44 protein-coding genes are annotated in these 44,668 nt (G+C 29.2%); 27 read left to right on the top strand and 17 right to left on the bottom strand.

The genetic code is table 11. The features are described 5' to 3' along the window. Positions 1 to 245 precede the first annotated feature (245 nt). The gene (locus CAMP5082_RS06400) at positions 246 to 698 is read left to right on the top strand and encodes a DUF411 domain-containing protein (RefSeq protein WP_263683214.1); all 453 of its coding nucleotides are present in this window, start codon (positions 246 to 248) and stop codon (positions 696 to 698) included. Positions 699 to 708: 10 nt separating this feature from the next. On the opposite strand, the gene CAMP5082_RS06405 is transcribed toward CAMP5082_RS06400, so the two are convergent. Genes CAMP5082_RS06405 through exbB form a run of 3 tightly spaced genes read right to left on the bottom strand, consistent with a single transcriptional unit; the run spans position 709 to position 2,172 of the window. Beyond that, positions 709 to 1,362: an energy transducer TonB family protein gene (locus CAMP5082_RS06405; RefSeq protein ID WP_337206248.1), complete on the bottom strand. Its 654-nt coding sequence runs from the start codon at positions 1,360 to 1,362 to the stop codon at positions 709 to 711. Beyond that, complete coding sequence (gene exbD, locus CAMP5082_RS06410; RefSeq protein ID WP_337206249.1) at positions 1,359 to 1,748, bottom strand: TonB system transport protein ExbD; 390 nt, start codon at positions 1,746 to 1,748, stop codon at positions 1,359 to 1,361. The genes CAMP5082_RS06405 and exbD overlap by 4 nt, the downstream gene beginning before the upstream one ends. Beyond that, positions 1,741 to 2,172, bottom strand: a complete 432-nt coding sequence (gene exbB / locus CAMP5082_RS06415) for a TonB-system energizer ExbB (RefSeq protein ID WP_149062773.1) — start codon at positions 2,170 to 2,172, stop codon at positions 1,741 to 1,743. The genes exbD and exbB overlap by 8 nt, the downstream gene beginning before the upstream one ends. A 158-nt stretch (positions 2,173 to 2,330) precedes the next feature. Here exbB and cfrA point away from each other — a divergent pair, with 158 nt between their 5' ends. Next, a complete protein-coding gene (gene cfrA, locus CAMP5082_RS06420) occupies positions 2,331 to 4,424 on the top strand; it encodes a TonB-dependent ferric enterobactin receptor CfrA (RefSeq protein ID WP_337206250.1) in 2,094 nt (697 codons plus the stop codon). On the opposite strand, the gene CAMP5082_RS06425 is transcribed toward cfrA, so the two are convergent. Both CAMP5082_RS06425 and rho read right to left on the bottom strand, forming a co-directional pair. After that, positions 4,421 to 5,953, bottom strand: a complete 1,533-nt coding sequence (locus CAMP5082_RS06425; RefSeq protein ID WP_337206251.1) for a DNA polymerase III subunit gamma/tau — start codon at positions 5,951 to 5,953, stop codon at positions 4,421 to 4,423. The two genes, cfrA and CAMP5082_RS06425, sit on opposite strands and share 4 nt — an antisense overlap. Before the next feature lie 2 nt (positions 5,954 to 5,955). Further along, the gene (gene rho / locus CAMP5082_RS06430) at positions 5,956 to 7,260 is read right to left on the bottom strand and encodes a transcription termination factor Rho (protein ID WP_039617780.1); all 1,305 of its coding nucleotides are present in this window, start codon (positions 7,258 to 7,260) and stop codon (positions 5,956 to 5,958) included. Positions 7,261 to 7,435: 175 nt separating this feature from the next. Here rho and CAMP5082_RS06435 point away from each other — a divergent pair, with 175 nt between their 5' ends. Next, complete coding sequence (locus tag CAMP5082_RS06435; RefSeq protein WP_337206252.1) at positions 7,436 to 9,781, top strand: heavy metal translocating P-type ATPase; 2,346 nt, start codon at positions 7,436 to 7,438, stop codon at positions 9,779 to 9,781. After that, positions 9,778 to 9,987, top strand: coding sequence for a cbb3-type cytochrome oxidase assembly protein (locus CAMP5082_RS06440; protein ID WP_337206253.1), 210 nt, complete (start codon positions 9,778 to 9,780; stop codon positions 9,985 to 9,987). Before CAMP5082_RS06435 ends, CAMP5082_RS06440 begins: the two co-directional genes overlap by 4 nt. An 11-nt stretch (positions 9,988 to 9,998) precedes the next feature. Here CAMP5082_RS06440 and CAMP5082_RS06445 read toward each other — a convergent pair whose 3' ends face one another. Beyond that, entirely contained in the window at positions 9,999 to 10,304 is a 306-nt protein-coding gene (locus tag CAMP5082_RS06445; RefSeq protein ID WP_337206254.1) for a c-type cytochrome, read from the bottom strand. 130 nt (positions 10,305 to 10,434) lie between these two features. On the opposite strand from CAMP5082_RS06445, the gene CAMP5082_RS06450 reads away from it, so the two are divergent. The 4 genes from CAMP5082_RS06450 to gmhA are packed head-to-tail and all read left to right on the top strand — an operon-like array spanning position 10,435 to position 13,816. Continuing rightward, entirely contained in the window at positions 10,435 to 10,950 is a 516-nt protein-coding gene (locus CAMP5082_RS06450; RefSeq protein WP_337206255.1) for a D-glycero-alpha-D-manno-heptose-1,7-bisphosphate 7-phosphatase, read from the top strand. Beyond that, on the top strand, positions 10,947 to 11,900 hold the full coding sequence (rfaD, locus tag CAMP5082_RS06455; RefSeq protein WP_337206256.1) for an ADP-glyceromanno-heptose 6-epimerase: 954 nt from the start codon (positions 10,947 to 10,949) through the stop codon (positions 11,898 to 11,900). The genes CAMP5082_RS06450 and rfaD overlap by 4 nt, the downstream gene beginning before the upstream one ends. Beyond that, the gene (gene rfaE1 / locus CAMP5082_RS06460) at positions 11,893 to 13,266 is read left to right on the top strand and encodes a D-glycero-beta-D-manno-heptose-7-phosphate kinase (RefSeq protein WP_263683206.1); all 1,374 of its coding nucleotides are present in this window, start codon (positions 11,893 to 11,895) and stop codon (positions 13,264 to 13,266) included. The genes rfaD and rfaE1 overlap by 8 nt, the downstream gene beginning before the upstream one ends. After that, positions 13,256 to 13,816 (top strand): D-sedoheptulose 7-phosphate isomerase, encoded by a 561-nt coding sequence (gmhA, locus tag CAMP5082_RS06465; RefSeq protein ID WP_337206257.1) that lies wholly within the window; start codon positions 13,256 to 13,258, stop codon positions 13,814 to 13,816. Before rfaE1 ends, gmhA begins: the two co-directional genes overlap by 11 nt. Positions 13,817 to 13,823: 7 nt before the next feature. On the opposite strand, the gene pyk is transcribed toward gmhA, so the two are convergent. The 6 genes from pyk to CAMP5082_RS06495 all read right to left on the bottom strand — a co-directional run bounded on the left by pyk (position 13,824) and on the right by CAMP5082_RS06495 (position 19,224). Next, positions 13,824 to 15,275, bottom strand: coding sequence for a pyruvate kinase (gene pyk, locus CAMP5082_RS06470; RefSeq protein WP_263664164.1), 1,452 nt, complete (start codon positions 15,273 to 15,275; stop codon positions 13,824 to 13,826). A gap of 12 nt (positions 15,276 to 15,287) precedes the next feature. Further along, complete coding sequence (locus CAMP5082_RS06475) at positions 15,288 to 16,634, bottom strand: FAD-dependent oxidoreductase (RefSeq protein WP_337206258.1); 1,347 nt, start codon at positions 16,632 to 16,634, stop codon at positions 15,288 to 15,290. A 107-nt stretch (positions 16,635 to 16,741) separates the two neighbouring features. Beyond that, complete coding sequence (locus CAMP5082_RS06480; RefSeq protein ID WP_257397112.1) at positions 16,742 to 17,365, bottom strand: type III pantothenate kinase; 624 nt, start codon at positions 17,363 to 17,365, stop codon at positions 16,742 to 16,744. A 5-nt stretch (positions 17,366 to 17,370) separates the two neighbouring features. Beyond that, positions 17,371 to 17,685 carry a hypothetical protein gene (locus tag CAMP5082_RS06485; protein WP_337206259.1) on the bottom strand — a complete coding sequence of 105 codons (315 nt, stop codon included), beginning with the start codon at positions 17,683 to 17,685 and terminating at the stop codon, positions 17,371 to 17,373. A 1-nt stretch (position 17,686) separates the two neighbouring features. Then, positions 17,687 to 18,682 (bottom strand): hypothetical protein, encoded by a 996-nt coding sequence (locus CAMP5082_RS06490; protein WP_337206260.1) that lies wholly within the window; start codon positions 18,680 to 18,682, stop codon positions 17,687 to 17,689. Then, on the bottom strand, positions 18,679 to 19,224 hold the full coding sequence (locus CAMP5082_RS06495) for a hypothetical protein (protein WP_337206261.1): 546 nt from the start codon (positions 19,222 to 19,224) through the stop codon (positions 18,679 to 18,681). The genes CAMP5082_RS06490 and CAMP5082_RS06495 overlap by 4 nt, the downstream gene beginning before the upstream one ends. A 149-nt stretch (positions 19,225 to 19,373) precedes the next feature. Between CAMP5082_RS06495 and gatC the strand changes: the two genes are divergently transcribed. From gatC to CAMP5082_RS06535, 8 genes are read left to right on the top strand one after another with little or no spacing between them, the layout of a single operon-like run. Next, on the top strand, positions 19,374 to 19,661 hold the full coding sequence (gatC, locus tag CAMP5082_RS06500; RefSeq protein WP_263664170.1) for an Asp-tRNA(Asn)/Glu-tRNA(Gln) amidotransferase subunit GatC: 288 nt from the start codon (positions 19,374 to 19,376) through the stop codon (positions 19,659 to 19,661). Between the two features lie 21 nt (positions 19,662 to 19,682). Continuing rightward, positions 19,683 to 20,252: a CvpA family protein gene (locus tag CAMP5082_RS06505; protein WP_263664171.1), complete on the top strand. Its 570-nt coding sequence runs from the start codon at positions 19,683 to 19,685 to the stop codon at positions 20,250 to 20,252. Continuing rightward, on the top strand, positions 20,242 to 20,697 hold the full coding sequence (locus tag CAMP5082_RS06510; protein WP_039617809.1) for a Fur family transcriptional regulator: 456 nt from the start codon (positions 20,242 to 20,244) through the stop codon (positions 20,695 to 20,697). The genes CAMP5082_RS06505 and CAMP5082_RS06510 overlap by 11 nt, the downstream gene beginning before the upstream one ends. An 11-nt stretch (positions 20,698 to 20,708) precedes the next feature. After that, positions 20,709 to 22,211 (top strand): lysine--tRNA ligase, encoded by a 1,503-nt coding sequence (gene lysS / locus CAMP5082_RS06515; RefSeq protein ID WP_337206262.1) that lies wholly within the window; start codon positions 20,709 to 20,711, stop codon positions 22,209 to 22,211. Next, complete coding sequence (locus CAMP5082_RS06520; protein ID WP_337206263.1) at positions 22,212 to 23,453, top strand: serine hydroxymethyltransferase; 1,242 nt, start codon at positions 22,212 to 22,214, stop codon at positions 23,451 to 23,453. Continuing rightward, on the top strand, positions 23,450 to 23,995 hold the full coding sequence (locus CAMP5082_RS06525) for a DUF1882 domain-containing protein (RefSeq protein WP_012661221.1): 546 nt from the start codon (positions 23,450 to 23,452) through the stop codon (positions 23,993 to 23,995). Before CAMP5082_RS06520 ends, CAMP5082_RS06525 begins: the two co-directional genes overlap by 4 nt. Before the next feature lie 17 nt (positions 23,996 to 24,012). Next, positions 24,013 to 24,819 carry an SPOR domain-containing protein gene (locus CAMP5082_RS06530; protein ID WP_337206264.1) on the top strand — a complete coding sequence of 269 codons (807 nt, stop codon included), beginning with the start codon at positions 24,013 to 24,015 and terminating at the stop codon, positions 24,817 to 24,819. Next, the gene (locus CAMP5082_RS06535; RefSeq protein ID WP_263664175.1) at positions 24,816 to 25,598 is read left to right on the top strand and encodes a shikimate dehydrogenase; all 783 of its coding nucleotides are present in this window, start codon (positions 24,816 to 24,818) and stop codon (positions 25,596 to 25,598) included. Before CAMP5082_RS06530 ends, CAMP5082_RS06535 begins: the two co-directional genes overlap by 4 nt. Here the strand turns inward: CAMP5082_RS06535 and dnaJ are convergent. After that, on the bottom strand, positions 25,595 to 26,716 hold the full coding sequence (gene dnaJ, locus CAMP5082_RS06540; RefSeq protein WP_263664176.1) for a molecular chaperone DnaJ: 1,122 nt from the start codon (positions 26,714 to 26,716) through the stop codon (positions 25,595 to 25,597). The genes CAMP5082_RS06535 and dnaJ overlap by 4 nt on opposite strands. Positions 26,717 to 26,829: 113 nt before the next feature. Here dnaJ and CAMP5082_RS06545 point away from each other — a divergent pair, with 113 nt between their 5' ends. The 3 genes from CAMP5082_RS06545 to CAMP5082_RS06555 are packed head-to-tail and all read left to right on the top strand — an operon-like array spanning position 26,830 to position 29,305. After that, positions 26,830 to 27,501 carry a response regulator transcription factor gene (locus CAMP5082_RS06545; RefSeq protein WP_012661225.1) on the top strand — a complete coding sequence of 224 codons (672 nt, stop codon included), beginning with the start codon at positions 26,830 to 26,832 and terminating at the stop codon, positions 27,499 to 27,501. Further along, positions 27,498 to 28,730, top strand: a complete 1,233-nt coding sequence (locus CAMP5082_RS06550) for an ArsS family sensor histidine kinase (RefSeq protein ID WP_337206265.1) — start codon at positions 27,498 to 27,500, stop codon at positions 28,728 to 28,730. Before CAMP5082_RS06545 ends, CAMP5082_RS06550 begins: the two co-directional genes overlap by 4 nt. Continuing rightward, positions 28,730 to 29,305: a recombination protein RecR gene (locus tag CAMP5082_RS06555; RefSeq protein WP_263687820.1), complete on the top strand. Its 576-nt coding sequence runs from the start codon at positions 28,730 to 28,732 to the stop codon at positions 29,303 to 29,305. Before CAMP5082_RS06550 ends, CAMP5082_RS06555 begins: the two co-directional genes overlap by 1 nt. Here CAMP5082_RS06555 and CAMP5082_RS06560 read toward each other — a convergent pair. From CAMP5082_RS06560 to CAMP5082_RS06570, 3 genes are read right to left on the bottom strand one after another with little or no spacing between them, the layout of a single operon-like run. Next, complete coding sequence (locus tag CAMP5082_RS06560; protein WP_337206266.1) at positions 29,292 to 30,314, bottom strand: hypothetical protein; 1,023 nt, start codon at positions 30,312 to 30,314, stop codon at positions 29,292 to 29,294. The genes CAMP5082_RS06555 and CAMP5082_RS06560 overlap by 14 nt on opposite strands. Continuing rightward, complete coding sequence (uvrC, locus tag CAMP5082_RS06565) at positions 30,311 to 32,104, bottom strand: excinuclease ABC subunit UvrC (protein ID WP_337206267.1); 1,794 nt, start codon at positions 32,102 to 32,104, stop codon at positions 30,311 to 30,313. The genes CAMP5082_RS06560 and uvrC overlap by 4 nt, the downstream gene beginning before the upstream one ends. Next, complete coding sequence (locus CAMP5082_RS06570) at positions 32,097 to 32,549, bottom strand: hypothetical protein (RefSeq protein WP_263664181.1); 453 nt, start codon at positions 32,547 to 32,549, stop codon at positions 32,097 to 32,099. The genes uvrC and CAMP5082_RS06570 overlap by 8 nt, the downstream gene beginning before the upstream one ends. 134 nt (positions 32,550 to 32,683) lie before the next feature. On the opposite strand from CAMP5082_RS06570, the gene nhaD reads away from it, so the two are divergent. Together nhaD and guaA are read left to right on the top strand one after the other, a co-directional pair. Beyond that, complete coding sequence (gene nhaD, locus CAMP5082_RS06575; RefSeq protein ID WP_263725326.1) at positions 32,684 to 34,042, top strand: sodium:proton antiporter NhaD; 1,359 nt, start codon at positions 32,684 to 32,686, stop codon at positions 34,040 to 34,042. A gap of 9 nt (positions 34,043 to 34,051) precedes the next feature. Then, positions 34,052 to 35,587, top strand: a complete 1,536-nt coding sequence (guaA, locus tag CAMP5082_RS06580) for a glutamine-hydrolyzing GMP synthase (protein WP_337206268.1) — start codon at positions 34,052 to 34,054, stop codon at positions 35,585 to 35,587. On the opposite strand, the gene CAMP5082_RS06585 is transcribed toward guaA, so the two are convergent. Continuing rightward, a complete protein-coding gene (locus CAMP5082_RS06585) occupies positions 35,588 to 36,139 on the bottom strand; it encodes a class I SAM-dependent methyltransferase (protein WP_263664184.1) in 552 nt (183 codons plus the stop codon). It abuts the gene before it with no gap. Positions 36,140 to 36,251: 112 nt separating this feature from the next. Here CAMP5082_RS06585 and CAMP5082_RS06590 point away from each other — a divergent pair, with 112 nt between their 5' ends. The 6 genes from CAMP5082_RS06590 to CAMP5082_RS06615 all read left to right on the top strand — a co-directional run bounded on the left by CAMP5082_RS06590 (position 36,252) and on the right by CAMP5082_RS06615 (position 44,583). Continuing rightward, entirely contained in the window at positions 36,252 to 37,691 is a 1,440-nt protein-coding gene (locus tag CAMP5082_RS06590; RefSeq protein WP_337206269.1) for a hypothetical protein, read from the top strand. Between the two features lie 263 nt (positions 37,692 to 37,954). Continuing rightward, positions 37,955 to 39,205, top strand: a complete 1,251-nt coding sequence (gene purD / locus CAMP5082_RS06595; RefSeq protein ID WP_337206270.1) for a phosphoribosylamine--glycine ligase — start codon at positions 37,955 to 37,957, stop codon at positions 39,203 to 39,205. Continuing rightward, complete coding sequence (locus tag CAMP5082_RS06600) at positions 39,202 to 39,660, top strand: RDD family protein (RefSeq protein WP_337206271.1); 459 nt, start codon at positions 39,202 to 39,204, stop codon at positions 39,658 to 39,660. Before purD ends, CAMP5082_RS06600 begins: the two co-directional genes overlap by 4 nt. Further along, complete coding sequence (locus CAMP5082_RS06605) at positions 39,650 to 41,686, top strand: LPS-assembly protein LptD (RefSeq protein ID WP_337206274.1); 2,037 nt, start codon at positions 39,650 to 39,652, stop codon at positions 41,684 to 41,686. Before CAMP5082_RS06600 ends, CAMP5082_RS06605 begins: the two co-directional genes overlap by 11 nt. Then, entirely contained in the window at positions 41,686 to 42,342 is a 657-nt protein-coding gene (locus CAMP5082_RS06610) for a phosphoribosyltransferase (protein WP_337206272.1), read from the top strand. Before CAMP5082_RS06605 ends, CAMP5082_RS06610 begins: the two co-directional genes overlap by 1 nt. A gap of 132 nt (positions 42,343 to 42,474) precedes the next feature. Further along, the gene (locus tag CAMP5082_RS06615) at positions 42,475 to 44,583 is read left to right on the top strand and encodes a polyribonucleotide nucleotidyltransferase (RefSeq protein ID WP_337206273.1); all 2,109 of its coding nucleotides are present in this window, start codon (positions 42,475 to 42,477) and stop codon (positions 44,581 to 44,583) included. Positions 44,584 to 44,668: the final 85 nt, after the last annotated feature.

The following is a 44,668-nucleotide window of genomic DNA, read 5'->3' on the forward strand; positions in this document are numbered from 1 at the left end:
AAATGTTTATAACAAATTTTGGTTTAAGTTTTTAATAGAGTTTATAAATTTGATTTGAAATTATTCATTAAATGTTTTATTTGGTATATAGCTTGGGTTTTAGTTGTAGGTAAAGAATAAGTATTTGCGAGTGAAATAAGAGTGTATTTTTGTATTTTTATAGATTTTAAAATAAAAATTATTGGTTTTATAAAAAATATTAATTTTTATAATGTATTTTATCTTTTTGTTTTTTTGGAGGATATATGAAAAAATTATTTTTAACTTTATCACTGGGTTTTGCAACTTTATTGGCTAATGAGAAATTATTAAATATTTATGAAAGTCCTACTTGTGGATGCTGTGATCTTTGGGCTAATTATATGAAAGATAAAGGTTATAAAGTGCAAATACACAAAAGCGATGATTTTTTAAAAATAAAAGAAAAAATGAATATTCAGCCTATGTATCAAAGTTGCCATACTGGCGTAATTGATGGTTATGTTATAGAAGGGCATGTGCCTGAAGATGCAGTTGCTTGGCTTTTGAAAAATAAGCCTGAAGATGTTATAGGTATTTCTGCTCCTGGTATGCCTCAGGGAAGTCCTGGAATGGAGCAAGGTTATGAAGAAGAATATCCTGTAGTTTTAATGCTTAAAAATGGAGACTATAAAATTTATGGGATCTATAAAGGACACAATCTAGTCAAGACAAACTAAGCAATTTTGCTTAGTTTATTTTATATATTAATGGTATTCTTATATGAAAAGTTTTTTCATATTGTGGAAAATTCTTAGACGCTATACGTATAGTTTCTAAAGCACTATCGTTCAATAATTTATATTTTGATGGTTTTAATATTTTTAAGTTTAATAGATTTTTATCTTTGGTCCATGTGAATTCTACTAAAATTTCGCCACTCATTCGCATTTTTTTAGCTTGTCTAGGATAGATTAAAGCTTCATCTATAGCTTGTTTGATTTCTTTTAAAAGTTCATTGTTATTAGCTAAAGATATGCTTTCTTGAGAAGTTATTGGAGTGTTTTTTTCTTGTGTTATAGTTTTTTGAGGTTTTATTTTTTCATTTAATTGATTTGTTATCTTGGCATTAGCTAAAGTATTTACTTTTTTAGGTTGAATAACAGACTTTTCTTTTGTTTGTTCTAGTTTTTTTACTTTTTCTTGTTTAAGCTGTTTCGTTTTTACTTTAGGGGAATCTTGTAAAAATTGTTTTATGGCTATATTAAATTTTTCTTCTTTTGAAGCACTATGTTGTATATGTAAAAAATTCTTAGTATAAATAAAAATAAAAAATAAAGGCAAAAAGAGAAATAAAGTAATAAAAAAGGATTGATTTTTATGATTGTTTATAAATGTTTTCATCTTTTTTGCTCTGTTAAAATTTGAAAATTTTCATGATTTTTATTTTTTAAAATATCAATAATTTTTACAAAACTTTCAAATTTTGCTTCTTTATCACTTTTTAACTCTACTAATGTTTTAGAATCTATAGTGTCAAATTTTGCTTTTATTTCTTCTAAGGAAGCTGTTTTTCCATCGATATAAAATTCATTTTCTTTATTGATTAAAATACTCACTTTGTCTTCATTTTCGTTTATGGAATTTGAATTTTCACTTTGAGGTAGATTGATTTTGATTTCACCATGCGCGATAAAAGTGGATATGCTTAAAACAATAGCTAGTAAAACAAGCATTATGTCTATAAAAGGAATGATGTTTAAACCCTCATTTTTTGGTAATTTAAGCATTTTTATCCTTAAAAATACGATATGCATTACTCAAGGTTGATATTTTTCTAAGTAATCCATTGTAAGCCATTAAAGAAGGGATGGCAACTAAAATTCCTAATGCTGTAGCTTTTAAAGCTAGCGATAAACCAATAACAATAGATTTAACATCAATATTTCCACTTGCGCCCATGTCATAAAATGTAATCATAATCCCCACTACAGTTCCCAAAAGTCCTACATAAGGAGCATTGGTGTAAATGATATAAAGCATGGTGAGATTTTCACTAATTGCATCATCAAATTTTTCTTGACATTGATAATCATTTAGCTTAATTTTTCTAAAAAACAATATACGTTCTATAGTGCACCATATAGCAATAAATGCCATTATTCCTAAAACAATAAATATAATTAAGTCAATATAAGTTTTTAAAAATTCCATCATACCCTCATCTTAAAATTTTTTTGTGATTATATTGCTAAAAATTAAATTTTTTATTAATAACAATTATCATAATTGATACAAAAATTTATTTTAAATTAATAATTATTGTCATAATATTCCAACTTTGAAAATTTTATTTATCGTGAAAGGAAATAATGAAAAAACATTGTTTATCGTTTTGTGTTGCTAGTTTTTTGGTCTGCAATGCTTTATCACAAGAAGTTTTATTAGATAGTTCCATAGTAAGTGCTTCGGGTTTTTCTCAAGATATCAAAGAAGCCCCTGCTACTATAAATGTGATTAGTAAAAAAGATTTAGAAAGTAAGCCTTATAGAGATGTTGCCGAAGCTATTGCTGATATTCCTGGTGTGGATTTATTTGCTAGCAAGGGAAAAACAGGCTCTTATAATATCACTATGAGAGGTATTACCGGATACACTTTAATTTTAATTGACGGACGGCGACAAGGTATAGGCGGAGAAGTAGGACCTAATGGTTTTAATGAAATTTCAAATTCATTCTTACCTCCAATTTCTAGCATAGAAAGGATAGAAGTAATCAAAGGACCAATGAGTACTTTATATGGTTCTGAAGCTTTAGGTGGTGTTGTAAACATCATCACAAAAAAAGTAAGTGATAAGTGGGAAACATCGGTCAGTTTAGATGGTATTTTTAATGCACATAGAGAATGGGGCAATACTTATGGTACAAGTATATATTCAAGTGGTCCATTGATGAATGATCGCCTAGGATTAACCTTACGTTTTAGAGAGTTTTACAGAGAACAGTCGAATGTTGAATTTAGTAATGGTAGTGGACAAAGAGTGCAAGGCGATCAAGCTCAAAGTCCTACAAAAGCTAATAATTTTAATTTAGGAACTAGGTTAAATTATTTAGTAGATGATTATAATACCTTGATATTTGATATCGATTTTTCAAGAAATCATTATGATAATAAAAAAGGCCAACTCGGTACATTAACAAAACCAACAGATAAAAATGATGGTTCTTTAACAGGTGGTTATACAGATATTATGCAAGTAGATAAGTTGGTAACTTATTTAAGCCATGAGGGGATATATGAAGACTTTTCGATTACTTCTACCTTGCAGTATAACCGTGTAAGTAATGATGGTCGTGAGGTAGTTGGTCAAAAAACACAACCATTTTTAGGACAAAATAGAGATATAGTTGCTGAAGATATTATCGTAGATACAAGATCAGTTATTCCTTTAGGTCAAAGTCATATTTTAAGCGTGGGTGGTGAATATAGACTTGAAAAAATGCAAGATAAAATCGCTAATCCTACAAATTTTGATCAATATTTATTAGCTCTTTTTGCAGAAGATGAGTATAGTATAAGAGATGATTTGAGATTTACTTTTGGCGCAAGATATAATCATCATGAAATTTTTGGAAATAATATTTCACCAAGGGCTTATTTGGTTTACAATCCTACTAGCGAACTTACTTTAAAAGGTGGTGTTTCAACGGGCTTTAGAACTCCATATGCTAATAGATTGATAGCAGGTGCTTATAATTATAGTGGACAGGGTAAATATCCTATGTATGGAAATCCAAATTTAAAAGAAGAAACATCGCTTAATTATGAATTAGCCGCTGTTTATAATAATGATTTATTTTATATTTCAGCTACTGGGTTTTTGACAAATTTTAAAGATAAAATTTCTAGTCAAGAATTTAGCAAAAATAGTATGATTTCGGGTGTTGGAAAATGCGAAGCTGAGTCTTGTTATCAAGCGATTAATCATGGCAAGGTTGAATACAAAGGCATAGAGCTTGGAGCAGGGATTACCCCTATAGAACATTTAAATTTAGATTTAGCTTATACTTATCTTGATAGTGAAGTAAAAGATGCACAAGATAAAACTGTGATAGGAAAGCCAGAAATTGATAGTCTAAAACACAATATCATGCTAAAAGCAAGTTATAATATCTTTAATAAATTCACTCCATGGGTAAAAGGCGAATGGCAAATAGATCGATATATGGGTGATACAAATATTAATAGAGAATATTACCAAGATGTCTTTTTAGCTTCTATGGGTGTGCGTTATGATATCAATAAAAATTGGAATATTAATGCAGCAATTTATAATCTTTTTGATAAAAGTTTTACAAATGATTGGGAATCTTATAAAAACAAAGGTGAAGATACTTGGGTAAATACTTATAATCGTATAGAAGAGGGAAGAAGAATTTATATTTCAATCAACGGCAGTTTTTAATTTTGTATAGTTGGGGAACCAAAGAGCTTGTTAAGAGCTTCTTTGGTTTCGTCTTTAGGGTCGTATTTTTTAGCGTCTTTTTTAAAATTTTCAAAATGCTCATTTAAATTTGGAGTGCTTTTTACTTCTTGTTTTATGGGAGTTTTGAATATATCTTGTAGTTTTTGAGTGTCTATGGTTTCTGTTTTTTGAATTTTGATTTGTGCTTTTTCTCCAAAAAGCTCATGAAATAATGTTTTGATTAATTTAAAACCATTGTTTAAAACCATTCTATCATTATCTTTAGCGTGTGAGCTAATGCTTAAAATATCATCTTCAAAAGAAATAAATTGAGTGGTTTTTTTAAAAACTTCAGCTAAGTCATAATCTCTTTTATATATTGCTTTTAAGAGATTTTCATAAGGATTAAGTTTTTCTTCTTTAGGAGTTTGTTGAATAGAAGGAATTTCTTGTTGTTTTGGACTTGGCATGCTATCTTGTTTTGAGCTTTTAATAGCCTCATCAATGCTTTTTAAATAAGTTGCTTCAATAAGCATGAAAGCCATAACGCAAAGTACAAAACTATCATCATCGCTAGAATTTAACATAGTCTTAGCACGCGAAAGAATTCTAAAAAATCTTTCATAAATTAACATAGAAAAAAGATTATTTTTGGCAAAAAACGCTTCTTTTAGAAAAAATATCATCTCATCAATGACATTGCTTGCTTCATAATCTTCAAATTCTTTTAAAAACTCAAGAACTTTATCCTTATCATTAGCTAAAATGGCTTGATAAAATTCTTCAATTTTAGCTGGATCTAAAAAGCCTAGCATAGCAGTGATTTTTTGTGTTTGTATATCATTTTGACAATATACTATGGCTTGATCTAGTAAGGTTAGAGTATCTCTTAAAGAACCATTTCCGCTTCTTGCTATGAGTTTTAAAGCTTCTTTTTCATAGTTGATATTTTCTTTTTTCAAAATCCACTCAAGATGATTTAAGATATCATGGGTAGAAATTTGCTTAAATCTAAAATGCTGTGTTCTTGAAAGAACTGTGGCAGGAAGTTTTAAAGGATCGGTTGTTGCTAGTATAAATTTTACATAACTTGGTGGCTCTTCTAAGGTTTTAAGCAAAGCATTTGCAGCTTGTGGGGTAAGCATATGTACTTCATCGATAATAAAAATTTTAAACCTAGCTAAAGATGGAGCGTATTTGACTTGCTCGATAAGCTCTTGTATATCTTCTAAGCTTCTATGGCTTGCAGCATCCATTTCTATAATGTCTATATTAGAGCCAGTGAGTGAAGATAAACATTGAGAGCATTCTCCACAAGGATTAGCGCTTGGTCCATTTTCGCATACTAGAGCTCTTGAAAAAATTCTTGCACTTGAAGTCTTTCCGCTTCCGCGTAACCCTGAGAATAAGTAAGCGTGCGCTAAACGGTTATTTTCAAGAGCATATTTTAAGCTTGTAGAAACAGTATTTTGCCCTACAAGCTCATTGAAATTTTTTGGTCTGTATTTAACAGCAAGAGCTTGAAGCATTGCTACTCATTCATGATAGATAATAACTCTTCGTTGCTTTTGGTTTTTAGCATTTTAGAGTATAAAAATTTTAATGCTTCTATATCATCCATTTGTGAAATAGCTGATCTAATTGCCCAAATTTTTTGAAGTTTTTCGACACCTTGGAGCAATTCTTCTTTTCTAGTACCTGATTTTATGATGTTAATTGCAGGGTAAATTCTTCTATCTGAAATATTTCTATCAAGAACGATTTCGCTGTTTCCTGTTCCTTTAAATTCTTCAAAAATTACTTCATCCATTCTTGAGCCTGTTTCTATCAAAGCAGTTGCTATAATGGTTAATGAGCCACCATGCTCTATATTTCTAGCTGCACCAAAAAAGCGTTTTGGTTTATGTAAGGCATTTGCATCAACTCCACCGCTTAAAACCTTACCACTACTTGGCGTAGCAGTATTATAAGCTCTTGCTAATCTTGTAATAGAATCAAGCAAGATAATGACATCTTTACCTGTTTCTACCATTCTTTTTGCTTTTTCTATAACAAGTTCAGCCACTCTAACATGATTATAAGCAGGTAAGTCAAAAGTTGAGCTAAAAACCTCGCCTTTAACACATCTTTGCATATCTGTAACTTCTTCAGGACGCTCATCTACTAAAAGCACAATCAAATGAGCCTCTGGGTGATTTTTAGCAATAGCAGTAGCTAGTTCTTTCATTAACTCGGTTTTACCAGTTCTTGGAGGTGCTACGATTAAGCTTCTTTGGCCTTTTCCTATAGGGGCAAATAAATCAAGCATTCTACCTGTTAGTTTTAAAGGATCGTATTCTAATTTGATTTTTTCAGTTGGAAAAATTGGAGTAAGATTGTCAAATAAAGGTCTTTCTCTAGCTTCTTTTAATGGAAGATAATTAATCGCTTCAATTTTTAACAAAGCATAGTATTTTTCTTGATCTTTTGGTTCTCTAACTTGACCAGTAACTATATCTCCAACACGCAGAGCAAATTTGCGAATTTGTGAGTTTGATACATAAGCATCATTTACACTATCGCTTAAATTTGAATCCATTCCACGCAAAAAGCCATAGCCTTCAGGTGAAATTTCTAAAATTCCTGTAAAGAGTATAAAGCCACCTTTTTTGGTTTGTGCTTTTAGAATTTCAAAAATAAGATCTTGTCTTCTAAATTCTCTTGGGTTTTCTATTTCTGCTTCATTAGCAATTTTAACTAAGCTTTCTAGATCAAGCAACTTTAAATCTTCTATCTTATAACCTTCCACTGGAATGTGTGTTCTTTGATGTTGTTTTTTTTCTTTTGTATTTTCCATATATCCTCTAAAATGTAGAAAATGTAGTATTTAATAATGAATAAGAGATTTTATTCAAAAAAATGCTTCTTTGTCAAATTTTTTAAAATTATAATATAGCTTTGTAAATAATTTTTAAAATAGTGATTTTAAAAAATGATAAAATATTGTAAAAAATTATTGAAGAAAGTATAAGATGAAATGTAAACACTGCCAATTAAGTTTCAGACAAGATCAAATGATAGAAAAAAATGGAAATTATTTTTGTTGTAAAGGCTGTGAAAGTGTTTATGAGATTTTACAAGAAAATAACTTGGAAGAATTTTATGAAAAACTTGGCAATAAAACCCTAACTCCTGCCATAATAGAACATAATGTTAAAGATTATGAAAAATACATACAACAAACCAAAGAAGGTTTTAGTGAGATTTTTTTACTTATAGAAGAAATTCATTGTGCTGCCTGTGTTTGGCTTAATGAAAAAATTCTCATTAAAAGTGAAGGGGTGATAGAAGTTGATATTAATTCTATTACTCATAAAGCAAGAATTGTTTTTGATGAAAAAAGTATAAATTTAGCAAAAATTATCCAAAGCATAGAAAGTATTGGTTATAAAGCTAGTGTGTATTTGCCTACAAAGAATGAACAAAGAGCAACTCAAACTAAAAGAGATTTTTATGCAAAATTAATAGTTGCCATAGCCTGTGTGATGAATATCATGTGGATATCTGTAGCCAAGTATGCTGGGTTTTTTAGTGGCATGGAAGCTGATACTAAGGATATTTTGCATTTTGCTGAATTTTTACTTTGTACTCCCGTGCTTTTTTATACAGGCTCAATCTTTTATAAAAATGCCTATTATGCTTTGAAATTTAAAAGTGTTAATATGGATACTTTGGTAATTAGTGGGGCGAGTTTAGCTTATATATATTCAATATGGGCAATGTTTTCAAGAGCTTCTCAAGTGTATTTTGATTCTGTGGCGATGATTATTTGTTTTGTTTTTATAGGAAAGTACTTAGAGCTTTTAAGTAAGAAAAAAGCTCTTGATACGCTTGATCATTTACGATCGTTTTTAAGTAGTGAAGTAAGGGTTTTAAAAAATGATAAAATAGAAAATATCGATGTAGAAGAAGTACAAATAGGAGATATTATAGAGTTAAAAGAAGGCGATAGAATTTTAATAGATGGAGTGTGTATTAGTGGTAATATTAGCTTGGATATGTCTAGTTTAAGTGGAGAGAGTCTACCGCTTGATGTGCAAAAAGATGATATGATTTATTCTGCTTCTTTGGTTTTAAGCGGGAATGCTTTATATAGGGCAAATGCGCTTTATAAGGATTCTAAATTAGCTAGGATTATTAATTTACTTGAAAACTCCAGTTCAAAAAAAGCCAAAATAGAAAAAATGGTACAGCAAGTAAGTAAGTATTTTTCACCTATTATTTTAACTTGTGCTTTACTTTGCTTTGCTTTTACTTTTTTTGTGTTAAATTTGGGTTTTGAAGAGGCTATGATACGCATGGTTTCTGTGTTAATTATAGCTTGCCCATGTGCTTTAGCTTTGGCTACTCCGGTGAGTTCTTTAGTGGCAATTAGTGCTGGTTTGAAAGAAAAAATTTTATTCAAAGAAGCAGGTGTTGTGGAGGATTTGAGTAAATGTAATGTGGTTGTGTTTGATAAAACAGGGGTTTTAACAAAGGCTAGCTTAGAAGTTAAAAAAAGCTTTTTGGATGAGAGGTTAGATAAAAATGAGTTATTAAATTTCTTACACCTAACTAACCACCCAGTGGCTAAAAGCATTTTGAAATTTTTAGGTGAAAAAATCGATGGCAGAATAGAATTTGAAAAAGTTCAAAATTTTCAAGCAAGAGGTTATAAAGCCTTTTTGGGTAAAGATGAATTTTTGGGAGGAAATGAGAAATTTTTCAAAGAAAATCATATACAAGTACAAGAATTTCAAACCACGCATTTTATATTTGCTAAAAATAAAATTATATTGGCAGTTTTTGAGTTAGAAGATAGTATGAGAGAAAGCTCTGAAGAGTTGATTGGATTTATGAAAGAATGTAAAATGCAAATTTATATGTTAAGTGGTGATAATTTATCTGCTGTGAGTAAGGTGGCTGAAAAATTAAAAATAAATAATTTCAAAGCCTCGTGTATGCCAGAAGATAAAATGCAAATAATAGCTAATTTAAATCAAACAGGTAAGGTTTTAATGGTAGGAGATGGGGTAAATGATGCTTTAGCGCTTTCTTATGCAGGTGTTGGGGTTTCTTTAAAAGAAGGTTCTGAACTTGCTATGGAAAATAGTGATATTATATTGTTAAAAAATGACCTAAAAAGCTTACAAAAAGCCATACAAATAGCTAAAAAAACTTATCAAATTATTAAACAAAATTTGGCTTTTTCTTTATTTTATAATGCCTTGAGCATGCCTTTAGCTTTTTTTGGTTTGATTAATCCTTTAATTGCAGCTTTATCGATGTCTTTTAGTAGTATAATAGTGATTTTAAATGCTTTAAGGATTAAAAAATGAATGGTGTTTTAATGATGATGATAGGTGTTTCTATGGTTGCTTTATTTTTGGCAATTTGCGCTTTGCTTTGGGGTATAAAGAATAAACAATTTGATGATGATTATAAATTTACTACTTTAAATGATAGCGAAGAAGCTTTAAATGATGCGGTGATTTTAGAAAAAAGAAAAAAAGAAGCTTTAGAAAAGAACAAAAAACAGCCATAAAGGCTGTTAAATTATTTTTTTAAGCTTTCGATATATTCTTCAATTGCTTTGAAATCTGCTTCTGTTAAACCTTTAAGGTTGATTTTCATGATAGCACCTTGACCATAAGCATTTCTTTTACCTGCTGCATAGTCTTTCATGTATTGCAATCTTTCAGCTGCAGTTAAAGAATTTAAAGCAGGAACTTTGTTAAGATAAACTTTATCTGCTTTAGCACCATGACATACTGCACATTTTTTGTAAAGTGTAGCACCATCTGCAGCAAAACCTGAAACACCAAGACATGCTAAAGCTGATAAAACAAGTAGCTTTTTCATTGTATCACTCCTATATAAATTGAAAATAAAATGTTTTTAATTATAAGCTTTTTTTATTTAAAGTCGCTTAAAAAACTTTTTTACTTGATAAATTATAAAAATCTTAATAAAAATACATTATAATTTTTTTATGAAAACAAGGGCGTTATTTTTAGATAGAGATGGGATTGTTAATATAGATAAAAAATACGTTCATAAGATCAGTGATTTTGAATTTTGTGATGGTATTTTTGAACTTTGCGAATTTTTCCAAAAGCAAAATTTTTTAATTTTTGTAGCTACTAATCAATCAGGCATTGCAAGAGCTTATTATAGTGAAAAAGATTTTGAAATTTTAAGTTCATATATGTTGGATGAGTTTTTAAAAAGAAACATTAGAATAGAAAAAATTTATCACTGCCCGCATTTAGAAAATTGTGAATGTCGTAAGCCAAAACCTGGCATGCTTTTAAAAGCACAACAAGAATTTAATATAGATTTTTTACAATCTTTTTTTATAGGGGATAATTTAAGCGATATGCAAGCTGGAATTAATGCTGGTGTAAAAAATCTATTTTTGATTAATGAAAATTATAATGATGATAAAAACTATAAGGTCTTTAAAAATTTAAAAGAACTTTTGCATTATTTAAAGGATAGAAAATGAAAATAGTGATAACGGGTGGAGCAGGTTTTATAGGCTCTGCACTTGCTTTAGAACTTCAAGATAAACATGAAGTTTTGATTGTAGATAAAATGCGATCAAGTGCTACTTTTGAAAATGGAAATTTAGAAAGCTTTGGCCATTTTAAAAATATTTTAGATTTTGAAGGTGAGCTTTATGTGGGTGATATTAACGATGAAAAAACTTTAAAAGTTATAAAAGATTTTAAACCCGATGCGATCTTTCATAAGGCTGCAATTTCAGATACAACTGTTTATGATCAAAACAAAGTTTTAAAGACTAATTTAAACACTTTTAAAGATTTTATAGAACTTGCTTTGGAGCTTAATGCAAAACTAATCTATGCGAGTTCAGCCTCAGTTTATGGAGATGCTCCAAGCCCGCAAACTGTAAATTTAAGTGAATCCCCTAAAAATCCTTACGCATTTTCAAAATTAATGATGGATAACTTAGCAAAAAAATACTTTAATAAAATGCATATAGTTGGACTTAGATATTTTAATGTATATGGCAAGGGAGAATTTTTTAAAAATAGCACTGCTTCTATGATTTTGCAATTTGGACATCAAATTTTAGCGGGCAAAAGTCCGCGTTTATTTGAAGGAAGTGATCAAATTTATCGTGATTTTGTATATATTAAAGATGTTGTGAGTGCAAATTTGCAAGCTTTAGAAGCAAAAAGCGGAATTTATAATGTAGCTACAGGTAAGGCAAGAACTTTTCAAGATATAGTTGATATTTTACAAAAAGAATTAAACACTAATTATCCTTGTGAGTATATTCCTAATCCTTATAAAAATGCTTATCAATTTCATACTCAAGCAAAATTAGATGAGAGTTTTTCATATAAAGCTAAATTTAGTCTTGAAGAGGGAATAAAAGATTATTTAGATGAGATTAAAAGGCTTTATGAAAAGGAAGTAAATGCTTGATTTTTTAAGTTCTAAAAAGCCAAAAATTTTAGTTGTTGGGGATTTTATGGTGGATCATTATATATGGTGTGATTGTACTAGAATTTCTCCAGAAGCTCCTGTAATGGTGATGAAATCACAAAAAGAAGACAAAAGACTAGGTGGAGCTGGTAATGTATATGCAAATTTAAAAAGTCTTGGCGCTGAGGTTTTTGCTCTAGGACTTGTGGGTGATGATGAGAGTGGAAGATTTTTAAAAGAGAATTTAAATGCAAAATTATTAGTAGAAAAAGATAGAAAAACCCCTCTTAAGAGCAGAGTTTTATCACATTCTCAGCAAGTTTTAAGACTTGATGATGAGAATGATTTTGATACTAAATTAGAAGATGAAATTATTCAAGAGTATAAAAAAATCGCAAAAGATTATGATGCGATTGTTTTGAGTGATTATGCCAAAGGAGTTTTAACTTCAAAAGTAACAAAAGCTTTGATAGAGCATGCAAATACTTTAAATTTACCTATTTTGATTGATCCAAAAGGAAGTGATTTTAGCAAATATCAAAATGCAACCTTACTAACTCCAAATAAAAAAGAAGCTATTCAAGCTTTGGGTGTAGAAAAAATTGATAATTTAGAAAAAGCTTTGAAAAAATTAAAAGATGATTTAAATTTAGCTTATTCTATCATAACTTTATCTGAAGAAGGAATAGCACTTTTTGATGAAAAATTACATATTATTCCTGCAAAAGCCTTGGAGGTTTATGATGTAACAGGAGCTGGAGATAGTGTTATAGCTATGCTTGCTTATGCTTTGGCTTTAAAAGTTGATATTGTAAAAGCGTGCGAGCTAGCAAATGATGCAGCAGCTGTTGTGGTAGCAAAAGTAGGAAGTGTGAGTGTAAGTTTAGAAGAGATTAAAAATCTAAAAAAAGCTTCTTTTGAAGATAAAATTAAAAGCAAAGAAGAGCTTGTAAAATTGCTACAAGATCAAAAAGTAGTTTTTACCAACGGGTGTTTTGATATTATGCATTATGGTCATATAAAATATCTTGAAAAAGCTAAAAAATTAGGAGATATCTTAGTTGTAGGTTTAAATTCAGATGAAAGCGTAAAAAGACTAAAAGGAAATTCAAGACCTATAAATTTAGAGTTTCAACGTGCATGTATGCTTGCGAGCATGTATTTTGTAGATTATGTAGTGATTTTTGATGAGGATACTCCTTATGAATTGATAGAGTTTTTAAAACCTGATGTGCTAGTTAAGGGAGCTGATTATAAAGACAAAGAGGTAGTGGGTTCAAATTTAGTAAAAAAAGTAGAATTGATCGACTTTGAAGATGGATTTAGCACTACCAATATAATTAATAGGATTGCAAATGATAAATAAAATCGAAAAGGAATTTATTCAACATCAAAAAACTTTAGAACAAAGTTTGAGTTTAAAAGAGCAAATTGCTATGGTTGCTCAAGAGTTAAAAGTGTGCTTGAAAAGTGGTGGGAAAATTTTAATTTGTGGAAATGGTGGAAGCGCTGCAGATAGCCAGCATTTTGCAGCTGAACTTAGCGGAAGATATAAAAAAGAAAGAAAGGCTTTAGCTGCTATTGCTCTAAGCACTGATACTTCTGCTTTAAGTGCTATAGGAAATGATTATGGTTTTGAATTTGTTTTTTCAAGGCAAGTTGAAGCTTTAGCTAGTGATAATGATGTGTTGATTGGAATTTCTACTAGTGGAAAAAGTCCAAATGTGATTAAAGCTTTTGAAAAGGCCAAAGAAATTGGTGCTAAGTGTATAGGACTCAGTGGAAAGGGTGGTGGAATGATGAATGAACTATGTGAATATAATATAGTTATTCCAAGCGATGATACAGCTAGAATTCAAGAAATGCATATTTTAATTATACATTGTTTATGTGATTTGATAGAAGAAGAATATTAAGTTTGGGTTATTTTCCCAAACTTAAATAATATTCAATTTGATCTTTTTGTAAAATTCTAATTAAATTTGTACTTCCTGCAACACCTATTGGAAAACCTGCAGTAAGAGTATAAACTCCATCTTTTTTCATAAGGCCTTTTTCGACTCCAAGTTTTACAGAATTGCTTAAAAGCTCTGTTAAATTTTCATGTTTTTCTATTAATATAGCAGGTTGAACTCCCCAAACTATACTTAAAAAATTTAAAGCTTTTTTAGAATGAGTAATAGCTATGATATCCATTTTTGGACGATATCTTGCTGTTTTAACCGCAGAAGCACCACTACTTGTGATGGTAAAAATTGCATTTGCATTTAAATCGGTTGCTAGTTGTGTGCTTGATTTGGCAATAATATCGGTTTCATTGAAACATTTAAAGGTTTCAAATTTTTCATAAGGATAGTTTTTTTCTGTTTCTATAATGGTTTGAGTCATAATATCAACCGCATTTGCCGGATCAATCCCTACTGCGCTTTCTTCGCTAAGCATAACTGCATCAGTGCCATCAAGCACAGCATTAGCAACATCTGAAATTTCAGCTCTTGTGGCAGTTTTGGATTTTGCAAGTGAAAAAAGCATTTGAGTAGCAGTAATGACAGGTTTATTAGCTTCATTGGCTTTTTTAATGATGAGTTTTTGTATATTTGGCACTCTATAATAAGGCACTTCAATACCCAAATCCCCTCTTGCTACCATTATACCATCACTGCAATTTATGATTTCATCGATATTTTCAACAGCATCAAATTTTTCTATTTTTGCAAAAATAGCAATTTTGGCATTATTTTCATCAAGTATTTTCTTAACTTCATCAATATCATGAGCATTTTGTACAAAAGAGATGGCTAAAAAGTCAACATCATTTTTAATACCCCATGCAAGATCATCTTTATCTTTTTGGGTGATAACATCGATATTAATTTTTGTATTAGGAAAATTAATTCCCTTGTTTGAACTAAGCACCCCGCTATTTTCTACTTGGGTTTGGATAAAATCTTTTTCAACTTGCACTACTTTAGTTTTGATGGAGCCATCACAAAGATAGATGTATTCTCCTACCTTTAGCATTGAAAGAATTTCAGGATGATTAATACAGACTTTATAATGTTCATTAGAAAGTTTTTCTCCTTCAAAAGTATCCTTGTAAAAGTCTAGTCTATCTCCATTTTTTAATTCAAAAGCTTCTGGAATTTTTAAGGTTCTAATTTTTGGTCCACTAATATCTTGTAAAATTCCAATTCTTGCATTAAGTTCAGTTGCTACTTTTCTAATAGTAGTTAGATTTTGACTATGATACTCATGGGTTCCATGTGAAAAATTTAAACGAAAAACATTCACCCCATTAATAATCATTTGTCTTATTGTAGCTTCGTTTTCACTTGCTGGTCCAATCGTTGCAACTATTTTTGTTTTTTTTAGCATTTTTTATCCTTTTTATAGTAGTTCGCTAGTAAATAAATCCTCATTAAAATTAGCACCCAAGTATTGACAAATAAGTTTTGCATCTCTATAACCATTGCCAAGACAGCTTGTAGCACCTGGACTTGGTGTCATATTGAAAATTATACCTGGAATTTCAGTGATACTTGCTTCACCAAGCATTAATTCTCCTGCCTTTTTATCAAGTACTTGAGGACGTACTCCGCCAAAATTTTTAGCATAGTATATATCATCTGTTTTCAAACTAGGAACTATTTTTCTTGCATCTTTTACAAAAAGTCTTTTGTTAATGTAAGGAATTTCAAATAAATAATTATAAAGAATATAATTTCTAATAGTAGAATCTTTAAAAAGATTAAGGCAAATTTTGACTACATTCATGTCTAAGTTAAGTGTTTTGAAAAATTCAGGTAGTGATTTAAAACCATGGTATCTTTCTAACATAGGGATAACTAAGGCAGTAGGGCCAAAGCGTGTATTCATATTAGCTAATAAATCAGGATCACCATGTAGCGCAGCAAATGGTAGTTTTGGATTTTGCACCATGTAAACTTTACCATTTAAAATTTTTCTTTTAGACATATAAAAACTTCCTGCAACCGGAAAGCAAGATTTATCTAATCCTATACCCATTTTATGTGCCAAAAATAAAGAATGTGCTCCTGCATTTACTATAATAGATTTCGCACTATATTCTTTAAAATCTTTTGTTTTAATATAAAAAATATCATCTTTTTTTTCTATAAACACAACTTCTTGATTATAGGCAACATGAGTATTTTTTCCTTGTTTGCAAGCTTGCTCTATAAGATTTTGACTCATCAAGCCAAAATCTACTGTAGTATAAACCGCTCCTGCTTCTACACCCATAGCTACTACTTCATCGGTTCTATCATTTATGCCATCTTCACCTAATACAACATTAGGTTCTATTTGCTTAATTTCATCTTTAGTATAAAATTTAATATAAGAATATAATTCTTTAAATTCTTCATATCTATTTTTCATATACTCACATTCCTTGTCTCCAACTGCAAGTGCGAGTTTTTGGTGTGAGTGCATAAACTTATTTTGTGCATTTTGCAAAAGACCATATTTTACAATCATATCTGCTGTTGTTTTAACTTTTTTTGCTTTTTCTAAAGTGTAATTTGTCTCTATATCACCACAGTGGATAGTTTGTGAATTGCTTGTGCTATGGCTATTTAAAGTTGCAGCGCTATTGTATTTTTCTAACAAAGCAATATTTTGAATATTTGTGTATCTAGCCAGCTCGTAAAATACTGCAGCACCAGAAATCCCACCGCCAATTACCACGGTATCAAAATGTTTTTGATCCATTGTTATCAATTCCTTTTGTGTGTTTGATTTTGCTAATAATATCAAAATATAGTTGTTTTGAGTAAATAAATTTTATAATTTCAAGCGCTTGGGTATAGAAATAAATTTTAAAGTATAAAATTTTCACAAACAGCTTTTTTCATACCTCTAAAAATTAAAAATTTATCATAAATTGCATAGTCGAAAAAATTTGCAAGAAATTGCCCATCTCCGCCTGTAAAATATAATTTTTTATCATATGCACTATCTTTTATAAGTAAATATATGCTTTTAAAAACTCCATAACTTAAAGCATCAACGGTTCTTTGAGGGAAAGCATCAAAATTAATCTGTGTGTTTAGTTCGTATTTTAAACGTGATGAGATATTGGAGAAAGACTTTTTATAGCTTTCAATACCTGGGAGTATAAATCCCCCAAGATGAATAGAATTGGAAATAATATCTACAGTTATTGCAGAACCCGCATCAACTACAACACCATCTTCTATAGTGTAACATGCTGCTATTCTATCAACCCCTAAATTCTCATAAATAGTATCAAAATTAAAATATGGGGCAAGATTGATAAATAAGGGATTTTGTTCTAATCTTTGCTCTAAATTTGGATTTACATTGATATAAAATACTTTTTGTGTAGGTTCGTATTGTAAAAACTGCTCAATACTCATAGAATAAAATTTTTGCTCATTCAGAAAACTAGCGGTTGTATTACCAATATCACATAAAAGCATAATTTTTAATCCCTTTTGGTAGCTAGATATTCTTTTGCTTTAGAACAAATTAAAGCTTGGTGAAATATAAAATAATTTTGAAAATTTAAGTTTAGAGTTTGATTTATATTTTGAAAAATACTTTCAAATTCTAGACATTCTTTTGTTAAAATTCTACTTTTTGCAAAAGAAAATAAAATCAAACAACACTGTTTATTTGTATTCTCTCCATAAATACAAATTAATTTTTTCTTTTTACTAAAAGCATGGATATCTAAGGATTTAGTATTTTTTAAAACAATCCCATATTTTATAAGAATATCACTAAGCTCTTGATTCATTTTAGTTTAATTGTAAAAATTTATTTTGAAAGAAAAATTTACCATTAGCCATAAAACTTTTTTTATCAACGGCTTCACTTAGTTTGTATACTGTATAATCTTTCAAATTTGTATTTAGCTTGATCAAATAGCCTGTTTTTTCAAAAATATACAAAGAGTTATTGTACAAGCTGCTTTTAGAAAACAGAGCAAACTGAAATTTTACTTCATCGATTTTTCTAAGATTATAATCATTTTTAATAACTCTTCCATCTTTTGTTAGTACAAAAATTTCATTATCATTAGTGTTTACTTCTTTAATATTTTCGTTTAAATATAAGGTTCTATTTGGAGTAACAACGATGATTTTTTGTGCAGTTGCAGCAACCATAGTATCATTTTTAACATGAAGATAGATGATATTGTTAAAAAATTCCTCACTACTTACTAAAATTTCTTTACTCACTTTTAGTGTGCTTTTATTAAGTATGGCTAATTTTCCATTAAGCATAGGATATATAATAATGGTATTTAAAAAATAAGGATTAGCATAACGACTATCTTGAGCATAGGCTGTGCCAAGATTTTGAAGCATTTTAATACCAAGATTTTTATTTGCATATACCAAGGTATTGCTAGCTAAAATTAAAGCTATATCATCTCCATCTATACTTGCACTCACTACACTTTCATTAAATTTATGAGAAAATAATTCATCACCTTGTAAATTTAAAATCTTAAAATTTCCATTATCATCGCCAATAAGAACCTCTTCTTGTTGCATATTTATAATATGATAATTTTTATCTAGTTTAAAATTAATAATATTCCCCGTGGAATCTATAAAGGAATTGCTATTTAATTGTGCTATATTGTTATTGAGATTGATAATCTTACCATTAATATTATGTGAGCTATAAGGAAGTTGTTCTGTTTGTGTTGGTTGATAATACTCCCTTTTTGTGCCACAAGCACTAAAAAATATTAAAGTTATAATAAATAAATAAAAGTGTTTCATTTTATTCCTTGATAATGTTTTAAGCTTGTAATAATCTGCCATAAGGGAGAATTTATAGGTATTTTATTAAATTCTATATCTGCATTTTTAAAATCGTTTTGTTTTAGAAAATCAAAACCTACCAATAAGGTATTATAATCTTTCAAAAAGTCTGATTTTTGATTGTTTTGAGCAAGCACTATTTGTTTTAACAAAGGATCTATGTTAAGGCTTAAAGTTTGATTAAGATCTTGATTGTTTTGATTCATCATGAATATGGTGTATAGATTTGCATTTTTTTGTTTTAATTCTTCAAGTAATTTTTGGTCTGAAGGATTTTTCAATAAGTTGTTAAAAATTATATTACTTTCTTGAATATTACTTTCTTGTTTTAGATTGTAAAAATAACTTCCGCTAAGATATGCGATTAAAAGTACAATGATTACAATGAAATAGTATTTGTATTTTTTTATAAAGCGCTCAGATTTGATAAAATTTTCCATCATCTGCTCTTGAGAGCTTAATTCTGCTTGAACCGCTTTTAGGTTTTCTTTTAAAGCCATATTTTCCCTTTTTTAGTAAGAATAAACATTATTTATTGTTTTAAGTCTATAATTGTAACATATAAAAATGAAAAAATAAATGATTTTATGTTATAATTTTTAACCTAAAAAGAGTTTTCTTGAGTTAAAAATTAAGATTAAGGTAAATTATGCAAATTGATGATAAATTATTAACCAAACTTGAAAAGCTAAGTGCTTTAAAAATTGCCGATGATAAAAGACAAGAATTGGAAGAGCAATTAAGTCAGATTGTTAATTTTGTAGAAAAATTAGATGAGCTAAAACTTGATGATGTGGAGGCTATGACTAGCACTACAAATGCTGCAACTCCATTTAGACTAGATGAAAGTAGAAAATCTGATGTGATAGATATGCTTAGCAAGCATGCTCCAAATTCTCAGGATGGATTTTTTATAGTCCCTAAGATAATTGAATAAAATATTTGGAGTTTAATATAGATGGAAAATTTTTCTTGGTTTGATGTATTTGTTTTAGGTTTAACTGCGATTTTAGGTTTAAAAGGTTTGGTAAGTGGCTTATTTAAGGAAATTTTTGGTTTATTAGGCATAGTTGGCGGGGTTTTACTTGCTTCAAGATATGCTAAAGAAGTAGCAGAAATTATTAATAATAATTTTTATGCAATTGAAAACGAAAATCTTGCGATTTTTGCGGGATTTTTGGTTTTGTTAATTGTAATTTGGGTAGCTTGTATGGCTTTAGGAAATATATTATCAAAGATTTTTAGTATGAGTGGTCTTGGTTTTATAGATCGTATAGGTGGATTTTTATTTGGTAGTGCTAAAATATTTTTGATTTTTGCAATTTTAGTGGCTTGTATTAATAATATAGAATTTTTAAATGCAAGCTTAGAAAAATATGCTAAAAATAGCTATACATTAGATTTACTTAGACAAACAGGTGATTTTATAATGAATACTGATTTTACTCAAAATGGTTTAGATAAAATACAAGAACAAATTATAGATTCTAATTTAAGTCTAAATTCGGAGGTAAATAATGCAAATTGAAAATATTGAATATGATGTTTTGCTTGAGCGTTTTAAAAAAACACTTAAAGATAATGGTCTAAAATATACTAAACAAAGAGAAGTGCTTTTAAAAACTTTATATAATAGCGATATGCATTATACTCCAGAAAGTCTATACGTAGAAATAAAGCAAAAAAATCCCGAATTAAATGTAGGCATTGCAACAGTTTATAGAACTTTAAATTTGTTAGAAGAATCCGGTATGGCTACTTCTATATCTTTTGGTGCTTCAGGGAAGAAATTTGAACTTGCAAATAAACCTCACCATGATCATTTGATTTGTAAAAGTTGTGGCGAGATTGTAGAATTTGAAAATCCTATTATTGAACAGCAACAAATGTTAATCGCAAAAGAATATAATTTTAAACTAACAGGACATTTAATGCAACTTTATGGCCTATGTCCACAATGTAGTAAAAAATAAAGGTATATTTAATGTTTGATAATATTTTAGAGCAACAAAAAATTCAAAAAGCACAAGAGTTAAAAGAACTAGGAATCAACCCTTATCCACACTTTTTAAAAAAAGAAATGAGTATAAATGAATATAAGGCTAAATTCATCTATATTAAAGATATAGAAAATCAGCGTGATGAAAATGCTCATGGAGTATTAGCAGGAAGATTAAAGCTTCTTAGGATAGCTGGTAAATCAGTATTTGCTAATATAGAAGATGAGCAAGATAATTTACAAATTTACTTTAATCAAAACATTTTAGGGGAAGAATACTTTGCCATTTTAAAAAAATATCTCGAAGTAGGGGATATTGTTTTGGTTAAAGGTTTTCCTTTTATGACAAAAACAGGAGAATTCAGTCTTCATGTAGAACAAATTCAAATAGCTACAAAAGCTATAGTGCCTTTACCGGAAAAATATCATGGGCTGACAGATATTGAGCAAAGATATAGAAAAAGATATCTTGATATGATTATGAATAGTGAGGTGAGAAAAGATTTTATTTTGCGTTCTAAAATAGTTTCTTATATTAGATCTTTTTTTGATAACAAAGGATTTTTGGAAGTTGAAACACCAATGATGCATCCTATTGCAGGGGGAGCAAATGCAAAGCCTTTTGTAACTTATCACAATGCTTTGGGTGTGGAAAGATTTTTAAGAATTGCTCCAGAGTTGTATCTAAAACGTTTGATTGTAGGTGGTTTTGAGGCGGTTTATGAGATTAATAGATGTTTTAGAAATGAAGGGATGGATTTAACGCATAATCCTGAATTTACTACAATCGAGTTTTATTGGGCTTATCATAATTATCATGATTTAATGGATTTAACAGAAGAGCTTTTTGCTATGCTTTTAGATAAATTAAAATTAGATAAAAAACTTGAATTTGATGAAAAAATAATTGATTTTTCTAAGCCATTTGAAAGAATTACTTATAAAGACGCATTAAAAAAATATGGCGGTTTGGATGATGAGCTTATTAATAATAAAGAATTAATTTTGGAAAAGCTAAAAAAAGATGGATTTGAAGCCAATGAAAAATTGGAATTAGGTCATTTACAAGCTGAACTTTTTGATAATTATGTTGAAGATAAATTGATTGATCCTACTTTTGTGATAGATTTTCCTATTTCTATAAGTCCTTTATCTAGAAGAAGTGATAAAGATGCAGATATTGCTGAAAGATTTGAGTTGTTTATCGCAGGTAGAGAAATTGCTAATGGATTTAATGAGCTTAATGATCCTCTAGATCAATATGAGAGATTTTTAAAGCAAATTGAAGCAAAAAATGCAGGTGATGAAGAAGCATGCGAAATGGATGAGGATTTTGTTAATGCATTAGGTTATGCTATGGCACCAACTGCAGGACAAGGTATAGGAATAGATAGATTGGTTATGCTTTTAATTAATAAAAAATCAATTCGTGATGTAGTGCTTTTCCCAGCCATGAGACCACTTAAAAATGAGATAAAAGGAGAGTAAATGTTGGAAAAATTTGATAAAGAAATTTTTGATTTAACCCAAAAAGAGTTAGCAAGACAATGCGATGGTCTTGAAATGATAGCAAGTGAAAATTTTACCATACCAGAAGTTATGGAGGTAATGGGAAGTATTTTAACAAATAAATATGCAGAAGGCTATCCTGGTAAAAGATATTATGGTGGATGTGAATTTGTTGATGAGATTGAAACGATTGCTATAGAAAGATGTAAAAAACTTTTTAATTGTAATTTTGCCAATGTGCAACCTAATTCAGGCTCACAAGCAAATCAAGGTGTATATATGGCATTGTTAAATCCAGGTGATAGAATTTTGGGTATGGATTTAAGCCATGGAGGACACCTAACTCATGGTTCTAAAGTAAGTTCTTCTGGAAAGGTTTATGAAAGCTTTTTTTATGGAGTTGAGCTTGATGGAAGAATTAATTATGATAAAGTTAGAGAGATAGCAAAAGAGATTAAACCAAAACTTATTGTTTGTGGTGCTAGTGCTTATCCTAGAGTGATTGATTTTGCCAAATTTAGAGAAATAGCAGATGAGGTTGGCGCGTACTTGTTTGCTGATATTGCACATATTGCAGGTTTGGTTGTAGCGGGTGAGCATCCTAGTCCATTTCCTTATGCTCATGTTGTAAGTTCTACTACACATAAAACTTTAAGAGGTCCAAGGGGCGGGATTATCATGTGTAATGATGAAGAAATTGCTAAAAAAATAAATTCTGCAATTTTTCCAGGCATTCAAGGTGGTCCATTAATGCATGTAATTGCTGCTAAGGCTGTTGGATTTAAATATAATTTAAGTGATGAGTGGAAAATTTATGCTAAGCAAATCATCAAAAATACTGCTACTTTGGCACAAGTTTTAATAGATAGAAAATATGATTTAGTCAGCGGTGGTACTGATAATCATTTGATTTTATTAAGCTTTTTAAATAAAGAATTTAGTGGTAAAGATGCAGATTTAGCGCTAGAAAGAGCAGGTATTACAGCTAATAAAAATACTATTCCAGGTGAAACTAGAAGTCCTTTTGTAACGAGTGGTTTAAGACTTGGAACAGCAGCTTTAACAGCAAGAGGTTTTAAAGAAGAGCAAATTTCTATTGTTGCAAATTATATAGCTGATATTTTAGATGATATACAAAATACAAAATTACAAGAGGAAATTAAGGTTAAACTGAAGGATTTAGCAAGTAATTTTATTATTTATGAAAGGGCTTTATTTTGATTACAACAATGGATTTAGCTTTAATTAAAATGGTTACAAGCCATTATTATATAAAGCGTGATACTATAGTAAATAAATACGAATACAAGGGTAGAATTTTCTTTGATAAATTTGAAAAAGTTAATGCCCCATTAACCGCTAGTGTTATACAAGAGCATATGGAAAAAAAGATAATTGTGGCGCATTCTTTGATCAATAGTTTTGATAAGGTTGAAAATATTGTATTTGATTATAACGGTTTTAACGCGGAGCGTTTTTGGCATAGAGCACAGCTTGTTTTAAGAGAAGAAGGTTTTATTAATTTTACTGCTTATAGAACAAGAACTAATAACCATTTACATTTGTATATTCATAAAGGACATACAACTTTTAACGAGGCTTGTTCTTTGGGCTCAAAACTATCTTTACTTTTTTCTCAAAAGATGCCAGTAGAGTGGAAGGTTTTTCCTAGTATGGATATACCTAGAGAATTTAATATATTAACCTTGCCTTATGAAGTTTATCAAAAAGAACGTGGTGCTTCTTGGTCTAAACATATGTAATTTTGAAAGGATGAAAAATGGAAGAAAACAATAAAAACGAATTTGATGATATAATTTTGCAAAAAAGCAATAAAAGCGAAAAACTTAAAAAAATTTTACTTAGATCGATTATTTTAATCATTGTATTTTTAGTTGTTATGATAGTAATGAAGCTAATTAATGACCCAGGTGAAGAAAAAACATTACAAATGCCATCAGAACCACAAGAGCAAGCTGCTTATGAAAATAATTTTAATTCTTTGCCTATTACAGATAGTGCTAAAGAAGAGGATGAATTTGAAGCTTTAGCTAGAAAATTAAAAGAAGAGAGTTCTTTGAATGATACAAATACTACCATAGAAGAAAAGCAAGAATTTCCAAGTAATAGTGTTTTAGATCAAATTACTACAATAGAGCCAAAAGAAGAGCCAGCTAAGGTGGAAGAAAAACAAGAAGAGATTAAACTTATGGAAAAATCTATAGAAAAACCAACTCAAAAACCTTCTGAAAAACCAAAAAATAATATAGTTGAAAAACCAAAAGCTCCAGAGCAAAGCAATACAAATGAATTATTTGAAAGTATCAAAACACCAAATGTTCAAACACAACTTCCTTCAGGTGCTTATATTCAAGTTTTTTCTTTAAATAGTTTAGATCCTAAATCAAAAGAATTAAATATACTTAAAGAAAATGGATATGATTATAAAATTTATAAAACAACAGTAAATGGCAAAGAGCTAACGAAAGTTTTAGTTGGACCTTATAAAGAGAGTGAATTAAAGACCGAATTAGAAAAAGTACGTTCTAAAATTGCAAAAGGTGCTTTTACATTTAGAGTAAAATGAAAACTTTTGCAGTTATAGGTGACCCTATTATGCATTCTAAATCTCCAAGAATGCATAATAATGCCTTGCAAACACTCAAAGAAGACGCAGTTTATACAAGATATCATCTAAAAGATAAAGCAAAACTAAAAGAGATTATTCAAAAGTTAGATGGTGCTAATATCACCATACCTTTTAAAGAAGCAGCTTGTAAAATAGCTGATTTTAAAGATGAAAGTGTTATACATATAGGCTCTGCTAATACTTTGTTAAATAAAAATAACAAAATTTATGCTTGTAATACAGATTATCTAGGATTTTTAAAAGCGATTGAAGATTTTTCTCTTATCAAAAATGCTTTGATTTTGGGTGCTGGGGGTACGGCTAAAGCTTTAGCATATGCTTTAAAATCTATATATATTGAAGTTACAGTAGCAAATCGTTCTAGTGCTAGATTTGAAAATTTAGCTAGCTATCCATGTTTTTTATATAATCAACTTGATTTAAGTAAAAAATTTGATTTGATTATCAATACAACTAGTGCAGGTTTAAATGATGAGAAATTACCTTGCCAAGAAGAGATTTTAAAAAGTATTTTTCAACATGCCAAATATGCTTTTGATGTGATATACGGTAAAAATACACCTTTTTTAAAATTAGCAAGAGAAAATGGCTTAAAAATAAAAGATGGTACACAAATGCTTTTATGGCAAGGTGTTTTTGCTCTTGAGTTATTTTTAGAATGTCAAAAAACAGAAGAAATTTTTAAAGCCATGAAAATGGCTTTAAAACTTCCTTAGTGGCTAAACCAAGATTTGATTTTATCAAACAAACTTTCTTGTTCTATAAAGCCTTCTTCATCTGCTAAGCCAAAACTTTTCTCAAGCTGCAATAGTAGATTTTTTTGTTCATCGGTAAGCGTTTTTGGAAATTTTATTTCAATTTGTACAATATGTGAGCCTAATTTTCCATTGTGAATATTTTTAACACCTTCGTTGGTTAATTCGAATTTTTGTTTATCTTTTGCACCGACTGGAAGTTTAAGATCAGCCTCTCCTCTTATAGTGGATACTTTAATAGTTTTTCCAAGAGCAGCTTGGGTAAAAAATACAGGTACTATGGTATAGATATCATCATCATGTCTGATAAATTTATCATCATCTTCTACGATTATTTTGATATATAAATCACCTCTTTGAGAAGAATTTGGAAGCTCATTTGCTTTATTTTGTACTCTAAGACTCATACCGCTGTCTATACCTTCTGGTATATCAAGTTCTATATGATCTTTTATTTCTTCATAGCCATTACCATGACATGTTTTGCATTTATCTTTTATAATCTGACCACTACCTTTACAATGATCACAGCTTTGCACAAAGGTCATAAAGCCTTGTCTAACACCAACTTGCCCTTTTCCTCCGCAATGAGGACAAGTATCTAATTTTCCATTTTCTGAACCACTTCCTTTACATGATTTACAAAAACTTTTATAGGTAAAATCGATCTTTTTTTTACAGCCAAAAACAGCTTCTTTAAAGCTAATTTTTGTCGTTATTTTTAAATCTTGAGGATATTTATTTCCTTTTTCTTTTTTACGTGTTGAGCTGCCAAAACCAAATCCATCTCCAAAAAAGCTCGAGAATATATCCCCTAAATCAACATCTCCAAAACCACCAAAACCACCGGCTTGACCTTTAAGCCCTTCTTTTCCGTATCTATCATATATACTTCTTTTTTCATCATTGCTAAGCACCTCATAAGCTTCATTTACAAGCTTAAATTTCTCTTCTGCTTCTTTGTCTCCTTGATTTCTATCAGGATGATATTTTAAAGCCATCTTTCTGTATGCTTTTTTTATGGTTTCTTTATCTGAAGTTTGGGAAATTTCTAGTATTTCATAATAATTAAGTTCCACTTTTTTCCTCTCTTGAAAAATTAATATTGTAATTTTAGCAAAAAAATAAATGAATAGTTAAATTATGTGTTATAATGTTAAGTTCGTAACATATTTTCACTAAAGGGGTAGAGATGATTAATGTTTTAATGATCGAAGATGATCCAGATTTTGCAGAGTTTTTGGCAGAATATTTGGCCCAGTTTAATATAAAAGTTACTAATTATGAAGATCCATATTTGGGAATGAGTGCTGGTATAAAAAACTATGATTGTTTAATTCTTGATTTAACTTTACCTGGACTTGATGGTCTTGAAGTTTGTCGTGAAATAAGAGAAAAATATAGTATTCCTATTATTATTTCTTCAGCTAGAAGTGATTTGAGTGATAAAATTGTAGGACTTCAAATAGGTGCAGATGATTACTTGCCAAAACCATATGATCCAAAAGAAATGCACGCAAGAATTATGAGTTTGATTCGTCGTTCTAAACGAACCAATGAAACTCCCGAGAAAATAATCAATTCGGCATTTAAAATTGATGAAAAAAGACATGAGATAAGTTACAATGATGAGGTTTTGGTTTTAACTCCTGCTGAGTATGAAATTTTAAGCTATATGATAAGACAGCATGGTTTTTCGGTTAGCAGAGAACAACTTGTGTATCATTGCAAAAGCTTAAAAGATAAAGATTCTAAAAGCTTAGATGTTATTATTGGTAGACTTAGAACTAAAATTGGTGATAGCTCAAAAGCGCCAAAACATATTTTTTCAGTTAGAGGAATAGGATATAAATTAATAGGATGAAAGTAACTATTAATCTTAAAATCACCGTTCTTTTTGCAACAGCTTTTTTATTTGTTTGTGCCTTGTTTGTGCTTTTAGGAAAGGTTCAGATTGATTCTTATTTAACTAACGAACAAGGAAGGCAAAAAGAAATTGTAGAAAAAATAATATACAACCTAGAAAGAAAAGAAGATTTTTCAATACATGAGTATCTTCTTTCTAAATCTTTTAAATTAGTTGAAAATGATCGCAGCGCAAAACATATCATTGCAAAAGGTGAAAAGGTATTTAGGATTAATTCTTTATATGGAAGTTTTTCTTCTATTATTTATCATAATCAAATTTTTTTCTATGTAGAAAGGTTAAATACAAAACATCTTTATGAATTAAATGCTTCCACGCGTTTAGAATATTTATTTTTATTAAGTTTCTTTTTTAGTTTGATTTTGATTATATTTTTATATTTTTCAGTATTAAGATCTTTAATGCCTTTAAAAATTTTAAAAAAGAAAATTAAAAATATTAGTGCAGGTAAAATTGAACCTTTATCTGAGTATTCTCAGATTAATGATGAAATTTCTGAAATTTCTTTTGAATTTGATCATGCTATCAATAAAATTCAAGAACTTGTAAAATCAAGACAGTTTTTCTTAAGAATGATTATGCATGAGCTTAAAACACCTATTGGAAAAGGTAGGATAGTTTGTGAAATGCTAGATAATCAAAAGCAAAAAGATCGTTTGGTGGCAATTTTTGAAAGACTTGAATTATTAATAGATGAATTTGGAAAAATTGAAAAAGTTTTATCAAGAAATTGCCAGCTTAATTTGCAAACTTATCATCTGAGTTTGATTTTAGAGCAGGCTGAAGATTATTTAATGAGAGATGATTTTTATCAAAAAGTAAAAATTACTTATAAAGAGGATACTATGATAGTTGCTGATCTAGAACTCTTTTCTTTAATGCTTAAAAATTTAATTGATAATGCTATTAAATACTCAGTTGACAAAGCTTGTGAGATTATATGTTCTGGAGATTATATTATTGTTAGAAATAAGGGAATTCAACTTAAAAAAACTTTTGATTATTATTTAAAACCTTTTGTAAGAGAGCATAATACTCAAGTAGAAGGAATGGGACTAGGGCTTTATATTATTAATAATATTTGCAATCTTCATGGTTATAATCTAACCTATAGTTATGAAGATGGTTATCATACTTTTAAAATTGTTTTTTCAAGGTTGAAATAATTTTGAAAGGCTTAGAAAAATTTAATGAGCTAGTAGCTGCTTTTTCTGCATTGCCTACTATAGGAAAAAAATCTGCTTTAAGGCTTGCATATCATGTTTGTATAAAAGATCCTTTGTTGGGTTCTAAACTTGCTTATCATATTGAAGAATCCATAAGAATGATAAGAAAATGCACACAATGTGGTGCTTTAAGTGAAAATGAATTATGTGAAGTTTGTTCTAATATAGAAAGAAATCGTAATATTATCTGTATAGTTCAAGATTCTAAAGATGTCTTGGTTTTAGAAGATAGTGGAAGTTATGATGGGCTTTATTTTGTACTTGATGATACAAGTGAAGAAAATATTATAAAATTAAGAAGCATGATTGAGTATAATAAAACCACAGAAATATTTTTTGCTTTCACGCAAGGCTTAAATTCTGATGCTATTGTTTTTTTTATAGAAGAAAAATTAAAAGATTTAAATTTAAGTTTTTCGCAAATAGCTCAAGGTATTCCAAGTGGTGTGAGTTTGGAAAATGTTGATTTTATATCTTTGCATAAAGCTATAAATCATAGAACTAAACTTGATTGATATATTGTTTTAACAATGCCAACCATTCATTTTTGTTAATATCATTTAAGATTATATTGGCAAAATCACAGTTTTTAACTCTATCTTTGGAAAAAAGTAAAATGGTATTTTGTGAATTTTTTATTTTATATTCTTGCAAAATTTGACTGATATGTGTAAGATCAAATTTTATAACTTCATAATCAATTAAAATCAATTTGAAATTTAATTGTAAAGATTTTTTAAAATCACTTAAATTATTTACAGTTTGGTTGTTTTGGCAAAATTGATTGGTTATATTTAAAATAAGATCGTTTTCAAAACTAGTAGATTTAAAAATCAAAACATTATGAGAATTTCTTTTTTTGTAAGTTTCTTGTGTGAAATTGGCATTTAAAAAATTAATAATATCTTCAGCACAAATTTTAGTAAAAGTAAAATTTAAAATATCATCAACCTTTTCTTTTGAGATAATAAGGCTAAAATTCTTTTCTTTGTAATCCTTTGTAATTTCACTACTAATTCCTATATTTGATAATATACATTGCAAAAGAAAATTTTCAATAACATTGTTGTTTATGATACCTGCATGTATATTTTCAAAACAATCATTTATGGGAATTTTATTGTGGTGGTATTGTTGTAAAATTGGTTTTAGTGTGTATAAATTATCTGTTTGTAAGTAATTTAAACCTTGGATAAGATATTGAAAATCTTTTTGTGTAAGTTGGTTTTGTAGCTTTTGATCTTGCAATTGCTTGTTGATTAAATCAAACGATAGCTTTAAATTTTCTTTTAATTCTTCCAAAGAATTTGATTTTGACAGAGAAAGATATTTTTCAATTTCTTGTGTTAAAATTTTATTTTTTTTGATTTTTTGATTTTTTAAGATTATATAAACACACGCAATGATAAAAATCAAAATACTTATAAAAGTATAAATGAAGAATAGTTTTTGATCGATAGGATATAAAAAATAATAATTTAAAAAACATAAAATTAAAGTCAAAAGACTAATAAATAATATCATGAATTTTCCTTGATTAATTTAGCTATTTTTGCATTGGAAAGTGATTTTAATTCATCAAAACTAGCTTTGCTAATTTCATCAAAACTACCATAATAATCTAAAAATTTTTTAATATATCCTTGGGAAATTCCAAGTTGTATTAATCTAGAACTTTGCAAATCTTGTTTTCTTTTTGTTTTTTGATGAAAACTAATTGCAAAGCGATGTGCTTCATCGCGTAATTTTTGCAAAAATTGTAATTTTTTATCATCAGTTGAAAGTTGAATTTTACCTTCTTGGGTATAAATTTTATCTTTCGCACTTCCTTTTGCCCTATAAGCTTTTGTATCCATTTTTTCTTTAGAAATCGCTAAAATATCTACATTTGCCCCAGAACTTTTGATGATATCATTTGCTAGTTTTAATAAAGCATCTCCCCCATCAATTAACCATAAATCAGGCGGAGGATTTTTATCAAATGACATAGCTCTTTTGCTAAGTGTTTGAAGCATTTGATCATAATCATTTTTATAGGATAAATGGTAGTGTCTATAAGAGCTTTTATCAAATTTTCCATCTTTATAAGCTACTAAAGCACCGACATTTGCTTCACCTTGCATATGGGAATTGTCAAAAATTTCTATATAATTAGGATAGTTTTGTAGGTTAAAAAATTCTTTTAATTCTTTTAAAAATAAATAATCATCACTTTTTAAGTGTTTTTGTATGTTTATTTTTGCATTTTCTAGTGCAAGTTCGCATAAGGCCTTTTTTTCACCAAGTTTTGGAGTTTTAAGATGAAATTTCCTAGAAAACCTTTCACTAAGTAAATTTTGCAAAAGGTTCATATCTTCAAATTCTTCATGCGTATAAATTCGGGTTGAATTTATTGGGCTATCTTGGGTGTAATTTTCTAATATGTATTGTTTATATACTGCATTTAGGTCAAATTTATCTTGATGATTTAGGGTTAGCACTTTATGGTTTGAGCTAATTATTCTACCATTATTTATAACAAAACGTACCATAGAGAGTATATTTTCTTCATGATATATGGCAAAAACATCAAAATCTTCTAATTTTGCAAGGTCTATTTGTATTTTTACGCTTAAATCTTCTATTATTTTGATTTGATCCCTTATAATAGCTGCTTCTTCGTAGTTTTCATTTTTTGCATATTCAAGCATTTTATTTTCTAGGTTTTTTGTTAAAGATAAGGGATTTAAAAGAGCTTGAGTGGCCTTTTGGATAATTTTTTCATATTCTTGTTTAGAGATTTTTTCTTCACATGGTCCTTTACAGCGTTTAATTTGATAAAAAAGGCAAAGTTCTTTGCAGGATTTTTTTTGTCTTAGTTCAAATGATAAATACAAAGCATTTAAAAGCTCTTTTGCTCCTTTAAAAAATGGACCAAAATATTTTATTTTGTTTTTTTTGATGATTTTTCTTGTAATTTCAAATCTAGGAAAATCTTCGTTTAAATCTATGTAAATATAAGGGTAGGTTTTATCATCTCTTAATAGTATATTGTATTTTGGATGAAGTTGCTTTATAAAAGAATTTTCTAGTATTAAAGCATCAGCCTCGCTTTTTGTGGTGATAAATTCTAAATGATGTGTTTGGCTAATCATTTTTTGAATTCTTAAGCTATTATTAGGATTTGGGCAAAGATTTGGAGTGAAGTTAAAATAACTTCTAACACGGTTTTTTAAATTCTTGGCCTTACCTACATATAAAAGCTTACCTTGAATATCAAAGTATTGATATACACCAGGTAAATTTGGTAAGGTTTTGAGTTCATTTTCAAGCATTTTTTATAAGCTTTCGCAGTTCTTCAAATTTGTTATGTAAAATAGGATTTTCAAAATGATTTTTAAAATTTCCATTAGAAAGCTCTAAGTGAGCTTTTTTATGCTCATTAAAAGTTTTGTTTTTAGAAATAAAGTTTTGATCGCTGAGTATTTTTATGTTTTCTACCTTTGCAAAATTACTCATTGGCCTAGCTAAAGTATAGTTTTTTATGAGACTTTTAATCATTTTTTTGGTATTATCGTGATTTAATTCCATATATGCAATGTGGTGCTTAACTAAAATAATCAAAGTATTATTTTTTATAAAGAGTTTAGTAATCATTTGTTGGTGATTGTGATTAAATAAATTTAAAAACTCTTTATATTGAAAAAATATTTTTAAAGGTTTATAATGTTTAAAATCAGCAAGCTCGTTGATGATGTAATGACTCGTTTTAATTTTCATTTAATTATTTTAACATTTTTTTTATTAATATTTCTAAATGCATGTGGTTATAAGGATGCTCCATTTTATGAGATAAAAGATAATAATGGCAGTGTAAAGGAAATAAAAAAATTCCAATCTTTGGAGAGTGAAATATGAATAAAATACTTTTTTTACTTTGTTTTGGTGTTAGTTTTTTGTTAGCTAGTCAAACACATGAGCTAAATTTAGCTTTTAGTGCTTTAGGTATAGGTATTTTAATAATTTTTATATTGGGTTATTATTTTATCGCAGCAGAAGAGAAATATCATATCAATAAAACTAAGCCTGCTTTATTTATAGGAACTTTTTCTTTTATTATCATTGGTATATATATGGTAATGAATGATTTAGACACACAAATACTTGAAGAAAGTGTAAATCATCTTATTTTAGAAATTGCGCAAATTGTGTTTTTCTTAATAGCTGCTATGACTTTTATAGAAGCCTTGATAGAAAGATCGGTTTTTGAAACTTTAAAATACAAACTTGTAAGCAAGGGTTATACTTATAGAAAGTTATTTTGGCTAACAGGTATTTTAGCTTTTTTTATTTCCCCAATTGCGGACAATCTTACAACAGCTTTGATTTTATCCACTGTGCTTTTAACTATAGATAAACATAATAAAGAATTTTTAATCCCAGGTGCTATAAATATTGTAGTAGCAGCTAATGCTGGTGGAGCTTGGTCGCCTTTTGGTGATATTACTACTTTAATGGTTTGGACAGCAAAAAAAGCCACGTTTTTTGAATTTTTTGCTCTTTTTCCTGCCTCTTTTATTGGCTGGTTGCTTACTGCTTATTTATTGTCACGTTATGTGCCTAATATTAAGCCAAATTTCCATAAGGATAATTTAGAAAAAGTCGAGATTAAACCAGGTGGTAAAGTTTTTATTGTGCTTGGTTTTTTAACTATAGCTTTGGCGGTATTTATTCATAGTATTTGTGATTTACCTGCAATGTGGGGTATGATTTTTGGCCTTTCATTGCTTAGTTTGTATATGTATTTTTTCAACAGAAAACAAGGTAAAAAAGATTTAAATATTTTTCATTATATGACGCGTATTGAGATGGACACTTTATTATTTTTCTTTGGTATTTTATCTGCTGTGGGCGCCTTGCATTTTGTTGGTTGGCTTGCTTATGCTTCTGATCTTTATGCAAAATTTGGAGCTACTAGTATTAATATAGGAGTAGGATTTTTATCTGCTATTGTAGATAATGTTCCGGTTATGAGTGCGGTATTAAAGGCAAATCCAAGCATGGATGATACTCAATGGCTTTTAGTAACTCTTACAGCAGGAATAGGGGGGTCTTTGATCAGCTTTGGTTCAGCTGCTGGAGTAGGAGTGATGGGCAAAATGAAGGGAATTTATACTTTTAACGCTCATTTAAAATATGCATGGACGATTTTGGTTGGTTATATAATATCTATTATAGTTTGGTATGTACAATTTCAATTGTTAAATTTATAAAGGAGTTAGATGAAAAAAGCAGATATTTTAGTTTTGGACTTTGGTTCACAATATACACAACTCATTGCTAGAAGATTAAGAGAGCAAGGTGTGTATGCAGAAATTTTACCTTTTAACGTAAGTTTAGATGAGATCAAAGCTAAAGAGCCTAAGGGTATTATTTTAAGTGGTGGGCCAGCTAGTGTATATGCAAATGATGCTTATTTTTGTGATAAGGGTGTTTTTAATTTAAATATACCAGTTTTAGGAATATGCTATGGTATGCAACTTATGGCACATCATTTTGGAGCAAATGTTGCCCCAGCAGGCCATAAAGAATATGGTAAAGCAACTATAGATATTCAAAATGATAGCGATTTGTTTAAAAATTTACCTAAAAAGCAAACGGTATGGATGAGCCATTCTGATAAGGTTGAGAATTTGCCACAAGGTTTTGAGGTTTTAGCGACTAGCGAAAATAGTCCATTTTGTGTATTTGGAGATGAGAAGCGTAAATTTTTTGCTTTACAATTTCACCCTGAAGTGCAACATAGTGAATTTGGAAAAAGCATCTTGAAAAATTTTGCTAAGTATGCATGTAATTGTGATAGTGTATGGAATATGGGATCTTTTGCAAAAACTCAAGCACAAAAAATCAAAGAAGAAGTAGGAAATGATAAAGTACTTTGTGCAGTAAGTGGCGGAGTTGATAGTAGCGTGGTGGCTGCATTGTTAGCAAGTGCGATAAAAGATCAAGTAGTAGTTGTTTTTGTTGATAATGGTCTTTTAAGAAGTGGTGAAAAAGAACAAGTTGAGTATATGTTTAGACACACCTTGGGCATTGATTTAATCAGTATTGATGCTAGAGAGATTTTCTTAAGTCGTTTAGCAGGGGTAAGAGATCCTGAACAAAAGAGAAAAATCATAGGAAATACTTTCATAGAAGTTTTTGAAGAAGAAGCTAAAAAACATAAAGATGTAAAATATCTAGTACAAGGGACTTTGTATACTGATATTATTGAAAGTTCGGTTGTAGGAGCTAGTAAGACTATAAAATCTCATCATAATGTGGGTGGTTTACCTGAAAAGATGAATTTAAAACTCATCGAGCCATTAAAGGAAATTTTTAAAGATGAGGTAAGAGCTTTGGGAATGGAGCTTGGCTTAAGTAAAGATGTAGTTTATCGTCACCCTTTCCCAGGGCCAGGCCTTGCTATACGTATAATGGGTGAGGTAAATGAGCCTAGTTTGGATCTTTTAAGAAAAGCAGATGTTATTTTGATTGAAGAATTAAAAAGCAGTGGCTGGTATGATAAGACATGGCAAGCTTTTTGTGTGCTTTTAAACGTGCAAAGTGTTGGTGTAATGGGTGATAATAGAACCTATGATAATGCAGTTTGCGTGCGTGTTGTTAATGCAAGCGATGGTATGACTGCAACTTTTTCTCATTTACCTTATGAATTATTAGAAAATATTTCACGTCGTATTATTAATGAAGTAGAAGGAATCAATCGCGTAGTGTATGATATTTCTAGCAAGCCACCAGCAACGATTGAATGGGAATGATCATTTAGTGCAAAAATAAACAAAAGCAGGGGGAAGATTTTGCCAAATGATAGGTGAAATTTCTACCTTGCTAAAAGTGGCAAAAAGTTTTTTCTTAAAAGCTCTCCCTTTTGGTGTTGGGAGTATATAAGCAAATGTTGCAAAACAACCATTTTCCTCTAAAGCATCATGAATGGATTTTAGCAATAAATCTTGTTCTTTGGAATTTAATAAAGCCCAAGGAATTCCTGAGATAATTAAATCTACACTATTGATCGCTCTTTTTTCTAACATATTTGGTAAAAATTCTGCTGAGTTGACTTCTATATCTATATTTTTTATCTTTTGCTTTAATTTTTTTGCCATTTGAGGATTGATTTCTACGGCAAAAAAACTTGCATTATGGCTTTTTTGTTTGAGGATATACTTTGTAAAACTTCCTGTACCAGGCCCTATTTCAACGATATTTTTTGCATGTTGGACATGAGAAGTTATGAGTTTACTTAATTTTTTAGAGCTTGCGCAAAACGCACCTGTTTGTTTTGGGTTTTTAAAATATTGATATAAAAACATAAATAAAATACCTAAAGACGTTTATTTTGTGAAATTTTAAAATATAATTGTAAATTTATGAAAACAAAGTTAAAATAAGAATTGAATTTTTCTTTAAATCAAGGATTTGGATATGCACGGAAAAATAATGGTTTATGTGGATGCTACTGGAAGAGGAACAGTAATCAATCTAGCAAAAACATTTTTTGAATTTAATAAACACGCATGGCATGATAAAAGAAGTATGCCAACGGTTGGTATGTTTGTTGAATTTAGATCCGATGGAAAGCATATTACCGATTTACGTCCTTCTAAATTTCAAGAATTTACAGATGGTGATTTTATCAAAGAAAGAGATTTCTGGAAAACAGATAGTGATGATGAATTAGAAGATTTAAGACTGACAAGACGCGATGCTTATGTTCAAGAACTTTATAGAGAAACAGATTATGATAATCTTGATAAAATCACATTAAATTTAACTATCCCACAAGCCATTCAAAGATATTTTTATAATGAAACCTTGTCAATTAATGCAGTAAAAGACATTAACACAGATGAGGTGCCATATATTATTGATTTTTTTGCTATGAAGCGTTTTTTATATAAGGCTTTAGATACTTTATTATTTTCGGATAATACTATCAATCAAGCTGATTTTTCTGCAATGAAAAATATCATAGTGCACCTTGAAATGTCATATAAAGATATGAAAGACAAGCAAAAGCATATCAATATGGAACGCTTATATGAAGAGGTTTTTTTATCTCATCAGTGTCATTATCAAGCACTTTTGGCTTCAATTGATAACAGAAAAAATAGAAAATTAGCGCTTGATCGTCAAATGAGCACTTTAATAACAGATATAAAATCAAAACAAGCAAGATTAGAAGCAGAAGGTGGAAAAAAACACCATGAACTAGAAGAAATGATACAAGGTAAAAAACAAAAACTAATAGAATTAAAAAACGAAGCTGATTATTTTACTAAAAGCGTAGAAAGACTAGAGTTGATAAAAAAATCTTTTTATGAAAAAAATTTTACAATTTTTAGTAATAGTTTTAATATGGCAAGAGAAAAGCTTTTTGAAAAGATTAAGCAGGGTTTAAATATATGTGCAACAAAACTAGATATAGAAATTTGGAAAAAATCTTTAAAATCAACAAGCATTAAAAACTCTTATTTTAAAACAGCAAGTGAAATTTCTTTTTGTACGCTTTCTTTTGCTGAGCTTTATTTAAATAGACTAAATAAACATGCATTAAACCCAAATGATCAATTATTACTTTCCTATGTTAAAAAGGTTCGAAAAGAATGTGAAAAGAGTTTTTTGGTAGTTACTTCTAATCCTGATTTGTATGTTAGCATGAAGATTCAAATTTTTGCAATGAATCCTTATTATGTAGTTAAGCATGCGCCTAAAAAAGTAAATTATCAAGGATTAATGAAAAATACTGAATTTGATATAGTTTATGTAGATGAAAAGACTATATGGGCGCCTGTTGCTGATGTTATCTTAGAAGGGAAATATTTCTTAAAAAAAGATTCTAAAACTAAATTTAAAATTTTATAAAAATCCTTTTTAAACCCTATTTTTAAGTTTTCTTAGTTATAATTATATTGCCTAAATGGTTCGATATGGTATTAAAGAGGATCCAACACATTAATTATAAGCTGTGATGTGTGATTTACCGTGTTCTGTGACTTCGTTTGAGTTTTGAGAAAAGCGAGAAGCTGCAGCCTTTAAAAATCACCTAATGGCATACTTTGACTTTTTGAGGGTCAGACACTTATACTCCGGCCATTTGGGTTTTTGCAACACTTTTAAGGAAAATAATGAAAATTTTAATATTAGGAAGCGGTGCAAGAGAGTATTCTATCGCTTTGGCTCTTCAAAAAACAAATGATAATTTAGAATTTTATTTTGCTCCAGGAAATGGTGCTACTGCTAAAATAGGAACTAATCTTAATATGAAAGATCCTAAGGTGATTACAGCTTATGCAAAAGCATCTGAAATTGATCTTTGTATAGTTGGGAGCGAAAATTTTTTAGCAGAGGGTATAGTAGATCTTTTTAAAGAAAACAATATTGCTATTTTTGGGCCTACTAAAGCCGCTGCTATGCTAGAGGCTTCAAAATCTTATATGAAGAGTTTTTTAAAAAAATATAAAATTAAAACAGCTAAATTTTTAAATACAACAGATTATGAAAAAGCTAAGAAATTTATTACATCCTTAACACCTCCTATAGTGGTAAAAGCAGATGGCTTATGTGCGGGTAAAGGGGTGATTATCGCGCAAAGTCATGAGGAGGCTTTAGAAGCTACTAAAAATATGCTAAGTGGAGAAAGCTTTGGGGAAGCTGGAAAAATTGTTGTGATTGAAGAATATCTTGATGGCTTTGAGTTAAGTGTATTTGCAGTTTGTGATGGAAATGATTTTATATTATTGCCTGCTGCACAAGATCATAAAAGATTATTAGATAATGATAAAGGACCTAATACAGGTGGCATGGGAGCTTATGCCCCAAGTGCTTTAGCAAGTGAGAATTTGTTAGAGCAGGTGAAAAAAGATATAGTGGCATCAACTCTTAAAGGTATGAAAGAAGAAGGTGCTGAATTTGTTGGAGTGTTGTTTATAGGTTTAATGGTTGTAAATAATAAACCTTATGTTTTAGAGTATAATGTGCGTTTTGGCGATCCTGAGTGTGAGGTTTTGATGCCTTTGATAGAAAATCCTTTGGATTTATTTTTAGCATGTGTGAATAAAAATCTTGCTAATACTCATATAAAAATTAAAAATGAATTTGCTGTGGGTGTGGTTTGCGCAAGTAAAAATTATCCTTACAAGGATTCACCAAAAGCCTTGATTGAGATAGATAATGTCCCGCAAAATTCTCATATTTCTTATGCTGGTGTAAGTTTGGAAGATGATAAATTGTATGCTAGTGGTGGTCGTGTATTAGTTTGTGTGGGAACTGGAAAAAGCATTGAGGAAGCTCAAAAAAACGCTTATATGCTTTGTGAAAATGTTCATTTTAAAGGAAAACAATATAGAAAAGATATTGCTTTTCAGGTTCTTAAATGAGTGCAAATCAAGAATTATTTAATAAACTAGAAAAAGAAGAGCTAAAAATAGCAAGTTTTAAAAAAAGATTTTTAGCTTATATTATTGATAGTTTTGTAATTTTAGCTATTGTAAGTATTATTTTGCTTGATAAAATTAATTCTATGCAAACTTATGATGAAATTCATAATCTTTTAATGCGCTTTGCTGGTGGAATTTTGATTTTACAGTTTGCGTATCATAGTTTATTTACTTATTTATACGGTGCAACTTTAGGGAAAATGCTTTTGAAAATTATGGTGATTGACCAAGAATTGCTAGATAAGCCAAATTTTACCCAAAGTGCTTTAAGGGCAGGTGTAAGACAAATTAGCGATATGTTATATGGTTTAGGTTTTGCTTGGGCCTTGAGTAATATTGTTTTAAAAACTTGGCATGATTATGCAGCAAAAACAGTGGTGATAGATCTTGCGTAAAATATTACTTTCTTTAGCTTGTATAGGAAGTTTATATGCTTCTAAGGTAGATATTTATGCTTTAGATGCTGTAAAAAAAAATGATATTATAGAAGCAAAAAATAATGTAGTTGTAGTTTCTGATTTGTATTTAATCACCGCAAGTGAGGCTAAATTTAATGAAACAACTAAAGATTTAGAATTATTTGGTGATGTAAATATCTTACGAGGGCAAAAAGAAAGAACCAATTCTACTTATACTAAAATTAATCTTAAAAATAACACAACAGCTTTTAAAAATTTATTTTTTTCAAATAACGATTTAGAGGTTTGGTTGCAATGTCATCAAGCAGATTTAAATGATAAGTTTGTTGTAACTAAAAAGTCGGTTGTTTCTAGTTGTAATGTTGAAAATCCTGATTGGGAAATTCGTTTTGATGAAGGAAAATTAAATAAAGAGAGTAATTTTCTACATCTTTATAATGCAAGATTGTATGTAAAAAATACTCCTGTGATGTATTTGCCGTATTTTGGCTTTAGTGTAGACACTAAAAGGAAAAGTGGTTTGTTAATTCCTCAGGTGGTTTTAAAACAAAGCGAGGGGTTATATTATAACCAACCAATCTATTATGTTATTGATGATAATGCAGATATTCAATTTGAACCTCAAATTAGGACAAAAAGAGGCTATGGATTATACTCAACTTTAAGATTTATTGATAGTCCTTATTCTCAAGGTGAAATTAGTGGTGGTATTTTTGGAGAAAAATCAAGCTATAAAAAAGAAGAAAATTTAAAAAACAAAGAACATTATGGTTTAGAGATTAAATATTCAAGTGAAGCTTTACTCAAGAGCCTTTTGAGCGATGAATTTCAAGAAGGTTTATGGATTGATGCTACTTATTTAAATGATGTAGATTATATGAACTTAAGCTCTAGTGCAAAAACTGAAGCTTCTTTGGTTACCTCAAAAATAAATTATTTCTTATCTGATGATGATAATTATTATGGTGCTTATGCAAAGTATTATATAGACACTTCTAAAATTAGCAACAAAGATACCATGCAAGAATACCCTTCTTTTCAATATCATAGATATTTAAATGGTTTTTTTGATAACTATATACAGTATAGCTTAGATGCTTCTTTTCATAGATATTATAGACATACGGGTATTTATGCTAAAACTTTAGATTTTGATTTACCTTTAATTTATCATACAAGTTTTTTGGATGATTTTTTAAATTTTGCCTTTACAGAAAGAGTTTATGCAAATTTTGTAGATTATTCTAATACAGATATTAAAAATCAAGAGCATTTGTTTAGAAATTCACATAATTTTTCTTTATATACAGATCTTTCTAAACCTTATGAAAATTTTTATCATACCTTGTATTTAGGTGCTAATTATTTTATACCTGGAGCCAAATCAGGTAAAATTACCGAAGATTTTATAGAATTAAAAGATGATCCTGAGCAGTTTAATTTTTCGATGTATCAGTATTTTTATAGTGCTTTAGGCAAAAAAAAGCTATATCATAGTTTAAAGACTAAGTATTTTACCAAAGAAGGTAGTTTTGGTGGTTTTGATAATGTTGTGGAATATTTTTATAATGATTATATAAGTTTAAGAAATGAGGCAGAATATTCAGGGGTAGATAATCGCTTTGATAAAGTATTTAGTGAGGTCTTATTTGATTATGGTGAGTGGAAAGTTAGTTTAAATCATGCCTATAGAATATATGAAAAAGAAAAATATAATTTTTTAGGAACTAAAGCTCAGTATGATATAAATACCAACTATCAAATATTTGGGGGTTTGTGGTTTGATTTGAATAAAGATCCTGAAAAATGGGAGATAGGTTATACTTATCAAAGAAAGTGTTGGAATTATTCTTTGATGTATCGTAAGGATATTTCACCTAAACTTACTAGTGGTGGGATTAGCGCTAAAGATCAAAGTGGTGTATATTTTATGTTTAATTTTTATCCTTTGGGTGGCGTATCTTATGATTTTTCTCTGGAAGAAAATGAAAGGTCTATATAATGTTTTTTGAAGATGAAAAAGATGCGCTTGAAAGATTATATGATTTACTTTCATTAAATAAATTAAAAGATTATATCATTATTACTCCTTCTTTAAAATCTATAGTTTTTGTTGATGCATTGGCAAAAAAATTAGAAATACCCTATGATTTTTTATTTACAGAGCAAATCAAAGCTCCTAATAATGATGAATGTCAAATAGCTATGATTAGCGAAACAAAAGAATTAGTTTATAATGAAGCCTTAGTTAAGGCTTTTGATATAAGCTTAGATTATATTTATGGTGAGGCAAATAGAACTTATGAAGAAAAAATTTTAAAGAATGTATATCGTTATAGAAAAGGTAATCTTTTAAAAGATTTAAAAGGAAAAAATATTTTAATGTTGCATGAGGGGTGTGAGAGTGGGATTACTGCTTCTTCATGTATAAAAAGTTTGTTAAAAGAAGAGGTTAGTAGTATTATTTATGCCACCGCTTTGATGCCAAGTGATGTATATGATTATATTAGTGTTTTTGCAGATGAGGTTTATTGCGTGCAAAAAATTGATCATTTTGTAGATATTGAGTTTTATTTTAAAAATAAAACGATTTTGCAAGCTCACGAAATTTTAGATATTTTAGAAGAAAGTAGGTATTATTTACCTTTAAAAAAATAAATTTATATCTGAGCAATAAGTTGTTTAGATATAAATTTATAGGCAAAATAAAAACAGGCTTTTTAAGTTTTAGTTTTTAAAATTTAAAAAGCTTATTTGGTTTTGCCTATGATAAAAATTTAAAGGAAAATCATGCGACATGAAATAAATATCAATAATCATCTTGAAATATTTGATACCGATAAAGTGGCAAAACAAGCAGCAGGTGCAGTTTTAATGCAAGAAAAAAATGCAGTAGTTTTAGCAACTGTGGCAAGAGAAGAAAAAATGGTAGAAGAGGATTTTTTGCCTCTTACAGTTCAATATATAGAAAAAGCTTACGCAGCAGGTAAAATTCCAGGAGGTTATGTAAAAAGAGAAACTAAGCCAGGCGACAATGAAACATTAAGTGCTAGGATTATAGATAGAAGTTTAAGACCTCTTTTTCCAAAAGGATATGCATATCCAACCCAAATTGTTGTAATGGTTCTTTCTGCTGATCCTGAAGTAGATTTACAAGTGATGAGTTTAAACGCTGCAAGCGTTGCTTTGTATTTAAGTGATATCCCTATTAAAGCACCTGTTTGTGGCGTAAGAATAGGTCGTATAAATAATGAATTTGTTTTAAATCCAAGCAATAGCGAGTTAAAAAATAGCACTTTAGATCTTTATGTAGCAGGCGTTAAAGATGAGCTTTTAATGATAGAAATGAGAGCTTTGGCAAACAAGCAAGATGATAAACACCGTATGAATGAACTTAGCGAAGATGATACTTTAAAGGCTTTAGATTTTGCAAGTAGTGCAATCTTGCGTGGTTCCAATGAATATGAAAAAGCATTTGCTGCTTATAGAAAAAATTCTAAACTTGAGTTTAAAATAGAGTCAGATAATATTCAAATTATTGACTATATAAAAAATACTTATATAACAAAACTTAAAATTGCTATTAATCAAATGGCAAAAAGTGAAAGGGCAAGTGAAATTTTACAAATAGCAAAAGAGATTGAAAGCGAATCTATAGCTATTGAAAACGAATGGAAATTTGAAGATATTGAAAAAGCTTTACATGTATGCAAAAGAGAACTTATTAGAAACCAAATTATTAATGAAAATAAAAGAGCAGATGGTAGAGGTTTAAAGGATGTTAGAAAAATAGACATAGAAACAAATATTTTACCAAGTGCACATGGATCTTGTCTTTTTACTAGAGGGCAAACCCAAGCCTTAGTTGTGGCCACCTTGGGAAATGATAATGATGCGCAAATGTCAGATATGCTTACAGAAAAAAACCCAATTTGTGAAAAATTTATGGTTAATTATAATTTTCCAGGTTTTTCGGTGGGCGAAGCTAGCCCTATAAAAGCTCCTGGCAGAAGAGAGCTAGGCCATGGAAATTTAGCAAAAAGAGCTTTGTATCCTAGTGTTAATACAGATTATGTTCATACAATTCGTTTGGTTTCTGAAATTTTAGAAAGCAATGGTTCTAGTTCTATGGCTACTGTTTGTGGTGGTGCATTGGCTTTAAGAGCTGCAGGGGTAAAAAGTGAAAAACTAGTAGCAGGTGTGGCGATGGGGCTTGTTTTTGAAGATGAAAAATATGCTATTTTAACCGATATCATGGGGCTTGAAGATCATGATGGAGATATGGATTTTAAAGTAGCAGGAAGCTATGATGGAATCACTGCTTTGCAGATGGATATAAAACTTGGTGGTATAGAGCAACAGGTTTTAAAAGAAGCATTATATCAAGCAAAAGAAGCTAGAGAACATATTTTAAAACTAATGGAAGAAGCTGATAGAAATATCATTATTAATGAAGCTATTTTACCAAAGATTGAGATCTTTAATGTAGATCCAAACAAAATCCCTGATATTATAGGTCAAGGCGGTAAAACTATAAAAGAAATCATCGAAAAATTTGAAGTTAATATCGACTTAGATAGAGATAAAGGCGAAGTTAAGATAACAGGAATTAATCATGATTTAATTTCTCAAAGCAAAGAGTATATATTAAATTTACTTCACTCTAAAGGTTCTAACAAAAAGCGCGACAAAAAGGAAATGCCTAAATTTGATATCGGAGAAGAATTTATAGGAAAAGTTCAAAAAGTTGTAGAATTTGGAGTTTTTGTAGAACTTAAAGAAGGCGTGGATGGTTTATTGCATAATTCTAAGATTAAAGAAAAGTTAGAAGTAGGTAATGAAATTAAAGTTAAAGTTGCAGAAATCAAAAACGGAAAAGTATCTTTAGACTTAGCCTAAATTTTGAGTATATAAAAAAATATGCTCAAAATTTTATATTATATCTTGACAAAAGAATATTCTTTTGGCATAATTTCGTTTTTTG

This window comes from Campylobacter sp. LMG 17559 (genome assembly GCF_024723605.1).
Taxonomy (GTDB): Bacteria; Campylobacterota; Campylobacteria; order Campylobacterales; family Campylobacteraceae; genus Campylobacter_D.

What these genes read in the sequence shown, in the direction of transcription:
- guaA (WP_337206268.1), top strand. Translation starts at nt 34,052, where the DNA reads ATGAAAAAAGCAGATATTTTAGTTTTGGACTTTGGTTCACAATATACA.
- gatC (WP_263664170.1), top strand. Translation starts at nt 19,374, where the DNA reads ATGCAAATTGATGATAAATTATTAACCAAACTTGAAAAGCTAAGTGCT.
- pyk (WP_263664164.1), bottom strand. Translation starts at nt 15,275, where the DNA reads ATGCTAAAAAAAACAAAAATAGTTGCAACGATTGGACCAGCAAGTGAA.
- CAMP5082_RS06405 (WP_337206248.1), bottom strand. Translation starts at nt 1,362, where the DNA reads ATGAAAACATTTATAAACAATCATAAAAATCAATCCTTTTTTATTACT.
- rho (WP_039617780.1), bottom strand. Translation starts at nt 7,260, where the DNA reads ATGGAAAATACAAAAGAAAAAAAACAACATCAAAGAACACACATTCCA.
- cfrA (WP_337206250.1), top strand. Translation starts at nt 2,331, where the DNA reads ATGAAAAAACATTGTTTATCGTTTTGTGTTGCTAGTTTTTTGGTCTGC.
- CAMP5082_RS06585 (WP_263664184.1), bottom strand. Translation starts at nt 36,139, where the DNA reads ATGTTTTTATATCAATATTTTAAAAACCCAAAACAAACAGGTGCGTTT.
- rfaD (WP_337206256.1), top strand. Translation starts at nt 10,947, where the DNA reads ATGAAAATAGTGATAACGGGTGGAGCAGGTTTTATAGGCTCTGCACTT.
- CAMP5082_RS06590 (WP_337206269.1), top strand. Translation starts at nt 36,252, where the DNA reads ATGCACGGAAAAATAATGGTTTATGTGGATGCTACTGGAAGAGGAACA.
- nhaD (WP_263725326.1), top strand. Translation starts at nt 32,684, where the DNA reads ATGAATAAAATACTTTTTTTACTTTGTTTTGGTGTTAGTTTTTTGTTA.
- CAMP5082_RS06510 (WP_039617809.1), top strand. Translation starts at nt 20,242, where the DNA reads ATGCAAATTGAAAATATTGAATATGATGTTTTGCTTGAGCGTTTTAAA.
- CAMP5082_RS06535 (WP_263664175.1), top strand. Translation starts at nt 24,816, where the DNA reads ATGAAAACTTTTGCAGTTATAGGTGACCCTATTATGCATTCTAAATCT.
- CAMP5082_RS06490 (WP_337206260.1), bottom strand. Translation starts at nt 18,682, where the DNA reads ATGAAACACTTTTATTTATTTATTATAACTTTAATATTTTTTAGTGCT.
- exbB (WP_149062773.1), bottom strand. Translation starts at nt 2,172, where the DNA reads ATGGAATTTTTAAAAACTTATATTGACTTAATTATATTTATTGTTTTA.
- CAMP5082_RS06425 (WP_337206251.1), bottom strand. Translation starts at nt 5,953, where the DNA reads ATGCTTCAAGCTCTTGCTGTTAAATACAGACCAAAAAATTTCAATGAG.
- CAMP5082_RS06570 (WP_263664181.1), bottom strand. Translation starts at nt 32,549, where the DNA reads ATGAAAATTAAAACGAGTCATTACATCATCAACGAGCTTGCTGATTTT.
- CAMP5082_RS06520 (WP_337206263.1), top strand. Translation starts at nt 22,212, where the DNA reads ATGTTGGAAAAATTTGATAAAGAAATTTTTGATTTAACCCAAAAAGAG.
- purD (WP_337206270.1), top strand. Translation starts at nt 37,955, where the DNA reads ATGAAAATTTTAATATTAGGAAGCGGTGCAAGAGAGTATTCTATCGCT.
- CAMP5082_RS06435 (WP_337206252.1), top strand. Translation starts at nt 7,436, where the DNA reads ATGAAATGTAAACACTGCCAATTAAGTTTCAGACAAGATCAAATGATA.
- CAMP5082_RS06610 (WP_337206272.1), top strand. Translation starts at nt 41,686, where the DNA reads ATGTTTTTTGAAGATGAAAAAGATGCGCTTGAAAGATTATATGATTTA.
- CAMP5082_RS06400 (WP_263683214.1), top strand. Translation starts at nt 246, where the DNA reads ATGAAAAAATTATTTTTAACTTTATCACTGGGTTTTGCAACTTTATTG.
- CAMP5082_RS06530 (WP_337206264.1), top strand. Translation starts at nt 24,013, where the DNA reads ATGGAAGAAAACAATAAAAACGAATTTGATGATATAATTTTGCAAAAA.
- rfaE1 (WP_263683206.1), top strand. Translation starts at nt 11,893, where the DNA reads ATGCTTGATTTTTTAAGTTCTAAAAAGCCAAAAATTTTAGTTGTTGGG.
- CAMP5082_RS06480 (WP_257397112.1), bottom strand. Translation starts at nt 17,365, where the DNA reads ATGCTTTTATGTGATATTGGTAATACAACCGCTAGTTTTCTGAATGAG.
- CAMP5082_RS06505 (WP_263664171.1), top strand. Translation starts at nt 19,683, where the DNA reads ATGGAAAATTTTTCTTGGTTTGATGTATTTGTTTTAGGTTTAACTGCG.
- CAMP5082_RS06475 (WP_337206258.1), bottom strand. Translation starts at nt 16,634, where the DNA reads ATGGATCAAAAACATTTTGATACCGTGGTAATTGGCGGTGGGATTTCT.
- CAMP5082_RS06560 (WP_337206266.1), bottom strand. Translation starts at nt 30,314, where the DNA reads ATGATATTATTTATTAGTCTTTTGACTTTAATTTTATGTTTTTTAAAT.
- CAMP5082_RS06545 (WP_012661225.1), top strand. Translation starts at nt 26,830, where the DNA reads ATGATTAATGTTTTAATGATCGAAGATGATCCAGATTTTGCAGAGTTT.
- gmhA (WP_337206257.1), top strand. Translation starts at nt 13,256, where the DNA reads ATGATAAATAAAATCGAAAAGGAATTTATTCAACATCAAAAAACTTTA.
- exbD (WP_337206249.1), bottom strand. Translation starts at nt 1,748, where the DNA reads ATGCTTAAATTACCAAAAAATGAGGGTTTAAACATCATTCCTTTTATA.
- CAMP5082_RS06600 (WP_337206271.1), top strand. Translation starts at nt 39,202, where the DNA reads ATGAGTGCAAATCAAGAATTATTTAATAAACTAGAAAAAGAAGAGCTA.
- lysS (WP_337206262.1), top strand. Translation starts at nt 20,709, where the DNA reads ATGTTTGATAATATTTTAGAGCAACAAAAAATTCAAAAAGCACAAGAG.
- CAMP5082_RS06450 (WP_337206255.1), top strand. Translation starts at nt 10,435, where the DNA reads ATGAAAACAAGGGCGTTATTTTTAGATAGAGATGGGATTGTTAATATA.
- CAMP5082_RS06495 (WP_337206261.1), bottom strand. Translation starts at nt 19,224, where the DNA reads ATGGCTTTAAAAGAAAACCTAAAAGCGGTTCAAGCAGAATTAAGCTCT.
- CAMP5082_RS06615 (WP_337206273.1), top strand. Translation starts at nt 42,475, where the DNA reads ATGCGACATGAAATAAATATCAATAATCATCTTGAAATATTTGATACC.
- CAMP5082_RS06440 (WP_337206253.1), top strand. Translation starts at nt 9,778, where the DNA reads ATGAATGGTGTTTTAATGATGATGATAGGTGTTTCTATGGTTGCTTTA.
- CAMP5082_RS06485 (WP_337206259.1), bottom strand. Translation starts at nt 17,685, where the DNA reads ATGAATCAAGAGCTTAGTGATATTCTTATAAAATATGGGATTGTTTTA.
- uvrC (WP_337206267.1), bottom strand. Translation starts at nt 32,104, where the DNA reads ATGCTTGAAAATGAACTCAAAACCTTACCAAATTTACCTGGTGTATAT.
- CAMP5082_RS06550 (WP_337206265.1), top strand. Translation starts at nt 27,498, where the DNA reads ATGAAAGTAACTATTAATCTTAAAATCACCGTTCTTTTTGCAACAGCT.
- CAMP5082_RS06445 (WP_337206254.1), bottom strand. Translation starts at nt 10,304, where the DNA reads ATGAAAAAGCTACTTGTTTTATCAGCTTTAGCATGTCTTGGTGTTTCA.